This is a genomic window from Bradyrhizobium sp. HKCCYLS3077 (assembly GCF_051167555.1).
Classification (GTDB): domain Bacteria; phylum Pseudomonadota; class Alphaproteobacteria; order Rhizobiales; family Xanthobacteraceae; genus Bradyrhizobium.
Window position 1 is genome coordinate 615,974 of sequence record NZ_JBNPTH010000002.1, and the last position, 53,263, is coordinate 669,236.

The window sequence follows — 53,263 nt, forward strand, 5'->3', positions numbered from 1 at the left end:
ACGCGCGATGCGGCTTCGTTGATCGGGTCCGTGGTGCTGCACGTGGACTACCAGGCGGATGTGCCGCGCATCCGGAAGCAGTTGGAGAAGGTCGCGAAGGAGTCGAAGATCTGGGACGGCGCGGTGGTCAATCTTCAAGTCGTCGACACCAATGCGCGCACGATGGAGCTTCGGGCGCTCGTCAGCGCGCGCAATGCGCCGCAGGCCTGGGACTTGCGCTGCGAGGTGCGCGAGAAGCTGATCGCCTTTCTGCAGCGGGAGATGCGCGAAGCCCTGCCGCGCGACCGCGCCGATATCTCTCCGCCGCTGTCGCTGTTCAATCCGCAGTCGCCGCCGCATTTCGCCGGCGCTGCGAATTGAAGGGCCGCTATCTCCCGGTGATCGGCCAGCTGTCGATGATGCTGAACCGGCTGCTCGCGCTCGGCTGGCGGAACAGCGCGATACGGTCGATCGGCAGCGATGTCAGGCTGAGCGCCGCGAAACGGTCACGCAGCATCCCAAGGATCGGCCCGCGCCGATCGTCGGACAGGCGGCAAGTCAGCGTCATGTGGAAGCGAAAGTCTTCCATGACGTAAGGATAGCCCCAGCGATCGAGATGGTCTCGTTGGCGCGCTGAGAGCAGCTCCGGCTTGCGTCGGGCGCGATCCTCGGCGGTCATCGGGGCGCGGAACGGCTCGAACGCGCGCACGCAATCGGCGGCCAAATCCTGCAAGGTGGGTGACGCGTCTCCCGGGATCACCGCGATGAAGCCGCTGATCGCATCGACAACGGGCCGGATGATCGGAACGGCTCTCGGCACTGCCGCAAACGCCGCGCAGGCGTCGCGCAGCTCGGCCTCGGGACGTGTCTCGACCAGGTTGAACGGGGCCTTGAGGGTCGCGTGAAAGCCGTACTTCCGCGCGTCAGTGGTGAGGTCGCCCCAATCCGGCGCAGCATCCAGCACGCCCTCCGGAAAGCCGCGTTCCCGGGCGGTCCAGGCGTCGTAGCCCAGCAGGCTGGCACCGAACACGGTCAGCGCGGCGTCGGCCGCCGGCGTGTAGTAGATCGCATAACGCGGAAAACCGGTCATGTCCTGCTTACTCCGCCGCGACCGCTCGCGGCGTGGCGGCGGTGGAGAGGCGTTCGGCCTCTGTCAGGTGAACCACGCTGCCCGCCGCAACCACCGCGACGACACGGGGGCGCATCGGTTCGCGATCGTCGACGAGGAGGATGTCCGCGCGCTGGCCGCTCGCGAGCGAGCCTCGGTCCGGCAGGCCGGCTGCTCGCGCCGGGGCTGCCGAGATCAGGCTCCAGGCCTGCGCCAGCGGAAGGATGCCGTCGGCGACGAGCCGATAGGCGGCGAGCAGGGGGGCTGGATAATAATAGTCCGACGCCAGCACCGAGCACAGACCCTTCGCGATCATGTCGCTCGCCTTGGTCCAGCCGGTATGGCTGCCGCCGCGCACCACGTTGGGGGCGCCGAACACGATGGCGTCGCCGCCGTGAGCCGCCTCGCGCGCGGTGATTTCGTTGACGGGAAACTCGGCGATGGTGACGCCTTGGCTGCGGAAGGCCTTGCGCATCTCCGGGCTGTCGTCGTCATGTGACAGCATGCGCACGCCGGCCGCGCGCGCGGTCTCGGCCAGGCGGGCGATCGACGCCGGCACGGCATCGGCTCGCGAGGCGATGCGGGCCACCAGGATATCGAACTCATCGCCGGACAGGCCCGTGCGGTCGACCATGCGCTGGCGCTTATGCGGCTTGTCCAGGCTCGCGACGGTCGAATCCATGTGGTCGTTGAAGGCAAACAGATCGATGCGCCGGGCCGCGAGCAGCCCGCGGATCTCGTCCTCATCGTCGAGATTGTACGTCTCGTGGCGCAGATGAAAGCGCGTATCCGCCGCGAGCCGCGGCCGCAGCGCCTCGATTTGCTCCAGCAGACGGCGCGCGTTGCCGGCGCTGCGCAAGCCCGGCTCCCACGACCAGGTGGTGGCATGAAACACGGTCGTGATGCCGTTGCTGATGGCCTGGCGATCACTGTCGAGCAGCGCCACGTCGATCGGGAAATCCACACCCGCGCGCGGCATCATCTGCCGCTCGAAAGCGTCGCCGTGGATGTCGACGATTCCGGGCAGCACCGTCAGCCCGCTGGCGTCAAGCGCAAGTCCCGCTTCAGGTCGTCCCGCGTCGATCGCGGCGATCTTGCCGTCGGAGACGATCAGTGATGCATCGGCGAGACCGGATCCGATCAGGCACCGGCCGCGGAAAATCGAGAGATCAGTCATGGGCGGCACTCTGCCGCAGCGCGCGGGCGCCGTCGAGAGCGGCCTCGTATTTGTCCAGGAACGCGGTGATCTCCAGCTTGCGGAAATCCGGCAGCGCCCGGCGCAGCGCTTCGTGATCCCAATTCCACCAAGCGAGATTGATCAGGCGCTGCTCGATCTCAATCGGAAAACGGCGCCTGATCGGGCGCGCGGGATTGCCGGCGACGATCGTATACGCAGGCACGTCCTTGGTGACGATGGCGCCTGCTGCGACGACGGCGCCGGTGCCGATGCTGCGGCCGGGGAGAACGACGGCACCATGTCCGATCCATACATCGTGACCGACGGTGACGTGATGTTCCTTCCGCCAGGCGAAGAACTCGGCATCATCAGGCTCGCCGGGGAAATAGGCGCTGGCCCGATAGGTGAAATGCGATTGCGTCGCCCGGTGCATCGGGTGATTGCCCGGATTGATCCGGGTCATCGCCGCGATCGAGCAGAACTTTCCGATCGTTGTGTAGGTGATCTGCGCATCGTTGACCACGTAGGAATAGTCGCCCATCGCCACGTCAAGGAGGATGGTGCGCGCGCCGACCTCGCAATAGGCGCCGAGTGTCGCGCCCTGGAGTTTTGCGGAGGAATCAACGGTAGGGTCGATCGAAAGGGACTTGCCGGCCATCTCACGTCCTGTCTGTCTTCACGGCTCTGTCTAGGGTGCGCTGTATGACAGATGCATGACGTCTCCATGACGTTCGCAGCGGCGGACCTTGGATGTGGACGAGTGTCGCACCGCAGCGTCACTGTCACACAACTGTAGAATCCCGACGCTAGCGGTGGAGTCAAAGCGAGGCGTCTGGAGAAGTCCATGCTGGTGGTGGATGGTTTGACGTGCCGGTTCGGCGCGAAAGCCGCGGTCGATAATGCATCATTCTCGGTTGCGCCCGGCTCGTTCGTCGGTGTCATCGGGCGTTCCGGCGCTGGCAAGTCGACGCTACTGCGCTCCATCAACCGGCTGAGCCCGGTGAGTGACGGGCGCATCCTGTTCAAGGATCTCGATGTGACGGCGCTCCGCGGCCGCGACCTGCGGCTGTGGCGCGCGCGTTCGGCGATGATCTTTCAGCAGTTCAACCTGGTCGGCCGCCTCGACGTGCTGACCAACGTGCTGATGGGGCGGCTGGCCGAGATCCCATCCTGGCGCTCCCTGGCGCAGCTATGGCCGGCGCAGGACGTGGCGGTGGCCATGTCGGCCCTGGAGCAGTTCGACATGGCGTCCCTCGCGGCACAACGCGCCGATCAGCTCTCCGGTGGACAGCAGCAGCGCGTCGCGATCGCGCGTGCGCTCGTCCAGAACCCCGACATCATTCTCGCGGATGAGCCGATCGCCTCGCTCGATCCCCGCAATACCAAGATCGTGATGGATGCCCTGCTGCGCATCAACAAGCATTTCGGCATCACGGTGATCTGCAACCTGCATTCGCTCGATCTCGCCCGCAGCTATTGCGATCGCCTGATCGGCATGGCGACGGGACGGATCGTGTTCGACGACGTTCCCGCGGCGCTGACCGCGCAGATCGCGCGCGAGCTCTACGATCTCGAAGCGGATGAGGTGATGGACAAGGTCCATCCGGTCCCGGCCGCTGCCATTCCGGCGCTCAGCGAAGCCGCTGTCGCCTGACAAACCGATTTTGGTCACCTCGGATCTCGCATGGTGCGGGGGACGAGGCCTGTTTACTTCGTTCAAAAAGAGGGCATGTCATGATCAATCGTCGCATCGTTCTGGCCGGTGTCGCCGCGCTGGCTTTTGCCGGTTCCGCTTCGGCCGAGGATTGGAAGGCGAAGTATCCGGAACTGACCTTCGCGGTCATTCCTGCCGAGAACGCCTCAGGCGTCACCGAGCGCTGGACGCCCTTCGTCAACTATCTCTCCAAGGAGCTGGGCACCAAGGTGACGCTCCGCATCGCCAACGACTACGCGGCCGTGATCGAGGGGCAGCGCGCCGGCAACATCCACATCGCGAGCTATGGCTCAGCCTCGTTCGCGCGGGCGCGCCTGACCGGCGTCAAGATCGACGCCTTCGCCAACGACATCAACGCCGACGGCAGCACCGGCTATTACTCGGTGTTCTTCGTCAAGGCCAACAGCCCGTACAAGAAAGTCGAGGACCTCAAGGGCAAGAATTTGGGCCTGGTCGATCCGAACTCGACCTCGGGCAACAACGTGCCGCGCTTCGAGCTCAACAAGATGGGCGTGACCGACGCTGAAACCTATTTCAGCAAGGTCGTCTTCGCCGGCAGCCACGAGAACGCGATCCTCGCGCTCGCGCAGGGCACCGTCGACGTCGCCGCCAACCAGTGGACCAGCGACAACGATTCGACGCTGGCGCAGATGCTCACCAAGGGCATGCTGAAGAACGCCGACGGTTCGCCGATGAAGAAGGACGACTTCCGCATCATCCACAAGTCGGCGCCGATCATCAACGGCCCCTACGCCTACAATTCCGATCTGCCGGCCGAGCTGAAAACGGCGATCGCCAAGGCGTTCTTCGACGCCCCCACCAAGGACAAGGCGGCGTTCGATCGCCTGTCGGATGGCCAGAAGAAGGGTTTCCACCCGGCCACGACCAAGGACTGGGACGGCACGATCGATCTGATCAAGTTCGTCGACAGCCTGCGCAAGAAGGCGTCCTGATCGACATCCTTAACCACGCGGGAGCCGGGCCGGGCATGGCCCGGCTCCCTTTGTATGAGACGTGACCTCTTTTCGAACGAGAGCAGCCCTATAAGATGGCGACCGCCATTTCGATCCTGCCGAGCCAGCAGCTTGAGGCTCTGAACGACGCCTATCGTCGGGCGGTCGCGCGCCGGCGCCTGCGGCTCGCGCTGTCCGCTGCCGCTTTCCTGGCCGCGCTGCTGGTCGCCGCGGTCGGTGCCGAGGTCAATCTGCGGACGCTGTACACGTATTTCGGAAATTTCGTCAGCTACTTCGATCGCATCTTCACGCTCGATGACGGTCACCGCGTCTGGACCAATGTCCCGGAGTGGTTCTGGGGCTTCAAGAAGTGGCTCAAGCTGCTCGGCGAGACCTTGCTGATCAGCTATGTCGGCACGATGGCCGGAATCGTCGTGGCGTTCTGTCTCAACTTCCTGGCTGCGGAAAACACCTCGCCCGCGCCGTGGGTCCGTTTCACCGTGCGGCGGCTGCTCGAATTCGCCCGTACCGTGCCGGGCATCGTGTTCGCGCTGATCTTCGTCATCGCCTTCGGTCTTGGCCCGATCCCCGGCGTGCTCGCCATCGCCGTTCACTCCAGCGGCGCGCTCGGCAAGCTGTTCTCCGAAGTGGTCGAGAATGCCGACATGAAGCCGGTGGAAGGCGTCCGCGCGACGGGGGCGAGCTGGCTGTCCTGCATGCGCTTCGCCGTTCTGCCGCAGGTCGTCGCGGGCTTCTCCAGCTACAGCCTGCTGCGCTTCGAGATCAATGTCCGCGAGGCCTCGGTGATGGGCTTCGTCGGCGCCGGCGGCATCGGGCAGGAGCTCGTGGTCGCGATCCGCAAGTTCTACTACTCGGACGTCAGCGCGATCCTCGTCATGATCGTCGTGACGGTGTTCCTCATCGATATCGCCACCGGCTGGCTGCGCGGCCGGCTGTTCGGCGCGGAGGCGCGGACATGAGCACGATGGACGCGCAGGACCCGCAGCAGATGCGGGAGCGTTATCCGCATGTCTTCGATCGGCCGCTGTCGGCCCGGCTGGCGACACCGGCGATGCTGGTCCTGGCGCTGGCGATCTTCATCTTCGGCCTGGTCGATCTCCAATTCTCGCCGGCGCGGATGCTTGCCGGGCTGAGCCAGCTCGGCTGGATTTCGCTCCTGATGCTGCCGCCCGATCCGGGCTCCTCGTTGCCGGTCTATCTCAAGGCGCTCGGCGAGACATTGTCGATCGCCGTGCTCGGCACGACGCTCGCCGCGGTCTTTGCACTGCCCGTCAGCCTGCTGGCCGCCAGGAACATCATTCCTTCGGCGATTTTCCGTTTTCCGGTGCGGCGGCTGTTCGATACCATCCGCGGCGTCGACACGCTGATCTGGGCGCTGGTCTGGATCAACGTCGTTGGCCTCGGCCCGTTCGCCGGTGTCCTGGCGATCGCGGTGTCGGATTTCGGGGCGCTCGGCAAGCTGTTCTCGGAAGCCTTGGAGAGCGCCGACCGCAAGCAGGTCGAGGGCGTGCGCGCGGCCGGCGGCAGCGCGCTGCACGAGGTCCGGTTTGGCCTGCTGCCGCAGGTGTTGCCGGTGATCGCCGGTCAGGTGCTGTATTTCATCGAGTCCAACACGCGTTCGGCGACCATCATAGGCATCGTTGGCGCCGGCGGAATCGGCCTGCAGCTTGCGGAGCAGATCCGCGTGCTGGAATGGCAGAAGGTGTCGTTCCTGATCCTGATGATCCTGGTGGCCGTGGCTGCAATCGACTGGATCTCGAGCAAGCTGCGCTTCGCCATCATCGGACGTCGCGCCGTCGCGTGACGGGAGCGGCACCCGAAGGTTGCGGTCATTCGTAGGCGAACGATCAGGCTGCGCGGATGCCTGTGTGTCCCCTGCGCGGTGTCGCAAATCTTTCATGTGCCGGCCGTAATGGGGCTCCGGAACCGGCCGCCGGGTCGGATATACGGAGTTCTCATTCATGAAGGTCACCCGCCTCGTTCTTGCGCTCGTCGCGCTGATCGTTCTGGCGCCGTCGCAGCAGGCCAAGGCCGCCGACGTCATCTGCTACAATTGCCCGCCGGAGTGGGCCGACTGGGCCTCGATGCTCAAGGCGATCAAGACCGATCTCGGTTATGACATTCCGCACGACAACAAGAACTCCGGCCAGGCGCTGGCGCAGATTCTCGCCGAGAGGGCCAATCCGGTCGGCGACATCGGCTATTTCGGCGTGACTTTCGGCATGAAGGCGAAGGCGCAGGATGCGCTCGAGGCCTATAAGCCTGTCAATTGGGACCAGGTCCCGGCCGGTCTGAAGGACGCCGACGGCTACTGGACCACGATTCATTCCGGCACGCTCGGCCTGTTCGTCAACAAGGACGCGCTCGGCGGCAAGCCTGTGCCGGCGTGCTGGAAGGATCTGCTCAAGCCCGACTACAAGGGCATGGTCGGCTATCTCGATCCGAGCTCGGCGGCCGTCGGCTATGTCGGCGCCGTCGCCGTCAATCTCGCGCTCGGCGGCTCGCCCTCGAACTTCGATCCGGGGTTGAGCTTCTTCAAGGATCTGCGGAAGAACGATCCGATCGTGCCGAAGCAGACATCCTATGCTCGTGTGGTCTCGGGCGAAATCCCGATCCTGTTCGACTACGACTTCAATGCGTACCGCGCGAAGTACACCGAGAAGGGCAATTTCGAGTTCGTCATTCCCTGCGAAGGCTCGGTGGTGTTTCCCTACGTCGTTGGTCTCGTGAAGAACGCGCCCGACAAGGACAAGGCGAAGAAGGTCATCGACTACCTGCTCTCGGACAAGGGCCAGGCGATCTGGACCAACGCGTATTTGCGTCCGGCGCGTCCGATCGAGCTGCCTGAGGCCGTCAAGGCGAAGTTCCTGCCGGACAGCGACTACGCTCGCGCCAAGAGCGTGAACTGGGGCGACATGGAGACCGCGCAGAAGGGCTTCGTCGACCGCTATCTGTCCGAAGTCCGCTAAGGAGCCCTGTGCCCCGCCGGGCCGAAATCCGGCGGGGCATGCCCGATCTCATGTCGCACAAATCCTTCGTCTGGACCTGCCTGTTGCCGCTGGCCGCCGTGACCGCGGCCTTCTTTCTTCTGCCGATGGCCCGGCTGCTCGTCACCGCCGCGGAAGGACCGCGCGGCCTGGCCGAATATCTTTCGATCGTCGTCGAGCCGCGCTACCGCGCGACGCTTCTGAATACGGTGCTGCTGGCTGCGGCGACCACGGTCGCGACATTGATCGTTGCCACCATCGCCGGCCTGTTCCTGCAGCGCCATCGCTTTCCGGGACGCGCCGTCCTGGTTGCCGTCCTGACGTTCCCGCTCGCCTTTCCCGGCGTCGTGATCGGATTCATGATCATCCTGCTCGCCGGCCGCCAGGGTCTCATCGGCGACGTTTCCTCGCGCGTGCTCGGCGACAAGATCGTGTTCGCCTATTCGATCTATGGGCTTTTCCTCGGCTATCTCTACTTCTCTATTCCGAGGGTCATTCTCACCATCATGGCCGCGGCACAGAAGCTCGATCCCGGCCTGGAGGAGGCGGCGCGCTCGCTCGGCGCAAGCCCATGGGCGGTGCTGCGCGACGTAGTGCTACCGGCGCTTGCGCCGGCCCTGGTCGCCTCGGGCGCGATCGCGTTTGCCACCGCCATGGGCGCGTTCGGCACGGCGTTCACGCTTGCGACTAACATCGACGTGCTACCGATGCTGATCTACACGGAATTCACTTTGGCCGGAAATCTCGCGACGTCGGCAGCGCTATCGGTCGGGCTCGGGGTGATGACTTGGCTGATCCTGGCGCTGGCGCGCACCTTCACCGGCAACTCCGTGGCAGCGGCAGGGTAGGCGCGTGCGCAACCGCATTCTCTTCACACTCCAGTTCCTGTTCACGCTGCTTGTCGCGGCATTTCTGGCCGTGCCTGCCGCGCTCTCGATCGCGGCCGGCGTCACCGTCAACTACTTCCGCGGCCTCCAATCCGGCGTGACCCTGCAATGGGTCGTGCAGGTCTGGGAGCTCTATGCCGGCACGATCCTGGCGTCGATCATGATTGCGCTCGGCACGCTCGCCGTCACGCTCGTGGTCGGCGTTCCCGCCGCTTACGCGCTGTATGTCCGCGGTGGACGGCTCGCGCGGATGGTCGAGGAGATCATCACCTTGCCGCTCGCTATTCCCGGGCTTGCGATCGCGCTGGCGCTGCTGCTGACCTATGGCGGCTTCGGCAGCTTCCGCCGCTCGTGGCTGTTCATCCTCGCTGGCCACGTCGTCTTCACGATGCCATTCATGGTGCGCTCGGTGATGGCCGTGTTCGCCACCATCGACGTCAAATCGCTCGACGAAGGCGCAGCTTCGGTCGGCGCCTCGCCGTGGCGCCGCTTCGTCGACGTCATCGTTCCCAATGCGGCGCCTGGCATTCTGGCCGGCAGCCTCATGGTCGTCACGCTCTCGCTCGGAGAATTCAACCTGACCTGGATGTTGCACACGCCGCTGACCAAGACCTTGCCGGTCGGCCTCGCCGACGCCTATGCGTCGATGCGCCTCGAGGTGGCCTCCGCCTATACTCTGATTTTCTTCGTCCTGATCATTCCGCTCCTGGTCGCCATGCAGTGGATCGGCGAAAGGGGAGGTGCAAGGTGAGTACGATGACCCGTCACGGCGCGGCGCTGAAGATCGAGAATTGCGGCAAGACATTCGCAGACGGCACCAACGCGCTCGCGCGCGCCACGCTCGACATCGCGCAGAGCGAAACGCTGGTGCTGCTCGGCCCGTCAGGTTGCGGCAAGACCACGCTGCTGCGGATCGTCGCCGGCCTTGAGACGCCCGACGCCGGCGGCCGCGTGCTGTTCGACGGCAAGGATCAGACCAGGCAGCCGATCGAGAAGCGCAATGTCGGTATGGTGTTCCAGTCCTACGCGCTGTTTCCCAACATGACGGTGGCGGAGAACATCGGCTATGGGCTGAAGATTCGCGGCGTCTCGCGGGCGGAACGCGCCGCGCGCGTGGCTGAGCTGGTGGCGCTGACCAATCTGGCCGGGCTCGAGGACCGGCGCATCGATCAGCTGTCGGGCGGCCAGCGCCAGCGCGTCGCGCTCGCGCGGGCCGTGGCGATCAGGCCGAGCGTGCTGCTGCTCGACGAGCCGCTGACGGCGCTCGACGCAGCCTTGCGCGAGCGCCTGCGCGGCGAGCTCAACAGCCTGCTGCGGACGCTCGGCATCACCGCGATCTATGTGACCCACGACCAGGCCGAAGCGATGGAGCTCGGCGACCGTATCGTCGTGATGCGCAAGGGCGCGATCGCGCAGGTCGGGACGCCGCGTGAGATCTATTTCGAGCCGGCCAATCGTTTCGTCGCGGAGTTCGTGGGCGCGGCCAACATCATCGAGGCGCCAATCGCGGACGGCCATCTCTTGCTGCCGGGAGGCCGGCAGCCTGTTATCGAAGGCGGTTCGCAAGCCAAGGCTATCGCGATGGTCCGCCCTGAGACGATCGGCATTGCCGACGTGTCGGCCGCGTGCCTGACCGGCGTGGTTGATAGCGTTCGCTTCGCCGGCGACCGCCAGCGCATCGTCGTGCGTGATGCCGCATCCGTCGCATTGACGGTGGATGCGCCGAATACGATCAGGGTCGGAACAGGGGAGCGCGTCGGCCTGTCCATTGCGGCGAACGCCATTCGTCTGCTGCCAGAGGAAGGCTGAACGGCATGAGCAAGCGCCCCATCATCATCGCTCAGATCTCCGACCTGCACATCAAGGCGCCCGGCCGGCTCGCCTATCGCCGCGTCGATACCGCGCGGGCACTGGCGCATTGCATTGCGGAGCTCAACCGGCTCGCGCCGAAGCCTGATCTCGTCGTGATCTCCGGCGATCTCGCCGACACGCCGTCGGCGGTCGAGTACGAGCATCTCGCGGGATTGCTGGCGGAGCTTTCGATTCCCTACGTCGCGGTGCCCGGCAATCATGATTCACGCGAGCTGATGCGCGCGGCGTTTCCGGATCATTTTGATGCCGGCGCGTCCGGTCCGCTGAACCGGCATGTCGATCTGCCGGAGCTCGATCTGCTGCTGCTCGATTCCAGCGTGCCCGGTCATCCGCATGGCGAGCTCGACGCGGCCACTCTCGCTTGGTTCGACGACAGGCTGTCCGCGCGTGCCGACAAGCCGGCGCTGATGTTCCTGCACCACCCGCCGTTCGCCACCGGCATCTGGCATATGGACCGGCAGAACCTCGGCAATGCCGATGCTCTCGCCGCGATCGTCGCGCGGCACCCGCGGCTGCAGTTGATCGGCTGCGGGCACGTGCATCGCGCCACGTTGACGAGGTTTGCCGGCATTCCCTGCACGATCTGTCCCGCGCCGAACCACGCCGTCGCGCTCGATCTCGCTGAGCTGCAGCCGCCGTCGTTTCGGGTCGAGCCGCCGGCCTTCCATCTGCACGCCTGGTTTCCTGGTGCAGGCTTCGGCTCCGTCGTGACGCATCAGGTGCCGATCGGCGATTTCGACGGGCCGCATCCCTTCTTCAATGCCGACGGCTCTCTGATCGACTGAGCCCGAGAGGCCCGGTCGCCTCTAGCTCTCCACCTCGAAGGTCACGCGCTCCGCGGCGAAGCGCGAGCGCTTGACGACGAGCGGCGTTCCGTCGGCGTCGATGTCGGTGCTGTCGACCACGAGCACGGGGCGGCCCAGCGCGAGATCCAGGCGTGCCGCATCGCTCGCATCGGCGATGTCAGCGGTGATGCGGGTCGATCCGCGGCGATAGTCGCGAATGCCGAAATGCGCGAGCAGCGCCGTCATCGAACGGGCCGAGGCGAAGATCGAGCCGGCATCGGGAAACCGCTCAGTCAACAGCCATGACGTGCTCACGCAGATCGGTGTCTTGTCGGCAAAGCGCAGCGCGTCGATGCGCGTCAGCGCTGCGCCGGCCTTCACGCCGAGCACGCGCGCAAGATCGCGCGTCGCCGGCTCTTCGCCGGCGGCCAACATTTGTCCACGCGGTTCGCGGCCGCCGGCGCCGACGATCTCGGAAAAGCGCGTGCGCGATCGCAGCGGATAGGACAGCCGCGGGGCCTCGACATAGGTGCCGCTGCCGCGCTCGGCCCGCACCAGGCCGCGTTCCGCGAGCGTCGCGAGCGCACGCCGCACCGTGTGGCGGTTGACGCGGTATGTCTCGGCGATTTCGGTCTCGCCCGGCAGGCGCGTCCCGGGGGCGAAGCGGCCGCCGGCGATGTCGCGCTCGATCCCGTCGGCCACGCGCCGCCACAACGCGACGCCCGAAGGAGCGTCCTGCATGCTCATCCCCGGTTCTCCGCCCTTCGGGTCGCGAAAATCACGTCCATGTCATCAAACAGTCATGGCGTCCCGTTACGAAGTTGTCTAGTATCATAGACAACTTCACGACGGCAAGAGCGGATGGAGATGGACGCCAAAACGATGCAGGAGCGGCGCAGGACGGCGATGCAGGTCCTCTCACACGCCTCGCATGCGGATATCGCAGCCAGGCTGGAAGGCCTTGGGCTGCCGGATCATCAGGATCTGCGCGCGGCGGAGAACGGTCTCGTCATGCTGCGCGGCCGGGTCGGTGGCGATGGCGCTCCGTTCAATCTCGGCGAGGCGACGGTGTCGCGTGCGGCGGTGCGGCTGGGGAGCGGCGAGGTCGGCTTCGGCTATGTGCTCGGACGCGACGGCGGCAAGGCGCGGCTGATCGCGCTCTGCGATGCGATGATTCAGTCGCAGGCGCATGCTCAAGGCGTCCTCACGCAGGTGGTCGCGCCGCTGCAGTCGCAGCTCCAGGAAAGTCGTCAGCGCCAAGCAGAAGAGGCTGCGGCGACGCGCGTCGACTTCTACACGATGGTCCGAGGAGAAGGCTGATGGCCATTGTGACGTCCGAGCTTCAGCCCGGGTTTTCCGACAAGGTTCTGGCAGCGCAGTCGACGTTCCGCACGGTGATGGAAGCCATGGCGCGGCCCGGCAGCGTGCGACACATCGAGGCTCCTGTGGGGCGGCCTGCATGCTTGATGCACGGTACCGCCGCGATCGCGTTGACGCTGTTCGATCACGACACCCCGATCTGGCTCGATGCGCCGTTGGCCGCAGCCGCGGAGGTCGGTGCCTGGCTCAAATTTCACACGGGGGCGCCGATCACTGGCAAGCCCTCGCAGGCGAGCTTCGCGCTGGTGGCCGCGCCCGACACGCTGCCTGATTTCAGCTCATTCGCGCTAGGTTCCGCCGAATATCCCGACCGTTCGACGACGTTGATCCTGCAGGTGGCGAGCCTGTCCGCTGGCCGGACCTTTCAGTTGCGCGGCCCGGGCATCGACGGAACGGCGACATTCGCCGCGTCGATCGCGCCGGCCGATCTGTTCGAGCGGCTGTCGATCAATGAGAGACTGTTTCCGCGCGGAATCGATGTGGTGCTGGTCGACGGTTCGTCGATCGTTGCCATCCCGCGCACGGCGCGGCTCGTCGCCGCAGGAGGTTGAGGCATGTATGTCGCCGTCAAGGGTGGCGAGCGCGCCATCGAGAATGCGCATCGGCTGCTGGCGCATGAGCGTCGCGGCGATCGCAATGTGCCGGATCTGTCGCTGGCGCAGATTTCCGAGCAACTCGGCCTCGCTGTCGATCGCGTGATGAGCGAGGGCTCGCTGTATGATCGCGAGCTCGCCGCGCTGGCCATCAAGCAGGCCCGCGGCGATCTGATCGAGGCGATCTTCCTGGTGCGCGCCTTCAGGGCGACATTGCCGCGCTTCGGTGCGAGTGAGCCGGTCGATACCGGTGCGATGCGGGTGCAGCGGCGGGTATCGTCGACGTTCAAGGACATCCCGGGCGGGCAGGTGCTCGGCCCGACCTTCGACTACACGCACCGCCTGCTCGATCCGCAGCTTGCGAAAGGGGCCGATCCCGAGTCCCCTGCGATGGCCGAGGCCTCGACTGCGCCGACGCCGCGAGTGACCGACATTCTTGGCCAGGATGGTCTCATCGAGCCGTCGCCGCAGGCGGAAGCCGGCGCTCCCGTTGGGGACCTGACGCGTGATCCCCTCGGCTTTCCGGCGGGGCGCGATCTGCGGTTGCAGAATCTCGCGCGTGGTGACGAAGGCTTTCTGCTTGCGCTTGGCTATTCGACGCAGCGCGGCTACGGCCGCAACCATCCGTTTGCCGGCGAGATTCGCTTCGGCGAGGTCGAGGTCGAGTTCTTCGCCGAGGAGGTCGGCTTTGCCGTGCCGCTCGGCTCCATCGAGCTGACCGAGTGTCAGATGGTCAATCAGTTCAAGGGCTCGGCCACCGAGCCGCCATGCTTCACCCGCGGCTACGGCCTCGCTTTCGGCCAGAGCGAACGCAAGACGATGTCGATGGCGCTGGTCGACCGCGCCCTGCGCGCGCGTGAGCTGGGCGAAGACGTGATTGCGCCGGCGCAGGACGAGGAATTCGTGCTGTCGCATTCCGACAACGTGCAGGCGACCGGCTTCGTCGAGCATCTGAAGCTGCCGCACTATGTCGATTTCCAGTCCGAGCTTGGCCTGTTGCGCAAGCTGCGTCAGGAGTTCGCGGACGCCCATGCGGCTCCCGTCATGAAGGAGGCCGCGGAATGAACGCGCCAACCTACAATTTCGCCTATTTGGACGAGCAGACCAAACGCATGATCCGCCGTGCGATCCTGAAGGCGATCGCGATCCCCGGCTATCAGGTGCCCTTCGCAAGCCGCGAGATGCCGATGCCCTATGGCTGGGGGACCGGCGGCGTGCAGGTCACAGCCGCCATTCTCGGACCCGCCGATGTGCTCAAGGTCATCGACCAGGGTTCGGACGATACGACGAATGCGATCTCGATCCGCAAGTTCTTCGCCAAGACGGCGGGGGTCGAGACCACGACCTCGACGGAAGCCGCGACCGTGATCCAGACCCGGCATCGCATTCCCGAGGCGCCGCTGCGCGACGGGCAGGTGCTGGTCTATCAGGTGCCGATTCCGGAGCCGCTGCGCTTCCTCGAGCCGCGCGAGACCGAGACGCGGCGCATGCATGCGCTGGCGGAATATGGCTTGATGCACGTCAAGCTGTATGAGGACATCGCGCGCTTCGGCCATATCGCGACCTCCTATGCGTATCCGGTCAAGGTCAATGCGCGCTATGTGATGGACCCGTCGCCGACGCCCAAGTTCGACAATCCCAAGATGGACAATTGTCCGGCGCTGCAATTGTTCGGCGCTGGGCGCGAGAAGCGGATCTATGCCATTCCGCCTTACACGTCGGTCGTCTCGCTCGATTTCGAGGACCACCCGTTCACCCGCTACAAATTCGATGCGCCCTGCGCGCTGTGCGGCGCGGAGGATTCCTATCTCGACGAGATCGTGACGGACGACAAAGGCAGCCGCATGTTCGTCTGCTCCGATACCGACTATTGCGAGGGCCGACAGGCCGCGGGGCATCGCGGCGTCCAGAGCGCCGCTCCGCATAAGGAGACCGCTCATGGCTGAGATGATCGGCGCATCCGACCAGCCGCTGCTGGTCGCCGAGGGGCTTGCCAAGAGCTATGGCCGTCTCGCCGCCTGCCGCGACGTGTCCTTCGTGCTCTATCCGGGCGAGGTGCTCGCCATCGTCGGCGAATCCGGTTCGGGCAAATCGACGCTGCTGCAGATGCTGTCGGCGCAGCTTGCGCCGAGCGCGGGGCGCGTGTCCTACCGGATGCGTGACGGTGTGCTGCGTGATCTCGCCGAGCTTGGCGAGGCCGAGCGCCGCTTCCTGTTCCGGACAGATTGGGGCTACGTGCATCAGGACCCGGCGCAGGGCCTGCGCATGGCGGTCTCTGCCGGCGCCAATGTCGGCGAGCGGCTGATGGCGGTGGGCTGGAACAACTACGGACGTATCCGGCAGACTGCCTCGTCCTGGCTCGAGCGCGTCGAGATCGACGTTGCGCGAATCGATGACGCGCCGCGCACCTATTCCGGCGGCATGCGGCAGCGGCTGCAGATCGCCCGCAATCTGGTGACGGAGCCGCGGCTCGTGTTCATGGACGAGCCGACCGGCGGGCTCGATGTCTCTGTGCAGGCGCGCCTGCTCGATCTGATGCGCAGCCTCGTCAACGAACTCGGCCTTGCGGCGATTGTCGTGACGCACGATCTTGCGGTCGCGCGGCTGTTGTCTCATCGTGTGATGGTCATGAAGGAGGGGCGGGTGATCGAGACCGGCCTCACCGACCAGGTGCTCGACGATCCGCGCGAGCCTTACACGCAGCTTCTCGTCTCCTCGATCCTTCCGCCATGAGCCAGACCGCAATGACCGTGATGATCGATATCGAAAAGGCCGAGAAGACCTTCACCATGCATCTGCAGGGCGGCATTTCGCTGCCCGTGGTGCGCGGCGTCTCGTTCCAGGTGATGTCAGGCGAATGCGTGGTCCTGTCGGGTCCGTCGGGCGCGGGCAAGTCGTCGATCCTGAAGATGATCTTCGGCAACTATCGCTGCGACGCCGGCCGTATCGCGGTCCGGCATCAGGGCGAGATGGCCGATCTCGCCAGTGCCGAGCCGCGTCAGGTCCTCAACGCCAGACGCCTGACCATCGGCTATGTCAGCCAGTTCCTGCGCGCGGTGCCGCGCGTGGCGGCGCTCGACGTGGTTGCCGAACCGCTGCTGACGGCTGGGCTGTCACGCGACGAGGCGCGGGCACGGGCGGGTGAGCTGCTCGGCCGACTGAACATTCCCGAGCGGCTGTGGTCGCTGCCGCCGTCGACCTTCTCCGGCGGCGAGCAGCAGCGCGTCAACATCGCGCGCGGCTTCATCTCCGATCTGCCCGTGCTGCTTCTGGATGAGCCGACTGCCTCGCTCGATGCGGCGAACCGTGCCGTCGTGGTCGATCTGATCGCGGGAAAGAAACAACAAGGCGTGGCGATGCTGGCGATCGTCCATGATGACGAGATCCGCGCGCAGATTGCGGATCGCACGGTCGACGTCACGACATTCGCAGCGGCCGCCTGAGAGGTGATGGATTGCAGATGAGTGCGAACATGTCCGACATCGTGATTGGCAACGCGAAGCTGGTTCTCGCCGACCAGGTCATCGAGCAGGGGTGGGTCACGATCGCCGACGGCCGCATCGTCGAACTCGGCGAGGGCGCCGCTCCGGCCGGAAGCCTGGACGCCGGCGGCGACCTGCTGATGCCCGGCCTGGTCGAGTTGCACACCGATCATCTCGAGGCTCATTTCGTGCCGCGTCCCAAGGTCTATTGGGATCCCGTGGCGGCCGTGATCTCCTACGACGGGCAGCTTGCGACGGCGGGGATCACCACGGTGCTGGACTCGCTGCGTGTGTGGAGCGAGGAGGGCGCCGAGGGCGTGGATGGTCAGGCCAACGTGCTTGCCGATGCCATCGCGACCGCGCGCGATGGCGGGCTGCTGCGCACGAGTCACTTCCTGCATTTGCGCTGCGAGGTGCCGATGCCGACGGTGGTCGAGGAAGCCCGTCAGCTGGCCGGGCGTTCCGACGTGCGGCTGATGTCGCTGATGGACCATACGCCGGGGCAGCGTCAGTTTCGCGACGAGGGCAAGCTCCGCGACTACTACCGCGGCAAGAGCGGCGGCAAGACCGATGCCGAGCTCGACGTCATGTTTGCGCGACGTTTCGCCTATCAGCAGGCCTATGCGGCGCCGAACATGCGGGACATCGTCGCGCTGGCCAAGGCGCACGGCGTGCCGCTGGCGAGCCATGACGACACCACCGAGGAGAACGTCGCCGACGCGATCAAGGACGGCATCGCGGTCGCCGAATTTCCGACCACGATCGAGGCGGCGCGCGGCCTGCACGACGCGGGCATCAGCATCCTGATGGGGGCGCCGAATGTGGTTCGCGGCGGCTCGCACTCGGGCAACATCGCCGCGGTTGATCTCGCCCGCGAGGGATTGCTGGACATCCTGTCCTCGGACTACGTGCCATCGAGCCTCCTGATGGGCGCGCTGCAATTGCCTGAGCGCGTCCCGTCGATCGATCTGGCCGCAGCCGTGCGGACCGTGACGAAGGCGCCGGCCGATGCGGTCGGGCTGAACGATCGTGGCGAGATCGCCGCGGGCAAGCGCGCGGACCTGATCCGCGTTCACATTGCCGGCCAGGTGCCCGTCGTGCGCAGCGTCTGGCGGGAAGGAATTCGGGTGGCATGAGCGAGGTGCGGGCTGCATCGCTGGATCTGCGAGAGAGGCTCGGTCCGGGGCGCCTGGTCCTCGTGGTTGGGCCGAGCGGCGCGGGAAAGGATACGTTGCTCAATGTCGCGCGCCGCGAATGCGCCGCCGATGACCGCGTCGTCTTTCCGCGGCGGGTCGTCACGCGCGAAGCCTCCGCCTTCGAAGACAATCTGGAAATGAGCAAAGCCGGCTTTCGCGAAGCGCTCGCCGCCGGCGATTTTGCGCTGCATTGGGATGCCCACGGCCACGGCTACGGCGTGCCGCGCTCGGTCAACGACGACATCCTGGCCGGCCGAACCGTCGTCGTGAATGTCTCGCGCACGGTGATTCAAGCTGCGCGTCGCGACTATGCTCATGTCACTGTCGTCGCCATCACCGCGCCGGCCGACGTTCTCGCCGAGCGTCTGGGCAAGCGGCATCGTGCGAGTGACGGCGACATTGGCGAGCGTCTCCACCGCGCCGTGAGCGACGACGACGTGGCAGCTGATGTCACGATCGTCAACGTCGGTAATCCCGAGCCGCACGGCCGTCGCTTGGCCGAGATCATCAAGGGGCGGAGTGACGGAGCGCCGATCATAGCTAACGAGGGAAGCAGCCATGTCGATCATCACCACGATTGAACAGCTCGAGGCGATCTATGGCGAAACCGGGCTGGCCTCGACGGCGAAGGTCGCTGATCGCGTCACGCCGCACTATCGGGTGATGATCGAGAAATCGCCGTTCGTTGCGCTCGCGACCTGCGGTCCCGAGGGGCTCGACTGCTCGCCGCGCGGCGATCTGCCCGGCTTCATCCGCATTCACGACGACAAGACGCTGATGATGCCGGATCGACGTGGTAACAATCGGGTCGATTCACTGCGCAACATCGTTCGTGATCCGCGGATCGGCCTTCTGTTCCTGATTCCGGGATCCGGCAATACGCTGCGCGTGAACGGTCGTGGTCATCTCTCGACGGCGCCCGACCTGCTGGAATCCTTCCGCATGGAAGGCAAGCTGCCGCGGTCCGTGCTCGTCATGACCATCGAGGAAATCTACTTCCAGTGCGCGCGGGCCATCGTTCGTGCCGATCTTTGGAACCCGGACAAGCGGGTAGATGCACGAGAGTTGCCCACGCCCGGTCAGATCCTGGCGGCAATGACGGCCGATATCGACGGGGCCGCATATGACCGCGAGTGGCCCGAGCGTGCGCGCCAATCCATGTGGTGAATCCGGCGCGGCGCGCGCCGGAGCAATTCGGCTGGAATGATCAGGCTGCGACGTCGAGCAGGCGCGATGACCCCCTGACGAGAGTCTTGCGCCCGTCAACGGTGAGCGTCGCGGCGCCGTTGCTGATGTGCGCAAGGCCGAGGACAGTCAGCTGTTCGACGATCATGCCGTTCAGCCGCCGGCGGTCACGCGCGGGAATGCGAAGCGCCTTCAGCGTCTCCCATTGATCCGGCGTGAGCTCGTGTTCGACATCTGCGTTCATGGGGCCTCGAATGTTGCCGTCCAGCCTTCGTCTTAGAAAGTCAGCGTGACGAAGATGCGACCTTCATGCATCCGTAGTGCTACGGCGGTTTCATTACGCCGGAAGCGGCGGCGAATTAATTCAAATTTGAATGATCTCGAATGTGCGGTGCCGCATGGACGCCGACGTGTTGTTAGCGGTGAACAATGGTCGCGGGTTAACCGAACATTAAGGCAAGGGTTCGTGGAGGAGCGGTAACGCCACTGTCACATGCGTGTGTCAAACGGCGCCATCGTCCTGCTCGAATCGGCCGGTGCGCATCCGTGACTCGAAAACGCGTCGAATGGCTGACTTGAACGACGCCCTGCTGCCGCAGGCGAACCGCAGAACCTGGTTGCGCGGCCTGGGCGGCCTGACGCTCAGCCTCTCGATCGCGTGCCTGGCGGTGTACGTGCTGACGCGCGCCGTCAAGAAGCTGGACATCTCGCATGTGCTGTCGATCGCCCAGGCGACGGACAAGCATCTGATCGCGATCGCGCTGGCGCTGGTCGCGCTCTCCTATGCGAGCTTGACCCTGTATGATCTGTTCGCGCTGCGGACCATCGGCCGTCACGACATTCCCTATCGCGCTGCGGCGATCGGCAGCTTCACGAGCTATCCGATCGCGCATGGAATAGGCGCGGTCGCGCTGATCTCGCCGCTGGTTCGCTACAGGATCTACGCGCCTTACCGGCTCCGCGCGATCGACATCGCCAATATCAGCTTCCTGACCGGCCTGACCTTCTGGCTCGGCAATCTCACCGCGCTCGGCCTGAGCCTGATGATCGATCCGGATGCGTTCGGATGGGTGGAGTATTGGCCGCCCGCGCTCAACCGTGCCGTGGCAGCCGCGCTGCTTTGCGCCGTGTTCGTCTTCGTGATCTGGAGCTGGCCCGGCCGGCGCAGCCGGCGTTGGCCGGTCCGCCTCCCATCCGGTCCGGCAGTCCTGCTGCAGATCCTGGTCGGCGTGTTCGAGTTGAGCAGCGCGGCGCTCGCGATGTACGTGCTGATCCCGGCCGAACTGGACATCGGCGTCGTCAGGCTCATGGCGGTGTTCATCGCGGCGACCTTGCTCGGCTTCGCCAGTCACGCGCCCGCCGGGATCGGGTTGTTCGACGCGACGATCCTGCTAGGGCTCGCCGGCGCGGATCAGGAGCGGCTGCTCGCGGCGCTGTTGATCTTTCGTGTTCTCTATCACCTGCTGCCGTTCCTGCTTGCGCTCTTCCTGTTCGGCGGTGTGGAGTTGTTTCGCTCGCATCGGAAGCCAGTGGCGGAATCAGACCGGCGAGTTCAGCTTCAGTCCAACCATGCCGGTGATGATCAGCGTCAGGCAGAACAGCCGCATCGGATCGGCCGGCTCGCTGTAGAGGGCCATGCCGACAAGGATGCTGCCGGCCGCGCCGATCCCGGTCCATACCGCGTAGGCGGTGCCAAACGGCAGTGAGCGCAGCGCCAGCGACATCATCCCGAAGCTGAGCAGGATCGCGATCACGGTGGCGACGGTGGGCCAGAACCGCGTCAGACCATCGGAATGCTTGAGGCCGAGCGCCCAGAGAATCTCGAGCAGACCGGCTGCGAGCAGGAACAGCCAGCCGCTCATGGGAACGGCTCACCGGGTCGTGCGGACGCGCGCGGCCTCGGACCTGCGTCCCGGACGAGAAGAGCTTTTGCGCGAAACAGTCCGGTCATTCCGTCACCCCCCGCGCGGGTCGTCGCTGCCCTCCATGTGCATCGTTCGCACGACGCGCATATGACAGATGATGGCGTCGCGGCAAGGGCTGGCGGACTATCGCTCCTCCATCATCGTGAAGACGAAGCCGGTCAGCGTGGCGCCGACCGTGAAGGACAGCGTCAGCACACCGACGAAGATCATGAAGGTGATGTGCGGGTCGAGGCTGTGCTCGATCAGCGTCGAGATGCCGAAGGCATCCAGCTGGGTCAGCGCGAAGGCGAAGCCGAGCCCCAGCGTGGCGCCCATGAAGGTGTGGCAGGCAAGCTCGATCAGGATGGCCGGCTTGGCCACGGCGCTGCGTCTTTTCGGCGGCATCAGCCTGTCCTCCGCATTCGCCGGAGAACGCTGGAACGGCGAGCGTGGTTCCTCGGCTGCCGCGCAGGGCGCAGCAAAGCCGATTGCCAAACCGAACCGACTGCGGCTACGGATTCAAACTTCGGCGGTGCAGCCGAGGGCGCGAGAGCGCGCAGTTGCACAAGCGCAATTCGACAAGGGAGGATGGACAGCAGATGACCCACGCCATTCGTTTCCACAAGACCGGCGGCCCAGAGGTCCTGACCTGGGAGCAGGTCGAGGTCGGCAAGCCCGGTGTCGGCGAAGCGCGAATCCGTCAAACCGCGGTCGGCCTGAACTTCATCGACATCTACAATCGGTCCGGGCTCTATCCGGTCCAGCTGCCAAGCGGCCTCGGCAGCGAAGGCGCCGGCGTGATCGAGGAACTGGGCGAGGGGGTCACTGATCTCAAGGTGGGTGACCGGGTCGCCTATGGCTCGTCGCCGCTCGGCGCCTATTCGGAGGCGCGGCTGATCCCGGCTGCGCAACTGCTCAAGCTGCCCGACGAGATCGACGACAAGACCGCGGCGGCGATGATGCTGAAGGGGCTGACCGCCCAGTACCTGATCCGGCAGACCTACCGCGTCAAGGCGGGCGACACCATTCTGCTGCATGCCGCCGCGGGCGGCGTCGGCCTGATCCTCAGCCAGTGGGCCAAGCATCTCGGCGTGACCGTCATCGGCACCGTGTCGAGCGACGAGAAGGCGGAGCAGGCGAGGGCGCATGGTTGCGACCACACCATCGTCTATACGCGGGAGGACTTCGTCGCGCGCGTGAACGAGATCACGGGCGGCAAAAAGGTGCCGGTGGTGTATGATTCCGTCGGCAAGGATACGTTCCTGAAGTCGCTCGATTGTCTTGCGCCGCTCGGATATGCGGTGCTGTTCGGTCAGTCCTCCGGCACGGTCGATCCGCTCAATCTCGGGCTCCTCGCCCAGAAGGGCTCGCTGTTCGTGACGCGGCCGACGCTGTTCACCTATGCGGCCAGACGCGAGAGTCTGGTGGCGATGGCCAATGAGCTGTTCGATGTCGTCAAGTCGGGCGCGGTGAAAATCGAGGTCAACCAGACCTATCCTCTCAAGGAAGCCGCCAGCGCCCACGCCGATCTCGCCGGGCGGAAGACGACGGGATCCACTGTCCTGCTCGTCTGAGCTCACAGCGGGGCGTCCGCAAGGCGTCGCCTGATGAAGCCGCCCCCGCCCGTTCGCGCGGAGGGACGTCTTTCGATCAGACCTGCTCGTGCTTGCGCAGATCGCGCAGGTGGTCGAACCGGGCCGCCTGCAGATCGGCGTCTTGCCCGTCGATCTCCGGCACTGCGGCTTCGGACATGACGTCGCGCGTGATGTCCGCGACCGAGTGGCCGACGATCTCGTGAATGAAGCTGATGTTCGAATACTCTCCCGACGCGACCCGCGCGACGACGTCGCGCCGGGTCAGTTCAGGATCGACGACGGCCTCGCGCCCGCGGCGGCCATAGTCGATCATCACGACGAAATACTGCATGAAGCGCCAGTTCGCCTCCGGACCAAATCGGCCGCTGCATTATTTCTGAAAATAAGAAAATGTCAAGGCAAATCGTCTTGCCGTCTCAGGCACCGCGCGCGAGGAGGCCCGAGGTCCTCCTCGCGCATTCTTTTTCAACGTTCCTTGTTCGCCGCGCGGGCGCGTGACTTGGCGGCCGCCTTGGCGCGGATCCGCGAGATCTGGCCGCGCGGCAGGGTCACGAAGATCTCGCCGATCCAGTCCAGCTTGACGCCGACGATCGGCTTGGCGTTGAAGCTCTTCAGATTGACCACGGACGGCGATTTGCCGCGCTCGATCGTCTTCAGATAGCGCTCGCCGGACTTGAGGCGCACCACGGCTTCCTCGCCGTAGAAGCTCGACAGCGGATGGCGCTGTTCGCGATAGACGACGATGACGTCGCCATTCTCATATTTCGGCAGCATCGAATCGCCCATGACCTCGAAGGCGATGGTCTCCTCGGAGATCGGGAACGGCAGGGCGACCTCGCCCATGCCTTCGAGCGGCACCTGCTCGAAATCGGGCTCGATCACCGAGCCGGCGCCGACCCGGCCCATGATCGGAACGGAGTTCAGCTCCAGATATTCGGTGATCAGCGGGATTTCGGCGGCCTTGATCAGGCGCTGGCCTCCGAGGATCTCGGAGACGGCGCCGGGCCGCACGCCCATGGCGCGGGCCAGCCCTCCCTTCGTTTTTCCCGGCTTCTCGAGTGCACGCTCGATCATGGCGACGTCCAACATGGCATTGACCCCTTTTGCGAATCTCGGAAAGGATTATACGTTTCGATTTATCAGAACTCAAGCTTGACTTTTCCTTCGGAATAACGGAAATTAAGCCGGCATGCAAGAGCCGGCGGTCGAAATCCAGAAGAAAGAGGCAAGAATGCAGTCCACCGATTGGCCCGATTCACATTCCAGCGCGCTCCGCGAGCTCCATGCCAGGGGGCTCTCCTACGCCGAGATCGCCCGGGCGCTCAATGCGCAGTTCGGTACGGCCTATACCCGCAATGCGACGCTCGGCCGCGGCAAGCGGCTCGGTCTCGTCGCGCCGGCAGCCCCCAGAATCGCTCGCTCCGAAGCCCGGCCGATGTCGGCGGCGTCGGGAACCCGCCATCGACGCGCCGAGGCCCCGGACCGGCCGGTGTCGGCGCCGCAGCGCAAGACCCGGGTCAAGCTGCGCTCGGTCGGCATCAGCCCGCGGCTGTTGTCGCTCGACCAGCTCGAGCCCGGCGATTGCCGCTACCCCTATGGCGGCGACCGCGATGATGATCCCATCACCTTCTGCGGTCATCCTCGCCAGCCCGGCTCCTGCTATTGCACGCCGCATTTTCATCTCACGCGTGAGCCCGCCGAGCCGGCGACCGACCGGCCGACGGGCCCTCTGACCCTGCGGCTCGTCGCCGCCGCGTGAGACGCGGTCTGAGACGCAGTCCCTGCCACAGACCTGATTTCCTTCACAGTTCCGGAGACGAGACATGGCGCGCCCTCGACGCAGCAAATCCATTCGTATGGCCAAGACGCACGACCGCCGGGCAGCCCAGCTGCCGCGGAACGCGGATGTCGTTCCGGTCGAAATCGACGATCCCCTCGCGCTCGAACCGGGTGAAAAAATCGTCGCGCTGCGCTCCGTGCGCGGCGATCCGCTGGGACGGTTGCACGCGCACAAGCAGCTCGACGACGCCCAGTACCAGGCCGGACGTGCGTTTCAGAACGACTGGGAGCGGGCCGAGCGCGGGCCGCAGGCGATCGACCCGTCGCGCGACCATGTCGATGGCGCGCGCGGACGCGAGCCGGTCACTGAAGCGCAGCGGCAGGCGGTCCTGCGTCTCAATCGCGCCGAGCGCGAGCTTGGCGCTGATGGGGCCGCCATCACCCATGACGTTCTGGTGCAAGGTCTGACCATGGAGCAGGTCGGGCACAAGCGTGGGCTGGCCAGCCAACGCTGGAACGACTATTTCGCCCGCCGCTTCAAGGAGTGCCTGGACCGGCTGGCGGTGGTGTACGGTCTTGCGACGGAGCGCACGGCGCTCCGGCCTGGGCAAACGCCGCGATCGAGCCCGCGGCGCGAAACCTAGCGGTTTGTCCCGCCAGTGCTCGCCGGTGCAGCGAGTGCTGGTGGCCTCTGTTCAGGAGTGCGGCGTTCAGGGATGCGGCGCGACGGTGTACGTCGTGCTGTAGGGCTCGACCCGCAGCGACGCATGGGCGAGCAGGGCGATCTTGGCCGACGGAGCCATCTGCAGCTCGCCATTTGGTCCACGATGGACATTGTACTGCCAGGCCGTGAGATCGCCCTTCTGGGACAGCGCGTGCGCGATCGCACCGGCATCATTGCCGCCGATCGTCTTCATCTCGTCGGCCGTCAACCCGATGACGATCTCGTCCTTGACCGTCACCACCTTGAACAAGGACGTCTTGGCCTCCTCGGCCAGCGCGGCGGAAGCAGTCAACGCCAGCGTGGCGAGAGCGCCGAACATGGGGCGGGTCAATGCAGTCATGAGGTCTCCTGCTCGTCATCATATCGTCGTCGCTGAGCGCGCAGGCTTTGGTGGTCTGCAGGTGGCTTTCGGTTCGCGGAAAGCGCTTGAAATAATTGCGGCGAAGATTTGAACCAGGTGGCGCGAGCCGAGTCTAAGCACTCTCATGTGCAAACGAAAAGCTGTTCGTCCCGGGTTGAATCCCTTGTTGACGCAGGTCAAGCTGCCTGCTTCGGCTTGTCGTATCAGAGACGCGCGAAGTGACGGGGGATGCCATGTTCACAGGTAACTATCTGTTCCGTTCATCCGGCGGCAAGGCCGCGCTTGCAGCTGTCGCGGCGATCGCCTTCACAGCGGCCGACCCGGTGCCGGCCGGCGCGCGGATGGCTGGCCCGGCCAGCAAGGCAGCGGTCGCCAAGGTGGCGTCGAGCGACGTCACGGATCTGAGTGCGCGTCGACGCCATCGTCGCGTCTACCGGAGCAATCCCGCGGCCGGCCTTGCCATCATGGGCGCGATGATCGGAACGATCGGCGCGATTGCCGCGCATCAGCACGACGACGACTACTACTACGGGCCGGGGTACTATGCGGGACCCGGCTACTACGGGCCGCCGAGGGTGTACTATGCACCGCAGCCCTATTACGGCCATCCGTACTACGGCCACCCATATTATGGGCCGCGCGTTCACTACTACCATCCGTACTGAACGGATGCTGCGGCGATGAGGCCCGTCCGGGCGCCGGCGTTTCGCCTAGAAGCCGCCGGCGCTGAAGCGGAATGGCTGCACCACGTCGTAAGCCGCCTTGCTGATCGGAACCGCATAGTCGACCGTGAGCGGCCCGAACGGCGAGGCCCAGGTCATGCCCACTCCGACCGATGACCGCAGCACGTTCCGGTTCGCGACCTGCGCGTTCTGCATTGGTCCGCGATAGCCGAACACGGTGCCGGTATCGACGAAGGCGGATGCCCGCAGGCCGTACTCCTGCGGCAGGCCGGGAATGTTGCCCTGCAGCTCCGCGGTGGTCGCCCAATACATGCTGCCGCCGACATTGTCGCGCGTCGATCCCGGCGTGAGATCGCGCGGACCGAAGCCGCCGGGCGCGAAGCCGCGCACCATGGTGGGACCGCCGAAGAAGCTATTGAGAAGCGGCGCCTGCTGGCCACCCCATCCGGTGATGTAGCCGCCCTGGGCGCGCACCATCGCGGTCAAGTCCCGATTGACGGCGCGGTAGTAGCGGACGTCTCCGGTCGTCCGCAGAAAGCGCACGTCGCCGCCGAGGCCGGCGAGATCCTGCGTCAGTTGTGACCGGATACCGCTGGTGGGAAACTTGTTGTTGTCGAGCGTGCTGGTGGTGATCGTATTGCCGAGCGAGGACACGGTCTGCCGTCCCGCATTGACCGCCTGTCGCACCGGCAACGAAGCCGCCGCCGGCGAGATCCCAGGCGCGAGCACCACCTTTTGGTCGTAGAGCGAGTAGCGCCACAGCATGGCGGTCTGCTCGCTGACCGGCATGCCCAGAGTGAGAGCGCCGCCATAGGTATTGCTGCCGAACGCCTGGAAGTTGCTCACCATGTTCTGGCGTGCGAACAATTCCAGGCCGGGTGTTGTCCGGCCCAGCGCATAGGGCGACGTGAAGGACAGGGTGGCGCCGCGCGCGAACTGGCCGTAGGTGAATTTCGCCTGCGCCGTGTTGCCAGTGCCAAGCACGTTGCGGTCGCCAATCTTGACCTCGGCGAGCAGTCCGTCCGTCGAGGAATAGCCGCCGGACACGTTGAAGTCGCCGGTGGCCTGGTCAACGGCTTCGACGTCCAGCACGATACGATCCCGCGTCGATCCCGGCCGCGGGGTGATTTTGACGGTCTTGAAATAGTTCAGGCTGCGCAGGCGCCGCTCGGCGCGATCGACCAGCGTCCTGTTGTAGGCGTCGCCTTCACCGATATCGAATTCGCGGCGGATGACGTCGTCCCGGGTGTTCGTATTGCCGTGAATCTCGATGCGCTCGACGTAGCTGCGCCGCCCCTGCTCGACCTGGATGGTGATGTCGGCCAGGCCTGCCGGAGCATTTCGGGTGATCTTGGGCTCGATTTGCGCGAATGGAAAGCCGAGCCTGCCGAGTTCGGCCGTCAGCACCTCCGAGGTCTTGTCGAGCTTGCTCTCGTCGAACACGTCGCCTTGCTGCGCCGGCACCAGCGCCCGCAGGCCGTCGCAGGACAGACCCTGCACGTTGCATGCGACGTCGATTGCTCCAAACTTGTAGAGCCCGCCTTCCTCGATCGAGAACACGAGATTGTAACCGCTGTTCGCCGCATCGTAGTCGACGCTCACATTCGTCACCTCGGCGTCGGCATAACCGTGGCTTCGATAGTATTGCCGCAGCAGCTCGCGATCTTCATTGACCCGATCGGCGTCATAGACGTTGCCGCCGGTCACGAAGCTCAGCACGTGGGTCGCCGAGGTCTTGATCACGGCATGCAGTTGACGCGCGCCATAGGCATGATTGCCGACGAAGCTGATGGCGCGGACCGGCGTCTTCTTGCCTTCGGTGATGGTGAAGACCAGATCGACGCGATCGTTGCCGCGATCGATGATTTCCGGCACGACCCGGACGTCGTCACGTCCGACGCGATGGTAGGCCTGGATGATGCGGACGACGTCGCCCTGTACGGTCGCGCGTCGCAGACCCGCGCGCGGCTTCGATAGAACGGCCGCTGTCAGGTCGGCGTCTTTCACCTTCTTGTTACCTTCGAAGACGACGCGATCGAGCACTTTTGCTTCCCGGAGGCGGACGACGATCCGGCCGCCGGTACGGGCGAGCTTCACGTCGTCCACAAGTCCCGTGGCAATCAGCGACTTCAATCCCGCGTCGAGCGCGGCGTCGTCGTAGCGTCCCTTGGCGTCGGCATGGAAATAGGAGCGCACCGTGTCGGCATCGACGTGCCGATTGCCTTCTACGACAAGGGTTTCCGCTGATGCCGTCCCGCACTGAAACACTGATGCCGCCAGTGCCGCCAACAGCATTCTGCTGCTGCGCGATCTGCCGGAGGCAGGGAGACGATCGTCCCGGGCGGTCATGTCTCTACGTCCTGCCTGCTCGTCATCGGCAGGATGCAAGAGCGGGCGGACGGCCAAATCATGTCAGGGCCATGGAGACTTGCGGGCCATGAATCACGCCTGCGAAAGCGCCAGGGGATCGGAACCGATGGAGGCCGCAGAATCGACGCAGAGTCGATTCAAACGCCAGTCAACATCGTTCGACATCTGCTGGCGCCGGCAAGGCGCTGGCGTCGCAAACCAGGTGGGAACAGACCATGCGTGCGATCGCTCTGGCCCTCATTGTTTGTAACTTCGTGCAATCGGCCCTGGCTGCGGCGATCGTTCCGGAGATCGACCCGCGCGCCTCGCTCGGCGTCGTGCAGCAGTGGATCTACAATTATCGGACAAAGCCGGACTATGCTCATGTGCCGGCTGCCGTGCGCGTGCTGTTCCACTCGCAGACCTTCAAGGAGCCGGAAAACGCGGGAATCTATCTCGGCTTCATCGCTGGGGCGATCGGCTCCAATCCGGCCAAGGCCGAGCAACTGATCAACAGCTTCTTTCCTGTGCCTCCGGAGGAGGAGTGGGTGATCGTCCGGGCCATCGCCTATTCAGGCGTGCCGGAATGGCGCAACCTCCTGCGCAAAGTGGCGCCGCGGATGCCTGGGCGCCGCGTGATGATCGACGGCTATCTCAGCGGCACGCAGCCGACGCTGATGGAGATTCCGCTGGAGGAGGCGAAGCCGGGAATGATGGACAAGCTGCGCGGCGCGTTCACGCAGAATCCCTTCAAGAAGGAGGAGCGCAAGCTCGACACAAGGCTGAGCTACGCGACGCACCAGGATCTGCTCGACATCCTCTGGGGCTATTACTTCGCAACCGGCTCGCGCGTCCCGATCCAGCGCATCGTGCAGATGCTGCCCTGGGCGAAGAGCCGCGACACCGTCGACAAGCTCACCGTCGGCAGCATGGCGCGCTACACGCTCGCCAGCTACTCGGTGCGTGACGCCGGTCTGCGCGACTATCTGCGCGAGGAACTGGCGCGTCAGTCAGGACCCGTCAAGGAGCCGTTGAGGGAAGTCGTGGAGGCTGCCGACACGGTGCAGTTGGGTGCGGTGCGCAAGGATGCCGTCGCCGCCGTCGAAGAGCTCAAGACCAAGGGCTCCGATGCCCGGCGCAACATGGATTTCTGGGGACAACTTGGGGTCGGGGCCCTGGCGCTCGGATGCGTCTCGGCCGCTGCGCTGGGGCAGGTCGCGGTCGGCATTCCCTGCGTGATCGGCGGCTCAGCCTCGCAGGGACTGCTGTCGTTCTGGGAAAAGCAGCAATAGATGCTCGCGATCGGCTGCTCGATCTCTTCGGTGCCACGTGTAGCGCGATGACCAGCAGTGGCGGTCATTGCGGATTCGAGGCCGCCGAGATGCTCTGATAAGTTGCGACCGTGGCGCCAAATTCTACGAAAGGTTGTGACTTCTGCCGGATGCTCTTGCGCGCCGACGGGCCCGGAAAAATCAGGACAGGCTCGCCTTCACCGCTGCTGGATAGACCGGCTCGCGGTGAATTTCCGCGCCGGACTCGTCGACCACGACGATCGAAAGCCTGCGGTCTGTAATACGGGGATCGTGCCGCAGCCGCCGGGCCAAATCCCGGCTGTGCTCGATGGCCCCCGCACTTGTCGCGAATTCCAGGCCGGTCCGGTCCCGGGTTGGAATGCCATCCTTCATATCGAAATAGTAAGTGCGCATGGTCTTCCCGCAGCCGCTGTCGTGCGGGAGCGGGAGCGGACCCGACCCAGGACCCGCCCCCATGCTCCCCCAGGGCCAAACTATAGAAGACCTCTAATGTGGAGGACAAGCTTACCGCTGCCGGAATTCCCCTGTTGCGTTCGGTAAATGACCGTTTCCCCTGGCGTCGTTAGCCGGAAACTGCCACAAAGCTCAAATTGCGCCGCCGAATTCAACCTATCGGTCAGTTCGGCTTGCTGCAGGAGTTGTTCACTGGCATACTTTCTACCTCTTCGGGTTCCGCGCGGTCGATTTCCAGCCGGGCCATCCTGAGGATCAGCGTCGCAGTCGTCAGACCGAGACTCTCCGCCTCGATTGCTGCAGTATCTACCTTGCGTGCAAGGCCTTCACGTTTGCTAAGGACTGGCATTACTGTTTCCTGCCAAAGGTGCGAGATGAAGAATCCCACATTCATCGCGGAGCTGCACACCAAGCTCGGAGCCCCATCGAGCGAAGCCGTGGAGAGCCTTCGTCTATTGAAGGCTTTCCTGAAGCTGGCTCCGGGCCAGCGCATCGAAGTGATCGAAATGGTCGAGCGGTTGAATTCCGCCCCTCGTCCGGAAACGGACTGTCCTCTCTCCTGAAGCTATGTCTCCTGACTGCAAGCAAGAGATGCGGGTGGCCGCGTAGCAATCGCGTAGATTGCATCGTCAAGCGCTTCCGATTCGTGCAGCGTCCCAGCCGGCAAGAGGATCTTGTCACCGGCGGTGCAGACGCGCTCGCCGCCCTCCCAGCGAAACGTCAGCCGTCCCTTGATCACGACGAGGATTTCGTCGACCGGGTGGGTGTGGAAGGCATGAACCTTTCCGGCCGCATCGTGCTGCAACTCGATGCAGCCCTGGCTCGGCAGAAGCGCGAGGATGTCGGGATCGATCGCGAAATCGGTTTTCGTTGCAGCGATGATCTGGGTCATGCGGCTTGCTCCTTATCTCCGATGGACGATGGCTTGCCCTGGGCCAGCTTGTGGAAGGGACAGGCCGGCGGCGGCTGGTTGTCGTCGTAGAGGAAGTATTGCTTGAACTCCCGGCCCTCCGGATTGCCGTAGCGGCCGAGCAGGGGAGAAGGCCTCGTCGTGTCGAACGGGATCAGCCGCTTGCGCACCTCATCGAAGGCCTTGGCCGCGGCTTCGTCCGTGCCGAGCATGCGCTCGAACACCCAGCGGGGCTGGAAGGTGAGCATGAAAGCGCTCGAGCGTCGGCTCTGCCGCATCACGTGCGCCGGCGTGCTGCAGACGACGAAGATCGGTTCGCCCGCAAACGAGAATTCCCACATCGGATGGTCGACCGTCTCCGGAATCTCTGCAGGCCAGGCCTGTTTGTCGATCTGAGCGAGCTGATCGAGGATCTGCCAGAACTTCTTGTAGTAGGCGTCCATCGTCTGCACGGGACGCGGCCGGGTGAAGAGGATCAGCGACGTGTTGGGCCCGTGAGATCTGCTCTCGGATACGAATAGAGCGAGTTGCTGGCCGAGAACGTCGATGTCGATCGGGTCGAGAAACAGATAGCGCAACTGATCGTGGCGATAGCCCGCGACGCCGAACACGCAAGGAAAGGGTCTTGCTTCGCTGCTCATCTGAGCTTCGAATTCAGAAAACAGGACGCTTTGCCAGCTCCCGGCTGCGTGGCCGGATCGGACTTCGTCCTTTCTCAAGTACAAACGCGACATACTGACCCTCTCTGTTTTCTTATGATTTAAGTACGAAGTATCAACTTGTGCCTCATCATCAGCGGCCCGAGCAGTCCAGGAAGCGACATCAAAAGAAGGATCTCGATCAGCGCGGCGTAGCTGCCGTCGCTGGCCACCGTGCGCAGGCTACCGCCGGCGTCCGCGCCGAGGCCGCTCGCCGCCACCATCGCAAGCGCGATCACCGGCTGCGCCAGACCGGCGAACACGCCGGCGGTGGTCGTGTTGATCGACGCGCCTACGCCGATGCGCTCCGCCGTATAGAGCGACTTGGTGCATTTCAGGATCAGCGGCACGGTGCCGCCGGCCACCAGGCCCAGCACCGCGAACACCGCGCCGACATAGAAGAAGCCGAGCGCATGCGCGAAGGCCGGCAGGAGGAGTGCGACGAGCAGCATGCGCAACAGGGTGATGGCGATCAGCGCTCCGTGCAGCGACCGCGTCCGGTCTGCCGCGTGACCGAGAAAGATCGATCCGACCGCATTGCCGACCATGAAGGCGAGCAGCGGGCCCCCGGCCGCCGAGGACGAGAGGCCGAAGTAATGGGCGACCATCGGGATGCCCCACACGCCGGCCAGCGTCGTGACGACCGCGAAATGCGCCGCGAAGCTCATGGCGCAGCCCCAGTTCGCCGCCGATCCGAGCGCGTGCCAACTCGCGATCAGCACGCTCTTGAGCGTCCTGGCGGCATTGTTCGCCGGCGCAGCCTTGAGCACCGTGGATGCGCAGGCAAGATTGGCGACACCGACGCAGGCGATGAACAGGAAGCAGGCGCGCCAGCCGAAGCCGCTGATCGCAGCCGCGAGCGGCGTGGTCGCGATGACGCCGCCGGCATAGCCTGACACCTGGGAGATGCCGGACATCAGGCCGAAGCGCTGATCGGAGAAGCTTTGAGCCACGAGCTTCAACAGCGCCGTGAACACCAGCGCGTCGCCGCAGGCGACGACGACGCGCGCGATGAAGACATCGAACAGCGTCGGCGACAGCGCGAAGGCGGCGCTGCCGAGCGCGGACGCGGCCATGCTGCAAAGGACGACACGCTTGACGCCGTAGCGATCGACCAGCACGCCCGCAGGAATCTGCATCAGGGTGTAGCCCCAGAAGTAGCTCGAGGCGAGCATCGCGACGCCGGATGCGTCGGTGCCGAAATCACGGACGAAGCCGAGGCCCACGGTCTGCGGCGACATCCGCTGCAGGAAGGCGATGGCGTAGGCGAACGCCACCGTCCCCCACGCGATATAGGCGCGATCGGCAAATCTCGGTTGTGACGCTGCGACCGCCTGATGTCCGAGAACCGCCATCACAGCCTCGCATAGCCGACGGAGAACAGCGCGTCGGCCGAGTTCGGGATGATCTGGGACATCGCCGTCTCCACCAGGGAGGCTCTGCCGTGATAGTCCTGCTTGATATGCTGGATGTGCCCGTAGGCGCCGCGCATGATCATGCCGGGCACCTCGAGCGGCTTGCCCGGATAGATCGTGGCGCACATCTCGACGCAGGCTGCCTGCAACGCGGCATCGGCCGGTTCGCCGAGCAGCGACGGGGCGACCTTCTCGCAGATCTTGGCGTTGGCGGCCCACACGATCGGATTGCGTGTGCGCCAACCGTACAGAATGCCTTCATCGCTCACAGCACCGGGATGCTTGAGGATCTGCGACGTAAAGAATCCATACAGGCCACGCCCCTGATGCGCCGGCAGCACTTCGGTCCCGCTGCGATAGATCGCCAGCCGTCCCGCGACGGTCATCACGCGATAGACGGAGAAGGCGACCAAGCCGATATGATCGTAGACGAGAACGAGGCTGTATTTGCTGTCGAATGGCGAAGAGGCGGCGGTCCAGTGCGGTTCGATTGCTTTCCAGTTAATAGCAATGATCGAATTCATCGCATCCATGATCGGCTGCCGATCCGGCGCCTGGATCTGCGACGCGTCGTGAAAGCTGTAGACGGTGTAGTCGTCCCAGGGCGAGGCGATGGTCGGATAGCGGCCATCCAGGTTTCGCGACATCGCGTGAACTCCAGCACTGCACGTCGAGCTATACAGGCCGCTATTCGATGGCTTAAAGGACAATATGCCCTCGAAATCTGCCAACTCAGCTCGGCGTTTTGCGGTGCGCCGCGACGGCGCGGAGCGGCGGCTCGCCATCTTCGCGTTTCCCGGCGTGACTCTGCTCGATGTCTCCGGTCCCGCGCAGGTCTTCGCCGAACTCAGCGAGATCGAGCTGCCGGCGCCCGGCTACGCGCTGACCTACGTGTCCAGGGATGGCGGGCTGGTGCCGACCGATGTCGGCTTGATGATCGACACTGCGCCGATCTCGTCGCTGAAGCCGACCGAGGTGGATACGTTGCTCATTCCGGGCGGCCCTGGCATCTGGAAGCTGCGGCAGGATACAGCCGCTATGCATTGGATCGGCGAAGTGCTCCCGGGTGCGCGGCGGATCGCCTCAGTCTGCCTCGGCGCCTTTGCCCTCGCGTGGGTGGGGGCGCTCGAAGGCAAGCGGGCTGCGACACATTGGCGCTACTGTCCGCGGCTGCAGGACAGCTTCCCCAACGTCAAGGTCGAGCCGGACGCCATCTTCGTCCAGGACGGCCGAATCTGGTCGTCAGCCGGCGTCAGTGCCGGCATTGACCTCGCGCTCGCGATGATCGAGGAGGATTTCGGTCACACCATCGCGCTCGACGTGGCGCGCCGCCTCGTCGTGTTTCTCAAGCGTCCCGGCGGTCAGAGCCAGTTCTCGACCGTGCTCGCCGCGCAGGCGTCCGACGTCGAGGGGCGGTTCAGTGCGCTGCATGCCTGGATCATCGAGAACATCGCCAGCGACCTCCGCGTCGAGACGCTGGCGGCGAAGGCCGGCATGACGCCCCGGACCTTTGCCCGCACCTATGTCGGGCGAACCGGCATGACGCCCGCCCAGGGCGTCGAGGCGCTCAGGGTCGAGACGGCGCGCCTTCTGCTGGAAAGCCGCCAGGTCGATAGCGTGGTCGAGGTGGCCAAGCGGGCCGGTTTCGGCGACGACGAGCGCATGCGGCGGGCGTTCCTGCGGCATCTCGGTGTGTCGCCGTCGGAGTATCGGCGGCGGTTCTCGAGCTGAGGGCGTCGTCCCCGATTCCGGGATATCTCAGCCGTTTCGCCGCGGTTCGCGGCTTTCGGCTTGCATTGCGGTTAATCGAGGCGCCCACGGTCGGACCGGAACGGCCGTGCCGTCTGCAATCGCTCTAAGGCTTCCGTAAAATGCTGCGCGTATGAAAGTGGAAAATTAGATGCAAATCCTTGCGTGAAGCGGGGAGAGGCCAATGACGAACATCGTTCCCTTCCGCAAGAAGATCGTGCCGTCGCCACACGTCGCGGTACCTCGTCGGGAGCTTGCGGTCGCGGTTGCCAGCACCGTTCGGCTCGAGGTCGTTCACTCTGGCACATCGGAGTGTCGAGAAGATATCAGGAAGACGGTGATCCTGCTCGACCTTGCTCTGCAACATGCGCGAGAACTGTCCGACATGGTCACGGACGAGCGCATGCGCCGGATCTATGACCGTCATCTCGCCTCGATCGAGTATTCGCTGCAGATTGCGCGTGAGCGGCTGTCGGCCCTCTGAGGTCCTTTGCCGTGTGCCCGACCTGTGCATTTGCACGGGGACGCCGAAAGCCGAATGTGGTAGTTGGGTCGCTCGTGGAGGACGCAACGATGACCCAAACCAAACTGGAAGTGCCCGCGGAGCTGCGAGACCTTGCGGAGAAGACGATTGCCCAGGCCGAGAGGGCCTTCGAGATGTTCTTCGATGCCGCCGGCAAGTCGATCGGTACGGTTCCGGGACCCGCCGCCGACATGTCCAAGCAGGCGCTTACCCTGACCGAGCAGAACATCAAGACGGCATTCGAGCACGCCCGGAAGCTGGTGCACGCCACTGAGCTCGAAGAGGCGATGCGGATCCAGTCCGAGTTTCTGCGCAGTCAGTTCACCAACGCCGGCGAGCACATGAAGACGATCACGTCGAGCATCATGTCGGCCGCGACCAAGGCGACCGAGCCGAAGAGCTGAGTCTCAAGCGCCCGTCTCGCAACCGGGACCCGCAGCGATGGAGATCGGCGGCGAGCCAGCCGCCGGCACGACGACAGGTATGAGGCGCGCTATTTTCGCAGCGTGCCGATGTAGGCGGCGATGTCGGCCGCCTCCAGCCGATTGAGCGGGAAGCTCGGCATTTTCGGATGCGGATCGAGCAGGAAGAAGGCAACCTTCTCCGGGGTGAAGTCGGCCTTCTGCGCGATCTGGGCGAAGGACGGAACGTCGGCGCTGGCCTGCTTCTGCGTTCCCTCGATCAGGTGGCACGAGGCGCACCAGCGACGGGCGAGATCGGCCCCGTGATCTGCATCAGCGGCTCTTGCCGATGTCGTCACTGCGGTTGCGACCGCGATCGCCATAACTCTCGTCACCAGGGCGCGCATCAAGACACTCCGATCATTGGTCTGTTGGATGATGGACATCGTGTCGGCTGCGCACGCGGGCATCTCATGGGGGCGGACGTTCGCCCCGCCGAGGAGCGTATCGACGTCAGTTGCAGCACGACTTAGGAAAGTGCGACAGGTCGATCTTGCTGACGATCGCTTTCAGGAGCATGCGGAGCCGGCGAAGCCAGGACGAGTCCGGCACGGGGACGACCGTCAGTTCTTCGGCAATGTAGGACATGTCCGGCCCTCCCTGTCGCTCAGCGTCTTTCCGCTCAGCCTGTTGACGAGGTGCATGCGGCCGCACGCGGGGCACGCGACCGCTTCATAGGCGTCGAACTCGTCGGCCATGGCCGGGACGGCCAATCCGATCTGCACGTTCGATCCCGTCTGGGAGCAGCGAAAAACGAGAGTTTCCATCGCCTGAACATGACAAACCCGGGCGTTCACGCCTTGATCTGTCTCAACAGACGAATGGGGCCGGCGCGGGTGCGCTGGCCCTAAGGAGGCGGAGAGGGATGTGTCAGGTCAGCCCGTGCGACGCCTTGGCGAGATCCAAACGTTCCGCCACATTGACCGGCGTAACGGAACCGGTCTGGGCCGCGCGGAGGGCGGCATCGATCTTCGATTTCACGCGGCGCGCGGCGAGCGCGGCGAGCCTGGTTTGGGTGCGTCCGGTTTTGATCTGGTCACCGAACTCGTACCGCCATTCCCAAATGTCCGGTTCAGCAGTCGCCACGACCGTATATTGGACACCTCGGTGGATCACGGAACCCCCCTGTTCATACTTCCACTCCAAGTCAACGTCTTCCGAACCTACAATCAATCCGGGCAACTACGGGACTGGAACAATTGCCAGAGCCGCAAAGGCAAATTGGTTAACACCGCCGTCCCCGTAATGTTCCGCCGTTGCGCGGATGACGTGCGTCATTCCTGGATTCGCGATTCTGTGCACCGGTGGAATACCAGGTCGGATTGTGCTGGAGGATTGCAGGATGCGCCGCGCCGGCGGGCGCGCGCTGCGCAGCGGGCCAGACGGTTGAACGATGTACGCTGCCGATGCAGTGTGCAGGGTGGCCGTCGCTCACGAGGGGTCTAGAATGAGCTTCGCAAAGACGGTTCGCTCGACGGGAAGAGGCCGCTGTTGAGTGTCGCGCATCGAGAGCCGTCGACCGCGGATCGCGTCTCTGAAACCGGCAAGGTGCATCGCGACCTCAGGCTCGACGCGTGTCGCGGGCTCGCGCTGTGGTTCATTTTCATCGACCACGTGCCCGATAATTCGCTGGCCTGGCTGACGCTGCGCAACTACGGCTTCAGCGACACGTCCGAAGTGTTCGTCTTCATCTCCGGCTATACCTGCATGCTGGCCTATGGGGGGGCGCTGCCGACGCAGGGCTGGGCGACGACGGTGGTGCGCGCGCTGCGGCGCGCCTGGGAGATCTACGCGGCGTTCCTGGTGCTGCTGCTCGCCTATGCCGCGCTGGTCTGGGCGGTCGGCGGCGGCACGCGCTTCGTCGACGAGACCAACACGGGCTTCTTCTTTCGCGAGCCCGGGCCGACCCTGCTGCACGTCGCGATGCTGCAGTTCGCACCGGTGAACACGGATATTCTCCTGACGTTCGCCATCCTGCACATCTGCTTTCCCATCGTGCTGTTCGCGATGATGAGCAGCGCGACGCTGACGCTCGCCCTCTCGTTCGTCGTGTACATGATGGTGCAATTGTTCAGCTGGCAGGTCCCGGCGTGGCCGAGCGGCGAGCTCTATTTCAATCCATTCGCGTGGCAGTTCCTGTTCGTGATCGGCGCCTGGTACGGCTTTGTCGGGACCAGGAGCCTGCGTCCGATCCTCGATTCGCGGACACTGCTGGTTGCCGCGCTCGCCTATCTCGCCTTCAGCCTCTTCATGGCCCTGAGTTGGGAGTTCAAGGTGCTGGAGAGCCTGATTCCGTCGGCCGTAAGCGGTCTGATCTATCCAATCTACAAGAGCCACCTCGCGCCGGTCCGGCTGCTGCACTTTCTGGCGCTGGCCTTGGTGGTGTCGCGTCTGGCGCCGCCGGAATGGCGAGGTCCGATCCGGCCGCTGATGACCGCGATGATCAGATGCGGCGAGAACTCGCTTTCGATCTATTGTCTGGGAGTCCTGCTGGCTTTTCTCGGGCAAGTCATCTTGACCGACGTGGCGAGCGGCTTTGCCATGCAATGCGCGATCAGCGTGGTCGGAATTGCGATGATGATCGCCGTAGCCACGCTGCTGACCTGGGAATCCCAGCTCGACCGGCGCGGGCCGCGGCTGTTCTGAGGCCGTCAGCGCCGGCGCGCGACGGCGACACCGAACAGGAAGGCGACGAACAGGCTCGCAAGCGGCGCTTCGCGCGTCACCGCGCTGACGGTCGACAGCACGGTCCCGGGTCGTCGCGCGTCGCGGGCCGCTTGGCTCAGCCGGTCCACCGCCGCACTCAAGGTGCCGACCACCTCGCCGAGGGTGCGTGACATGTCCGTCGCGGTATCGAGCGCGCGTTCGGCGACGCCCGGCTGCGGAGGAGTTTCGAACGTTTCGCTGCTCACTTTGGTAGCCTTCTCGACGCTGATCGGCCGGATTGATTCACCAGTCTCGCTCCGGCCAATGGGAGACGTGACGCTCCGGAAAATGCTGGCTCGGGCGATTGGTTCCCTCGGCCGGAGGTGCATGGTGCGGAATCCGGTGGATCGGTGTTGTCGCGCACCGCATTCGCGCGCCGAAACCGCTAGAGTCGGCCCGATCAAAAAGGATCGCTCATGGATCGCTCAAACCCGGCCCCGCCGCAACGCATCGCCATCCTCGGCGCTCCGATCGATCTCGGTGCGTCCGTGCGCGGCACGCTGATGGGGCCGGCGGCCTTGCGCACGGCGGGCCTCGTCACCGTGCTGGAGAGCCTGGACCTCGACGTCATCGACCATGGCGATGTCGGTATTGCCGAGATCGGCGAACTCAACGACGAGCCTCCGGGAAACGCCAAGCATTATCGGCAAATCCAGCGCTGGTCACGGATCCTGGCGCGCCGCAGCTATGAGCTGGCGCAGACCGGCGCCATTCCGGTGTTCTTAGGGGGAGACCATTCGCTGTCGATGGGATCGGTGAACGGCGTCGCGCGTCATTGTCGCGACAGTGGCCGGGAGCTGTTCGTGCTCTGGCTCGATGCGCATGCCGACTACAATACGCCGGCAACCACGATCACCGCCAACATGCACGGAATGTCCGCCGCATTTCTGTGCGGCGAGGCCGGACTTGACGGTTTGCTCGGCGACGAAGCGCGCGCGAGCATCAGCCCCGACCAGTTGGAGCTGTTCGGAATCCGCTCGGTCGACAAGGCCGAGAAGGAGCTGCTGCGGCTGCGGCGCGTCAGCATCGCCGACATGCGCGCCATCGATGAGTTCGGCGTCGGCGTGCTGATGCGGCGGTTGATCGAGAAGGTCCGGGCCCGCAACGGCGTCCTGCATCTGAGCTTCGATGTCGACTTTCTCGATCCGGAGGTGGCTCCGGGAGTCGGCACCACCGTGCCGGGCGGCGCCACCTATCGCGAGGCGCATCTCATCATGGAGCTGCTGCACGATTCCGGCTTGGTACGTTCTGTCGATATCGTCGAGCTCAACCCGTTCCTCGACGAACGCGGCAAGACCGCGCGGGTCGCGGTCGAACTGATCGCCAGCCTGTTCGGTCAGCAGATCACGGATCGGCCGACGCCGACCAACGCGATCGTTCCGGAGCCATAGAGCGGATGCCTCGCGTCACGCGAGGCATCCGGACCATCATGATCAGTAGCGCGTGTGATCAGTAGCGCGCGTCGTACATCTTGGCTTCGACGAAGCCGAGCAGGTCGTTCGGGGCCGGTCCGGCGGCGAGTCCGTTCTGATAGGCCACGCCGGCAACGGCTGCGCCGATCTGCGCCGACACCTCGCGGATGCGCGGCAGGGCAGGGTACAGACTGCCCTGCTCGAGATCGGCGCCGGTGACGCAGTTCGCCAGCGTGTGCGCGGCGGCCATGAACATCTCATCGGTCACCAGCCGCGCGCCGGTTGCGATGGCGCCGAGGCCAACGCCGGGGAAGATGTAGGAGTTGTTGCCCTGGCGCGGCACGAAGGTCTTGCCGTCGAGTTTGACCGGATCGTAGGGGCTGCCGCAGGCGAACAGCGCGCGCCCCTGCGTATAGCGATAGGCTGCCTCGGCAGAGCACTCGGCCTTCGAGGTCGGGTTGGAGAGCGCGAAGATGATCGGGCGCTCGTTGAGCTCTGCCATCGTCTGCAACACTTCAGGGGTGAAGGCGCCGCCGACCGCAGCCACGCCGATGATCGCCGTCGGCTTGAGCGTCTTGATCGCGGTCAGGAAGTCGCCGATCGGCGCCTGCTCATGCGCATAGCGCAGCTTATGGCCGTGCAAATTGTCGCGTCCCTTGATGACGAGGCCGCGCGAGTCCGTGAGCCAGTTGCGCCGCAGGGCTTCGGCTTCCGGCAGGCCTTCGGCCATCATGGCGGAGACCACGAGATCGGCGATGCCGGTCGCCGCCTCACCGGCGCCGAGGAACAGCACGGTCTGGTCGCGCAGCTTGCCGCCGGTGATGCGGAGCGCCGAGAACAGGCCGGCGAGCGCAACGGCCGCAGTGCCCTGGATGTCGTCGTTGAAGACGCAGGCCTCGTCGCGATATTTGTGCAGCAGCTTGAAGGCCGCGTGATTGGCGAAGTCCTCGAACTGGATCAGCACGCCGGGGAACGCCGCGCGCGCAGCCGTCATGAACTCGTCGACGAACGAGTCGTAGGCGTCGCCGGTGAGCCGCTTCTGGCGCAGACCGATGTAATAGGGATCTGCCAGCAGCTCTTCATTGTTGGTGCCGACGTCGAGCATGACGGGCAGGCATTCTTCGGGGTGGATGCCGGCACAGGCCGAGTACAGCGACAGCTTGCCGACGGGGATGCCCATGCCGTTGGCGCCGAGATCGCCGAGGCCGAGGATGCGCTCGCCATCGGTGACGACGATCAGCTTGGCGCGATACGGCCAGTTGGCGAGGATCTCCGCGATCCGTCCGCGGTCATTGGCCGAAATGAACAGGCCGCGCGGTCGCTGGAAGATCAGGCCGTATTTCTGGCACGCCAGGCCGACAGTCGGCGTGTAGATCAGCGGCTGGATCTCGTCGATGTTGTCGCAGACCACGCGGAAGAACAGCGCCTCGTTGCGATCGTGCAGCGAGTTCAGCGCGACATACTTCTCGAGATCGTTGGACAGGCTGCGCAGGTTGACCAGGATCCGCTCGGCCTGGGCCTGCATCGACAGCACGCCGGCAGGCAGGAAGCCGCGCAGTCCCAGCGCATCACGCTCCTGCTCGGTGAAGCCGGTCCCCTTGTTGAGCAGCGGATCGCGCAGCAGCGCGAGCCCGCGCGGGGAGTAGGTGGACAGCGTCGGTGCGCTCATGCGTTGCGGTTGGGTCAAGGCGGTCTCCAAGGTCCTTCATTCGAGCCTCGCCATACCGGAGCGCATCGGCGTTGATCGGGATCAACCGCGGCGGATTGGCGGGAACGGACTGTTAACACAGTTTACGTTCCGCATTGCACCAATGACGTTGTGCAACTGCGTTGCGGACCTTGCGGGACAGCGGGGGGCGCTAGCCGCGCCCTGTGACGAATGACCACAGCAATGCCAGCACGGCGATCGCCATGATCGCTGTGCCGATCCACCCCAAGGCGATCAGCCATGAGCGGCCGCGGAAGCGCCCCATCAGTCCGCGATTGGAGACGATGACCATCATCATCGCCATGATAGGGACTGCGGCGATGCCGTTCAGCACGGCGCTCCAGACCAGCATGTGGATCGAGTCGATCCCGGTGAAGCCGAGCCCGAAGCCGATGATCGTGGCCGCGGCGATGATGCTGTAGAACCCGACCGCTTCGTCCGGCTTGGCCTCCAGCGTCGCGTGCCAGCCGAAGATCTCCGCGACGCCATAGGCCGCCGATCCCGCCAGCACCGGGATGGCCAGCATGCCGGTGCCGATGATGCCGAGCGCAAACAGCAGGAAGGTGAAGTCGCCGGCCAGCGGGCGCAGGGCCTCGGCCGCCTGGGTGGCGGAGTCGATTCTGGTGACACCATTCGCGTGCAGGACGGTGGCTGTCGTGACGATGATGAAGAAGGCGATCGCATTCGAGAAGATCATGCCGATGGTGGTGTCGATCCTGATCCGCCGGAGGTCTGGATGGTCCTGCTTCGAGAGCTCGCGCAGCGGGCGATCCACCTTCCCCTGGTTCATCTCCTCGACTTCCTGGGACGCCTGCCAGAAGAACAGATAGGGACTGATGGTCGTGCCCAGGACGGCGACCACCGTCAACAGGTAGTCCGCATCGGTGGAGGGGCTCGGCCAGACCGCTGCGAGGAGCGCCGTGCCCCAGGGCACCTTGACCAGCAGCGCCGTCGCCACATAGGCGAACAGGCTCAGCGTGAGCACCTTGATCACGGGCGAGTAGCGGCGGTAGGGCAGAAAGACCTGGAGCAGCGTCGACAGCGCTGCGAAGATCAGCGCGTGCTCATGGTTGAGGCCGCCGATCACCAGTGACAGCGACTCGGCCATGGCCGCGATGTCGGCCGCGATGTTGAACGTGTTCGCGCCGACCAGCAGCGCAACAAGCCCGAAGACGATCCATCGCGGCGCCAGCTTCGAGATGTTTGCGGCAAGGCCCTGGCCGGTGACGCGGCCGATGCGCGCGCTGACCAATTGGATCGCGATCATGAAGGGCGCGGTGAGGAAGACCGTCCACAACAGCCCGTAGCCGAACTGTGCGCCGGCCTGGGAGTAGGTGGCTATTCCCGAGGGATCATCGTCCGCCGCACCGGTCACAAGGCCCGGCCCGAGGAGTCGAAGGATGCTCCTTGCCGATTTCTTCGGCTTGTTCGGCTCAGATTCGACGGCGGTGGTCATGGCGAGCAGTCCTAGGCGGACGTATCTCATTCGAAGTCGAAACGGGCCGTTTTTGTTCCGGTCTCTGGAACCGTAGAAGAGTACCGGCGTTGACGATCACGTCGTGTTTTGACCAGGGGGAGCGCGTGCCGGACGAGGTGCCAGCAGGGCACGATCAGGGAGAGGCGGTTGCCGAGCGTGAACGGCTCTTTGCCGGAGGCAGCGAGCTCGCCGGCTTGATGCTGCGGTTGAACTGGGACGCAACGCCCATTGGGCCGCCGGAGCGCTGGCCGCAAAGCCTGAAGACCGCGGTCAGGATCATGCTCACGTCCCAGCAGCCGATCTGGATCGGCTGGGGGAAGGAGCTGACCTATCTCTACAACGATCCCTACAAGGCGATCATCGGCGGCAAGCATCCGCAAGCACTGGGCCGCCCGACCTCGGTGGTCTGGCACGAGATCTGGGAGGACATCGGACCGCTGCTGGCCAAGGCCAGCCGCGGCGATCAGGGCACCTATGTCGAGGCGCAGCTCCTCATCATGGAGCGCAACGGGTTTCCCGAGGAGACCTACTACACGTTCTCCTACAGCCCCATTCCCGATGACGACGGATCGCCCGGCGGCATCTTCTGTGCGAACACGGACGATACGCTGCGGGTGATCAGCGAGCGCCAGCTGTCGCTGCTGCGTGCGCTTGCGAATGCCGGCGCGGAGGCGCGCAGCATCGAGCAGGCCTGCGCGAGCTGCGCCTCCGCCTTGGCGCAGCACTCGCTCGATCTCCCCTTCGTCATGATCTACATGATCGAACCTGGCGGCGAGACGGCACATCTCGAGTCCGTGACCGGCATCGGGCGCGAGCATCCGGCCGTGCAGGGGACGCTGCACATCGGGCCGCAAGGAGCGTGGCCGCTTGCTGAGGCGTTGCGGCGGCAGGGCGCGGTACTTGTTCGCGATCTGGCGAATCTATTCGGGGTGCCCTTTCCGACCGGGGGCTGGCGGCAACCACCGACGCAAGCGGTGGTGTTGCCGATACCCTCGTCCGGTGAAGCAGGACAGGGCGGTTTCGTCATCGCAGGGCTCAATCCGTTTCGGCTGTATGACGAGAGCTATGCCCGCTTCCTCGACCTCGTCGCCGGGCAGATCGCTGCGGCGGTCAGCAATGGCGGTGCCTATCAAGCGGAGCGGCGTCGGGCCGAGGCGCTGGCGGAGATCGATCGCGCCAAGACGGCGTTCTTCTCCAACATCAGCCACGAGTTTCGCACCCCGTTGACGTTGATGCTGAGCCCGCTCGAAGACCTGCTCGGTCGCGACGCCACCCAATTGCCCGGCGACACGCGATCGGTTCTCGACCTCGTGCATCGCAACGGCATTCGTCTGCTGAAGCTCGTGAACACGCTGCTGGACTTCTCTCGGATCGAGGCCGGACGGATGACCGCGCGATTTGCGCCGGTCGATCTGGCCTCGTTCACGACGGAGCTGGTCTCCAACTTTCGTTCGGCGACGAACCGCGCCGGTCTCGGGCTCGTCATCCGCGCGAGCGATCTGCCCGAGCCGGTCTACGTCGATCCCGACCTCTGGGAGAAGATCGTTCTCAATCTCGTCTCCAATGCCTTCAAGTTCACGTTCGAGGGCGAGATCACGGTCTCCATGGGCTTGTCAGCCGATCGGCGCCACGCCGAGCTCACCGTCCGCGACACGGGCACGGGAATTCCCGCCGATGAGCTGCCGCATCTGTTCGAGCGCTTTCGCCGCATCGAAGGCGCGCGTGGCCGCTCGTTCGAAGGCAGCGGCATCGGCCTCGCATTGGTGCAGGAGCTCGTGAAGCTGCATCGTGGTGAGATCACGGCCGAGAGCGAGCTCGGACGCGGCTCGGCGTTCACCGTGCGGCTGCCCCTCGGATCGGCTCACCTGCCTGCCGATCAGCTTGGGAGGCCGCGGGGGCAGGCTGTCGCGACCACGCGAGCGCAGGCCTATGTCGACGAGGCGCTGGGCTGGTTGAGCGGCGACGATCTCGAGGATCTGCCCCACCCATCATCCTCCGATGATCTCGATGTGCCGATCGTGGCCGTGCCCGGTCGCGATCGCATCGTGCTCGCCGACGACAATCCCGACATGCGCGACTACGTCCAGCGCTTGCTCGGGGACACTTATGACGTCGAGGCGGTCGCCGACGGTCGCGCCGCGCTGCAAGCGATCCGGCGGAGCCGGCCGGATCTGGTTCTCACCGACGTGATGATGCCGCAGCTCGACGGCTTTGGTTTGCTGCTGGCGCTGCGGGCCGATCCGAAGCTGCACGACATTCCGGTCGTGATGCTGTCGGCGCGCGCCGGCGAGGAGGCGAAGGTCGAAGGACTCGACGCCGGGGCCAGTGACTATCTCAGCAAACCGTTCAGCGCGCGGGAGCTGCTGGCGCGGGTGCGTGCCAACATCGACATGTCGCGGGTGCGGCGCGAGGCCGAGATGGCGCTGCGTGGATTGAATGAACGGCTGGAAGAGCAGGTCACGGCGCGGACGGCGGAGCTGCGGGCCAAGGAGGCGCGGCTGCGCACCATCTTCGAGGCGAGCTACACGTTCCAGGCGCTGCTGTCGGCGGACGGCACGCTGCTCGACGCCAATGCCACCTCGCTCGAGGCGATCGCGGCGCCGTTGCACGAGGTCGCGGGGATGGCGTTCTGGGAGACGCCGTGGTTCGCCAGCACCCCCGAGATGCCCGACACGATCAGATCTCTGGTGGAGGCCGTGGCCCGCGGCGACGAGGCGCGGCAGGAACTTCAGCTCGAGCTTCCGGTCGGCGGCCTGCGCCTGTTCGACTTCCAGATGCGCCCCGTGCGCGACGAGTACGGGCAGGTGGTCGCGATCGTCCCGGAGGCGGTCGAACTGACCGAGCGGCGCAAGGCCGAGGAGGCCTTTCGGCAGGCACAGAAGATGGAGGCGATCGGCCAGCTCACCGGCGGCGTCGCGCACGACTTCAACAATCTGCTGACCGTGATCCGATCATCGGCCGACCTGTTGCGTCGCCGGCAATTGCCGCCCGAGCGGATGCGACGCTACGTGGACGCGATCTCCGACACGGCGGATCGTGCCGCCAAGCTGACCGGCCAATTGCTCGCCTTCGCGCGCCGCACGCCGATGGAGCGCCGCGTCTTCGACGCGGCAGCGCATATCGAGCAGATTGCGGAGATGCTGCAGACGGTGCTCGGAGCGCCGGCCATGATCGACCTCGACCTCCGCTCGCGGCCGCTTCCCGTCGACGTCGACATCAACCAGTTCGAGACCGCGCTCGTGAATCTCGTCGCCAATGCGCGGGATGCGATGGAAGGCCAGGGCGTGCTGACCATCCGGGGCGAGCTCCTACCCGATGACGGGTCTCAGCAATTCGTTTCGATCTCCGTCAGCGACACCGGATGCGGCATCGCGCCCGAACAGATCGACCGGATTTTCGAGCCGTTCTTTACGACCAAAGGGGTCGGGCGCGGCACGGGCCTTGGTCTGTCCCAGGTTTACGGCTTCGTTCATCAGTCCGGTGGTCGCGTGCTGGCGGAGAGCGAGCTCGGCCGGGGGACGACCCTGACCTTGCTCCTGCCACTGACCCACAAGCCGCTCGGTCCCGGGGAAAGAAGCGAGCGCAGGGCGGAAGCGCCCGACGCGCGCTGGAACGTGCTCGTCGTCGAGGACAACCCCGAGGTCGGTGAATTCTCCACCCAGTTGCTCGAGGACCTCGGCTACCGCACGGTGCTGGCGCGCAGCGGAACGGACGCGCTGCGCATGATCGAGGAGAAGCCCGACAGCTTCGATCTCGTGCTGAGCGACGTCGTCATGCCGGGCATGGATGGGGTGACGCTCGGCCAGGAGATCCGCCGCCGCCTGCCGATGATCCCGATCGTGCTCAACAGCGGCTACAGCCACGTGCTCGCTGAGGGCGACCGTCATGGCTTCAGTCTGATCCAGAAGCCGTATTCGGTCGACGAGCTGTCACGCGTGCTGCGCCAGGTCATGGCCGCACGCGGCGCAGCCACGCGGCCGGCGTCGCCATGATGCTCATCGCAGCTGTCCCCTGACGATGCCGCTCCCGTCCTGATCCGCCCTTGAAGGGGCAGGCCCGTCCGGCGTAGTTTCGGGCGCGGGGGGCGCGTGATGACGGACGAGGAATGGTTGCCGGGCTGCCGGCGCGGGCTGCGAAGCCTGTTCGTTCTGGTGGTCGGGGCGGCACTGGTCGCGGCGGGCAGCGCGCTTGCCAAGGACGAGGATGATGACCAGCCCGAGCCGGGCCTCGCCAACGTCTACATCGATTTCCGCACGAACTACGCCTATGTGCCCGGTGGAGCGCTATCGACCGGCCTTGGCGACACGTCGCTGTTCGGGACATTGTCGCAGATCGCGACGTTGCGGCGGCTGCTGGAGCGTCCCGTCCTGCCGGGACGGCCGCAGCTTTCGGTGCCCACCAACCAGGGCGTCGGCGTCGATATTCCGCTGACGGTGGATCTTGGCGAAGCCCTGTCGCTCTATGCCGGCTTCACCGGCAGCGCCTCCTACAACGGCCTTTCCGGATGGTCCGACGTGGCCGTCACGAGCTGGTTTCTCGGCTTCCAGGCCGACGTCTACCAGCAGAACGGCGGGCTGTTTCCGACGCTGACCTTGCAGTCGACGATGACGCGATCGGTGCCGGCCTCGCCGCTGGCCACCACCTCCTTCAACACGGTCGTGGAGGCCAAATACGCCCTCGATCCTGAGGAGACGCGAGGCTGGCTCGCGGGCGTCCAGTACACCCATGTCGAGGTCGACTCCACGCTGGCGCGGGTCGGGGGCACGACGGCGGGCTATGTCGGCGGCTTCTATCAGTGGGACAACAATTGGAAGCTCTCCGCGCGCGTCGGGCTCCAGTCGTTCGCCGGCGCGCAGCTGCTCGTCGCCACGCCGATCCCGTCCTACACGCAGCCCCTGGTCCGGCTCGATCTCGATCGCATGGACGACGACGACAACCGGCTGTTCGGCATCACCGCGCAGATCGCGTGGGCTCCGAAGCCGGTCTATCAGTTGACCGTGAGAACGCCACTCTACGCGATCAGGAACTGATCGAGCGCGCGCCATATACGGTCAGCGGATGCTGACGAACTTGCCCCATAGTCCTGCCAGCACGGCCCCCGCCATCACGTAATGCGGCTTGTCGCAGAACAGGCTGCCGACCTGACAGACATCGCTGCTGACAGCACCGAGCTCATGCTGCCCGGCGGCATAGAACAATGCGGACAAGACAGCCAGAACGGCCGCGACGACGTACATCGGAGGAACCTCCTTCTCAGCTGATCCGATGAGCTCTCGATCGGTGACAATCGCCATTCGCCGCGACGCTTGACACGTCGGGCAAATCAGCCTCATTCTGCCACCATCGAAGAAATCATAGAGCCCGCGCCGCGAAATCGGCAGCGGGCTTTTTGTTGGTCCCCGGCGGGACTTGTTCGCGCGGTTAGCGAAGTCGAAGGTTGCGACTGCCACCTTTTGATCAAATTTGACAAGTCGGGCAAATCACCGGCATATTGCCAGCATCGAAATTTCCGAAATCGCAGCATCGGCAGTCCGCGGCGCTTCGCACGCGGGTGTTTGACGGCTGTTGTTAAAGCTGCACTCTTGCCTGACGCCGTCGATCGCCAGCCTGCGGGACCGCGCGCGTCGTTGCCGTCTTCCGGATATTGGCCGTCCCGCGCGAACGGGACGGTCCGCGCGCGCGGCGACCGTCGCCGCGCTTGCTGCGGTCCCTCGTGGAGGGGATAGGGTTCGCGCCCGAAACGATCGCGTTGGCCGCGATCTGCCGCGCCTTTTCCTTCATCTGATCTGGAGCCAGGATGACCGCCTATCTGATCTCGCTCGCCTTGCTGGGTCTCATCGTGATCGCGTCTGCCGACGCGCTGTCGTGATCTCGCATTCTTCCGGAGACGGCCATGTCGAAGACCATCACTGAAATCCGCTCGATCGCCCGCGGACATACCCAGACGGCGATCAACACGCTGGTCGGCGTGATGCGCTCGCCGAAGGCGACCCACGCGGCGCGCGTGTCGGCTGCCAACGCCATCCTCGATCGCGGCTGGGGCAAGGCGCCGCAAGCGCTGCAGAATGGCGAGGACGGCGCTTTGGAGCTGATCCACCGCATCGAGCGCGTCATCGTGCATCCGGATGAAGAGCATGACGAGCAGGAGAGCTGACGAGGCAGGAATGGCGGCGCTCATGGCTCGCTCGATATTGACGGTCAAGATTGTTTGTTCTATCTTTGTTCCAGAAGAGGCGCCCCGCGCGTGGGTTGATTGACAGCTATCGAGATGCTGCTGCTGCTGGGGCACGCGCCGCGGTCAACGCGGCCTAAGAAGCACAAGGCCGGTTGGGCCCTCACGCGAAGGCTCGCGGTCGGCTTCATCCTGCTCGCCTTGTTCTGCCGCCCGGCGATCGGCGGAGATTTCGCCCTGAACTATGCCGTCGAAGCTGAGGGCAAGACAGGTAGCGGCCGACTTGAGAGCTGTGGCCCCGAACGCGTGTGCCGCTTCAGGGCTGCCGACTTGGATGTCGAAGTCCTCGTCCATCCGGACACCGATGGCTTTGCCGCCATAGACATGGTGGTCCGAGGCGCGCCGGGCTGCTGCCACACGATCGATAGCCGAGAACGATTTGAATTGCTCGTAAAACCAGGTTTGCTGCGCGTTGCGATCTACCGGCGCATGTCGTCAGGCCCTGATGACTTCGTCAGAACCCCGTTCTCCTGGAGTCGGCGGGTCGGGACCGTTTATCTCGAATTTCAGAAGAGCGCCCGGTGAACCATTGGACGGGATTATGCCGGGAATGGATCAAACATGACCGACACCCGATGTCTCATCGAGCAAACTCCACTGCCTGCGCCTGGGGCGCCAAGCATCGCGCTAGCGACCGGACGCGTGTTTTCAATTTCATAGGACGACAGCTCGACGACATGATCAACGGAGACGGGTCCTACTACCCCGAAGGGCACAAGAAGGATCCGGACGCCTTGCTGGAAGATCTGACCGTTGGCCGACTTGAATTCGTCCTGATTGACGAGAGTTGTTCGCGCCGAAACCTATGAGCTGAGCCATGACATCGTGAGAGGGCCGTCATTGTCCACCCTCAGGATCCCCACCGCGAAAGTGTTCGAGCCGCTGCTTGCCCCCGCACGCTACAAGGGCGCGTTCGGTGGCCGCGGCTCGGGCAAGTCGCACTTTTTCGGCGAGCTCCTGGTCGAGACCTGCCAGTCCGAGCGTGGCACGCTCGCGGTCTGCATTCGCGAGGCGCAACGCACGCTGGCTCAATCGTCCAAGCGGCTGATCGAGGCCAAGATTGCAGGCCTCGGCCTCGGTCAGGGGTTTCGCTCCTTCAGCGATCGCATCGCCACCCCCGGTGACGGGCTGATCATCTTTCGCGGCATGCAGGACCATACGGCGGAATCGATCAAGTCGCTCGAGGGGTTTCGGATTGCCTGGGTCGACGAAGCGCAGACCTTGAGCGCGCGGTCGTTGTCGCTGCTGCGGCCGACGATCCGTGCGCCGCGCTCGGAGCTGTGGGCGAGCTGGAATCCGCGCCGCAAGTCGGATGCCGTCGACGATTTTCTGCGCGGCCGCAAGCCGGACGGTGCCGTCGTGATCAAGGCGAGCTGGCGGGACAATCCGTGGTTTCCGGCGGTGCTCGACGAAGAGCGGCGACTCGACCTTTCGCTCTATCCGGACCGCTACGAGCACATCTGGGAGGGCGACTACGTGCGCGCGTTCGAAGGAGCCTATTACGCTGATCTGCTGGCGCAGGCGAAACGTGACGGGCGCATTGGCAAAGTGGCCACCGATCCGTTGCTACCGCTGCGCGCTTTCATCGACATCGGCGGCGCCGGCGCGACCGCCGATGCCTTCACGATCTGGATCGTGCAGTGGGTCGGCAACGAGATCCGCGTGCTGGACTACTACGAGGCTGTCGGCCAGGTGCTGGCCTTCCATGTCAACTGGCTGCGCGAGCGGGGCTATCAGAGCGCCATCATCCATCTTCCGCATGACGGGCTGGCGACCAACTCCGTGACGGGCAAGCGCTACGCCGATCATCTGCGCGATGCCGGCTTCGCGGTCGAGCCGCCGCTCAAGAACCAGGGCAGGGGAGCCGCCATGATGCGGATCGAGGCGCTGCGCCGCCTCGGGCCACAACTGTGGTTCAACGCCGCAACGACCGAGGCCGGACGCGAAGCGCTCGGCTTCTATCACGAGCGAAAGGACGAGACGCGCAACGTCGGGCTCGGCCCCGAGCACGACTGGTCGTCACACGCCGCCGACGCGCTCGGAATGATGGCGGTCTGCTATGAGGCGCCGGGGCGCATCATGAGCTTCAACCGACCGATCCGCTACCAGGACGCAGGGTGGCGGTGACCTGCGGCGGCGATGGCTAAACTCCGCGGGCCCTGCAACCGGAAAGCAATGTTGCAACCAGAACAAATCGTGTACATTGTTGTCAACCCACATGACCGCACATGGCGCCGTTGCATCACCCGGCGATGCAGTTTGTAGATAGCCGCGGACTTTGCTGTTGCCTCAACCCGCTCTGGAATGGCTCGCACGATGCGTGATCTGCTGAACCGCCTGAAATACATCTCCGTGATCGTCCTACTCGCCGTTTGGTTTCCTGTTCAATATCTATTCGTGGTGGGCGTCGCGCAATTCGTGCTGGCCGTCGTGACGACCGGATTTCTGCTTGCGGTGTTTCTTCTGCTGTTGACGGCTGTAGGGGCGAGGCTTGGAGTCGAACTGACATCGAGTCTGAGCCGATGGTTCTGGGTGCTCGTGCCGGCGCTGATTGCTGCGCCTGTCAATTTTTATATGGTGGTCAGGGGACTTCAGCACAATACGTATTATCAGTGCCGGACCTGCGGGTGGGATCTGCTGGTCGTTCCAATGTTGAACTACATTCCAAATTACGGCTGGGAGAGGATGTGGGTCGGAACTGGTTTCGTCGCCGCAGTGTATTACGCCATCCTGATTGTTTCGAGTCTTTCCATCAAGTTCATGAATGGACGTTCGTAGAGGAGTTCCATGCCGACATATTTGCGACGTGCTGAGGACCGCAGGCAGGCCATCCTGAAAGATCTTCCGGACACCAAATTCGAGTTCGAAAGTCAGAAGTTTTCGGACATTCCGAAGGAGGGGCGACCGCCGGTCAACAATCGTTATCAGCCGCACGGTGTCGCAGCTCGGGAGATCCAGAAATACAATGCGCTGATCGAGGACGCTGCCAAGCGCAATGCTCTCGATCCCGATCTGGTGAGAGCCGTCATCTACACCGAAATCTCGCGGGGTGCATACGGCTACGCCGCTGAAGCGGTGGATCGGGTGATCCGATGGTCGCTGCCGCTCCCTAAGGATTTGCTGTCCAAGACCATTCTTCCGGGCAACCTCGATCCGAGCTGGGAAAAGCTCATTCCCGGTTCCGACGTTCACAAGCCGCGAGACAACATCGAGCTCACGGCCAGGCTCATCGCGGCCATCGCCAAGCGGCTGGATGATCCAAGCGTGGAGAACATCTACGCGCTCTACAATGGCCTGTCGCACGATCGAACCTATGTGAACAAGGAGACCAAGTCGACGCCGTATTATGCCAAGCGCGCGTTCGAGGCGAAGGCATGGGAAAAGGATGATTGGTCGGCGCCTGAGGTCACCGACGATCCGGCCGAGGGCGGACAGTCGGTGCCGGGCAAGCGAGGGGATCGGGCTGGACAGCGAGACACGACCATCGCTGAT

At 64.8% G+C, this 53,263-nt stretch carries 61 protein-coding genes (2 of these 61 cut by a window edge); 37 read left to right on the top strand and 24 right to left on the bottom strand.

Annotation, left to right across the window (positions count from 1 at the left end; translation table 11 throughout):
• A protein-coding gene (locus ACQR0Z_RS08960) for a mechanosensitive ion channel family protein (RefSeq protein WP_434859302.1) crosses the window boundary here: on the top strand, positions 1-360 show its 3' portion. The gene continues 753 nt to the left of window position 1, outside the view; the window shows 360 of its 1,113 coding nt (coding positions 754-1,113); its start codon lies off the left edge, out of view; it ends in the stop codon at positions 358-360.
• Between the two features lie 7 nt (positions 361-367).
• Here ACQR0Z_RS08960 and ACQR0Z_RS08965 read toward each other — a convergent pair whose 3' ends face one another.
• From ACQR0Z_RS08965 to ACQR0Z_RS08975, 3 genes are read right to left on the bottom strand one after another with little or no spacing between them, the layout of a single operon-like run.
• Entirely contained in the window at positions 368-1,069 is a 702-nt protein-coding gene (locus ACQR0Z_RS08965; protein ID WP_434918367.1) for a DUF1045 domain-containing protein, read from the bottom strand.
• Between the two features lie 7 nt (positions 1,070-1,076).
• A complete protein-coding gene (locus ACQR0Z_RS08970) occupies positions 1,077-2,264 on the bottom strand; it encodes an alpha-D-ribose 1-methylphosphonate 5-triphosphate diphosphatase (protein WP_434918368.1) in 1,188 nt (395 codons plus the stop codon).
• Positions 2,257-2,922 carry a chloramphenicol acetyltransferase gene (locus ACQR0Z_RS08975; RefSeq protein WP_434876449.1) on the bottom strand — a complete coding sequence of 222 codons (666 nt, stop codon included), beginning with the start codon at positions 2,920-2,922 and terminating at the stop codon, positions 2,257-2,259. The genes ACQR0Z_RS08970 and ACQR0Z_RS08975 overlap by 8 nt, the downstream gene beginning before the upstream one ends.
• Before the next feature lie 186 nt (positions 2,923-3,108).
• Here ACQR0Z_RS08975 and phnC point away from each other — a divergent pair, with 186 nt between their 5' ends.
• From phnC to ACQR0Z_RS09020, 9 genes are all read left to right on the top strand, one after another.
• On the top strand, positions 3,109-3,918 hold the full coding sequence (phnC, locus tag ACQR0Z_RS08980) for a phosphonate ABC transporter ATP-binding protein (protein WP_434876448.1): 810 nt from the start codon (positions 3,109-3,111) through the stop codon (positions 3,916-3,918).
• An 80-nt stretch (positions 3,919-3,998) separates the two neighbouring features.
• Entirely contained in the window at positions 3,999-4,931 is a 933-nt protein-coding gene (phnD, locus tag ACQR0Z_RS08985; RefSeq protein WP_434876447.1) for a phosphonate ABC transporter substrate-binding protein, read from the top strand.
• A 95-nt stretch (positions 4,932-5,026) separates the two neighbouring features.
• On the top strand, positions 5,027-5,911 hold the full coding sequence (gene phnE, locus ACQR0Z_RS08990; protein ID WP_434876446.1) for a phosphonate ABC transporter, permease protein PhnE: 885 nt from the start codon (positions 5,027-5,029) through the stop codon (positions 5,909-5,911).
• Positions 5,908-6,756, top strand: coding sequence for a phosphonate ABC transporter, permease protein PhnE (gene phnE / locus ACQR0Z_RS08995; protein ID WP_434918369.1), 849 nt, complete (start codon positions 5,908-5,910; stop codon positions 6,754-6,756). Before phnE (ACQR0Z_RS08990) ends, phnE (ACQR0Z_RS08995) begins: the two co-directional genes overlap by 4 nt.
• Before the next feature lie 157 nt (positions 6,757-6,913).
• Entirely contained in the window at positions 6,914-7,921 is a 1,008-nt protein-coding gene (locus ACQR0Z_RS09000) for an ABC transporter substrate-binding protein (protein WP_434918370.1), read from the top strand.
• 50 nt (positions 7,922-7,971) lie between these two features.
• The gene (locus ACQR0Z_RS09005; protein ID WP_434918720.1) at positions 7,972-8,787 is read left to right on the top strand and encodes an ABC transporter permease; all 816 of its coding nucleotides are present in this window, start codon (positions 7,972-7,974) and stop codon (positions 8,785-8,787) included.
• Between the two features lie 4 nt (positions 8,788-8,791).
• Positions 8,792-9,577, top strand: coding sequence for an ABC transporter permease (locus tag ACQR0Z_RS09010; protein ID WP_434918371.1), 786 nt, complete (start codon positions 8,792-8,794; stop codon positions 9,575-9,577).
• Positions 9,578-9,582: 5 nt separating this feature from the next.
• Positions 9,583-10,635 (top strand): ABC transporter ATP-binding protein, encoded by a 1,053-nt coding sequence (locus tag ACQR0Z_RS09015; protein ID WP_434918721.1) that lies wholly within the window; start codon positions 9,583-9,585, stop codon positions 10,633-10,635.
• 5 nt (positions 10,636-10,640) lie between these two features.
• Entirely contained in the window at positions 10,641-11,483 is an 843-nt protein-coding gene (locus ACQR0Z_RS09020) for a phosphodiesterase (RefSeq protein WP_434918372.1), read from the top strand.
• Positions 11,484-11,504: 21 nt separating this feature from the next.
• On the opposite strand, the gene phnF is transcribed toward ACQR0Z_RS09020, so the two are convergent.
• Positions 11,505-12,230 (bottom strand): phosphonate metabolism transcriptional regulator PhnF, encoded by a 726-nt coding sequence (gene phnF, locus ACQR0Z_RS09025; protein WP_434918373.1) that lies wholly within the window; start codon positions 12,228-12,230, stop codon positions 11,505-11,507.
• A gap of 120 nt (positions 12,231-12,350) precedes the next feature.
• Between phnF and phnG the strand changes: the two genes are divergently transcribed.
• From phnG to ACQR0Z_RS09070, 9 genes are read left to right on the top strand one after another with little or no spacing between them, the layout of a single operon-like run.
• Positions 12,351-12,803 carry a phosphonate C-P lyase system protein PhnG gene (gene phnG / locus ACQR0Z_RS09030; RefSeq protein WP_434918374.1) on the top strand — a complete coding sequence of 151 codons (453 nt, stop codon included), beginning with the start codon at positions 12,351-12,353 and terminating at the stop codon, positions 12,801-12,803.
• Positions 12,803-13,414: a phosphonate C-P lyase system protein PhnH gene (phnH, locus tag ACQR0Z_RS09035; protein ID WP_434859315.1), complete on the top strand. Its 612-nt coding sequence runs from the start codon at positions 12,803-12,805 to the stop codon at positions 13,412-13,414. The genes phnG and phnH overlap by 1 nt, the downstream gene beginning before the upstream one ends.
• A gap of 3 nt (positions 13,415-13,417) precedes the next feature.
• A complete protein-coding gene (locus tag ACQR0Z_RS09040; protein WP_434918375.1) occupies positions 13,418-14,521 on the top strand; it encodes a carbon-phosphorus lyase complex subunit PhnI in 1,104 nt (367 codons plus the stop codon).
• Entirely contained in the window at positions 14,518-15,402 is an 885-nt protein-coding gene (locus ACQR0Z_RS09045) for an alpha-D-ribose 1-methylphosphonate 5-phosphate C-P-lyase PhnJ (RefSeq protein ID WP_434918376.1), read from the top strand. The genes ACQR0Z_RS09040 and ACQR0Z_RS09045 overlap by 4 nt, the downstream gene beginning before the upstream one ends.
• On the top strand, positions 15,395-16,189 hold the full coding sequence (gene phnK, locus ACQR0Z_RS09050) for a phosphonate C-P lyase system protein PhnK (protein WP_434876437.1): 795 nt from the start codon (positions 15,395-15,397) through the stop codon (positions 16,187-16,189). The genes ACQR0Z_RS09045 and phnK overlap by 8 nt, the downstream gene beginning before the upstream one ends.
• Positions 16,190-16,200: 11 nt before the next feature.
• On the top strand, positions 16,201-16,899 hold the full coding sequence (gene phnL / locus ACQR0Z_RS09055; RefSeq protein ID WP_434859592.1) for a phosphonate C-P lyase system protein PhnL: 699 nt from the start codon (positions 16,201-16,203) through the stop codon (positions 16,897-16,899).
• Positions 16,900-16,916: 17 nt separating this feature from the next.
• Positions 16,917-18,074 (top strand): alpha-D-ribose 1-methylphosphonate 5-triphosphate diphosphatase, encoded by a 1,158-nt coding sequence (locus ACQR0Z_RS09060; RefSeq protein ID WP_434918377.1) that lies wholly within the window; start codon positions 16,917-16,919, stop codon positions 18,072-18,074.
• Positions 18,071-18,715 carry a phosphonate metabolism protein/1,5-bisphosphokinase (PRPP-forming) PhnN gene (gene phnN, locus ACQR0Z_RS09065; RefSeq protein WP_434918378.1) on the top strand — a complete coding sequence of 215 codons (645 nt, stop codon included), beginning with the start codon at positions 18,071-18,073 and terminating at the stop codon, positions 18,713-18,715. Before ACQR0Z_RS09060 ends, phnN begins: the two co-directional genes overlap by 4 nt.
• Entirely contained in the window at positions 18,693-19,301 is a 609-nt protein-coding gene (locus ACQR0Z_RS09070) for a pyridoxamine 5'-phosphate oxidase family protein (protein ID WP_434918379.1), read from the top strand. Before phnN ends, ACQR0Z_RS09070 begins: the two co-directional genes overlap by 23 nt.
• 40 nt (positions 19,302-19,341) lie before the next feature.
• On the opposite strand, the gene ACQR0Z_RS09075 is transcribed toward ACQR0Z_RS09070, so the two are convergent.
• The 3 genes from ACQR0Z_RS09075 to ACQR0Z_RS09085 form a co-directional block, all read right to left on the bottom strand.
• Positions 19,342-19,563, bottom strand: coding sequence for a hypothetical protein (locus ACQR0Z_RS09075; RefSeq protein ID WP_434859322.1), 222 nt, complete (start codon positions 19,561-19,563; stop codon positions 19,342-19,344).
• Positions 19,564-20,857: 1,294 nt separating this feature from the next.
• On the bottom strand, positions 20,858-21,181 hold the full coding sequence (locus ACQR0Z_RS09080) for a DMT family transporter (protein WP_434859323.1): 324 nt from the start codon (positions 21,179-21,181) through the stop codon (positions 20,858-20,860).
• 186 nt (positions 21,182-21,367) lie between these two features.
• Positions 21,368-21,628 (bottom strand): hypothetical protein, encoded by a 261-nt coding sequence (locus tag ACQR0Z_RS09085; protein WP_434918380.1) that lies wholly within the window; start codon positions 21,626-21,628, stop codon positions 21,368-21,370.
• A 194-nt stretch (positions 21,629-21,822) separates the two neighbouring features.
• Between ACQR0Z_RS09085 and ACQR0Z_RS09090 the strand changes: the two genes are divergently transcribed.
• The gene (locus ACQR0Z_RS09090) at positions 21,823-22,797 is read left to right on the top strand and encodes a quinone oxidoreductase family protein (RefSeq protein WP_434918381.1); all 975 of its coding nucleotides are present in this window, start codon (positions 21,823-21,825) and stop codon (positions 22,795-22,797) included.
• A 76-nt stretch (positions 22,798-22,873) separates the two neighbouring features.
• On the opposite strand, the gene ACQR0Z_RS09095 is transcribed toward ACQR0Z_RS09090, so the two are convergent.
• Entirely contained in the window at positions 22,874-23,149 is a 276-nt protein-coding gene (locus tag ACQR0Z_RS09095; RefSeq protein ID WP_434876431.1) for a hypothetical protein, read from the bottom strand.
• Between the two features lie 134 nt (positions 23,150-23,283).
• Complete coding sequence (locus tag ACQR0Z_RS09100) at positions 23,284-23,907, bottom strand: LexA family transcriptional regulator (RefSeq protein ID WP_434859326.1); 624 nt, start codon at positions 23,905-23,907, stop codon at positions 23,284-23,286.
• A gap of 142 nt (positions 23,908-24,049) precedes the next feature.
• Between ACQR0Z_RS09100 and ACQR0Z_RS09105 the strand changes: the two genes are divergently transcribed.
• Together ACQR0Z_RS09105 and ACQR0Z_RS09110 are read left to right on the top strand one after the other, a co-directional pair.
• Positions 24,050-24,577, top strand: coding sequence for a GcrA family cell cycle regulator (locus ACQR0Z_RS09105; RefSeq protein WP_434859327.1), 528 nt, complete (start codon positions 24,050-24,052; stop codon positions 24,575-24,577).
• Positions 24,578-24,641: 64 nt separating this feature from the next.
• Positions 24,642-25,241 (top strand): DUF6456 domain-containing protein, encoded by a 600-nt coding sequence (locus ACQR0Z_RS09110; protein ID WP_434876430.1) that lies wholly within the window; start codon positions 24,642-24,644, stop codon positions 25,239-25,241.
• A 66-nt stretch (positions 25,242-25,307) separates the two neighbouring features.
• Here ACQR0Z_RS09110 and ACQR0Z_RS09115 read toward each other — a convergent pair whose 3' ends face one another.
• Positions 25,308-25,661: a hypothetical protein gene (locus tag ACQR0Z_RS09115; protein ID WP_434918382.1), complete on the bottom strand. Its 354-nt coding sequence runs from the start codon at positions 25,659-25,661 to the stop codon at positions 25,308-25,310.
• Positions 25,662-25,915: 254 nt separating this feature from the next.
• On the opposite strand from ACQR0Z_RS09115, the gene ACQR0Z_RS09120 reads away from it, so the two are divergent.
• Positions 25,916-26,347 (top strand): hypothetical protein, encoded by a 432-nt coding sequence (locus ACQR0Z_RS09120; protein WP_434918383.1) that lies wholly within the window; start codon positions 25,916-25,918, stop codon positions 26,345-26,347.
• A gap of 45 nt (positions 26,348-26,392) precedes the next feature.
• On the opposite strand, the gene bamA is transcribed toward ACQR0Z_RS09120, so the two are convergent.
• Entirely contained in the window at positions 26,393-28,561 is a 2,169-nt protein-coding gene (gene bamA, locus ACQR0Z_RS09125) for an outer membrane protein assembly factor BamA (RefSeq protein ID WP_434918384.1), read from the bottom strand.
• Positions 28,562-28,950: 389 nt separating this feature from the next.
• On the opposite strand from bamA, the gene ACQR0Z_RS09130 reads away from it, so the two are divergent.
• Positions 28,951-30,006 carry a hypothetical protein gene (locus tag ACQR0Z_RS09130; protein ID WP_434918385.1) on the top strand — a complete coding sequence of 352 codons (1,056 nt, stop codon included), beginning with the start codon at positions 28,951-28,953 and terminating at the stop codon, positions 30,004-30,006.
• Between the two features lie 180 nt (positions 30,007-30,186).
• Here ACQR0Z_RS09130 and ACQR0Z_RS09135 read toward each other — a convergent pair whose 3' ends face one another.
• Together ACQR0Z_RS09135 and ACQR0Z_RS09140 are read right to left on the bottom strand one after the other, a co-directional pair.
• A complete protein-coding gene (locus ACQR0Z_RS09135; protein WP_012028945.1) occupies positions 30,187-30,420 on the bottom strand; it encodes a DUF6894 family protein in 234 nt (77 codons plus the stop codon).
• A gap of 223 nt (positions 30,421-30,643) precedes the next feature.
• Entirely contained in the window at positions 30,644-30,829 is a 186-nt protein-coding gene (locus tag ACQR0Z_RS09140) for a hypothetical protein (RefSeq protein WP_434859332.1), read from the bottom strand.
• 25 nt (positions 30,830-30,854) lie between these two features.
• Between ACQR0Z_RS09140 and ACQR0Z_RS09145 the strand changes: the two genes are divergently transcribed.
• Entirely contained in the window at positions 30,855-31,043 is a 189-nt protein-coding gene (locus ACQR0Z_RS09145) for a hypothetical protein (protein WP_434859333.1), read from the top strand.
• 2 nt (positions 31,044-31,045) lie between these two features.
• On the opposite strand, the gene ACQR0Z_RS09150 is transcribed toward ACQR0Z_RS09145, so the two are convergent.
• The 4 genes from ACQR0Z_RS09150 to ACQR0Z_RS09165 form a co-directional block, all read right to left on the bottom strand.
• On the bottom strand, positions 31,046-31,372 hold the full coding sequence (locus ACQR0Z_RS09150; protein ID WP_434859334.1) for a cupin domain-containing protein: 327 nt from the start codon (positions 31,370-31,372) through the stop codon (positions 31,046-31,048).
• On the bottom strand, positions 31,369-32,031 hold the full coding sequence (locus ACQR0Z_RS09155; RefSeq protein WP_434859335.1) for a YqcI/YcgG family protein: 663 nt from the start codon (positions 32,029-32,031) through the stop codon (positions 31,369-31,371). The genes ACQR0Z_RS09150 and ACQR0Z_RS09155 overlap by 4 nt, the downstream gene beginning before the upstream one ends.
• A 119-nt stretch (positions 32,032-32,150) precedes the next feature.
• Positions 32,151-33,443: an MFS transporter gene (locus ACQR0Z_RS09160; RefSeq protein WP_434859336.1), complete on the bottom strand. Its 1,293-nt coding sequence runs from the start codon at positions 33,441-33,443 to the stop codon at positions 32,151-32,153.
• The gene (locus tag ACQR0Z_RS09165; protein ID WP_434876426.1) at positions 33,443-34,150 is read right to left on the bottom strand and encodes a hypothetical protein; all 708 of its coding nucleotides are present in this window, start codon (positions 34,148-34,150) and stop codon (positions 33,443-33,445) included. The genes ACQR0Z_RS09160 and ACQR0Z_RS09165 overlap by 1 nt, the downstream gene beginning before the upstream one ends.
• A 64-nt stretch (positions 34,151-34,214) precedes the next feature.
• On the opposite strand from ACQR0Z_RS09165, the gene ACQR0Z_RS09170 reads away from it, so the two are divergent.
• The 3 genes from ACQR0Z_RS09170 (at position 34,215) to ACQR0Z_RS09180 (ending at position 36,179) form a co-directional block, all read left to right on the top strand.
• Positions 34,215-35,234 (top strand): GlxA family transcriptional regulator, encoded by a 1,020-nt coding sequence (locus ACQR0Z_RS09170; protein WP_434859338.1) that lies wholly within the window; start codon positions 34,215-34,217, stop codon positions 35,232-35,234.
• A gap of 202 nt (positions 35,235-35,436) precedes the next feature.
• Complete coding sequence (locus tag ACQR0Z_RS09175; protein WP_434859339.1) at positions 35,437-35,736, top strand: hypothetical protein; 300 nt, start codon at positions 35,437-35,439, stop codon at positions 35,734-35,736.
• Positions 35,737-35,825: 89 nt separating this feature from the next.
• Entirely contained in the window at positions 35,826-36,179 is a 354-nt protein-coding gene (locus tag ACQR0Z_RS09180) for a phasin (protein WP_434876425.1), read from the top strand.
• 89 nt (positions 36,180-36,268) lie between these two features.
• On the opposite strand, the gene ACQR0Z_RS09185 is transcribed toward ACQR0Z_RS09180, so the two are convergent.
• From ACQR0Z_RS09185 to ACQR0Z_RS09195, 3 genes are all read right to left on the bottom strand, one after another.
• Positions 36,269-36,583: a c-type cytochrome gene (locus ACQR0Z_RS09185; protein ID WP_434859341.1), complete on the bottom strand. Its 315-nt coding sequence runs from the start codon at positions 36,581-36,583 to the stop codon at positions 36,269-36,271.
• A gap of 106 nt (positions 36,584-36,689) precedes the next feature.
• On the bottom strand, positions 36,690-36,824 hold the full coding sequence (locus ACQR0Z_RS09190) for a hypothetical protein (RefSeq protein ID WP_434876424.1): 135 nt from the start codon (positions 36,822-36,824) through the stop codon (positions 36,690-36,692).
• A 282-nt stretch (positions 36,825-37,106) separates the two neighbouring features.
• Positions 37,107-37,352: a hypothetical protein gene (locus tag ACQR0Z_RS09195; RefSeq protein WP_434859595.1), complete on the bottom strand. Its 246-nt coding sequence runs from the start codon at positions 37,350-37,352 to the stop codon at positions 37,107-37,109.
• A 375-nt stretch (positions 37,353-37,727) separates the two neighbouring features.
• Here ACQR0Z_RS09195 and ACQR0Z_RS09200 point away from each other — a divergent pair, with 375 nt between their 5' ends.
• Positions 37,728-38,882, top strand: a complete 1,155-nt coding sequence (locus ACQR0Z_RS09200; RefSeq protein ID WP_434918386.1) for an OpgC domain-containing protein — start codon at positions 37,728-37,730, stop codon at positions 38,880-38,882.
• Between the two features lie 5 nt (positions 38,883-38,887).
• On the opposite strand, the gene ACQR0Z_RS09205 is transcribed toward ACQR0Z_RS09200, so the two are convergent.
• The gene (locus ACQR0Z_RS09205; protein WP_434918387.1) at positions 38,888-39,148 is read right to left on the bottom strand and encodes a hypothetical protein; all 261 of its coding nucleotides are present in this window, start codon (positions 39,146-39,148) and stop codon (positions 38,888-38,890) included.
• 210 nt (positions 39,149-39,358) lie between these two features.
• On the opposite strand from ACQR0Z_RS09205, the gene rocF reads away from it, so the two are divergent.
• Positions 39,359-40,333, top strand: a complete 975-nt coding sequence (gene rocF, locus ACQR0Z_RS09210; protein ID WP_434918388.1) for an arginase — start codon at positions 39,359-39,361, stop codon at positions 40,331-40,333.
• 58 nt (positions 40,334-40,391) lie between these two features.
• Here rocF and ACQR0Z_RS09215 read toward each other — a convergent pair whose 3' ends face one another.
• Complete coding sequence (locus ACQR0Z_RS09215; RefSeq protein WP_434918722.1) at positions 40,392-42,023, bottom strand: NAD-dependent malic enzyme; 1,632 nt, start codon at positions 42,021-42,023, stop codon at positions 40,392-40,394.
• Positions 42,024-42,213: 190 nt separating this feature from the next.
• Positions 42,214-43,518 carry an NRAMP family divalent metal transporter gene (locus ACQR0Z_RS09220; RefSeq protein WP_434918389.1) on the bottom strand — a complete coding sequence of 435 codons (1,305 nt, stop codon included), beginning with the start codon at positions 43,516-43,518 and terminating at the stop codon, positions 42,214-42,216.
• A 125-nt stretch (positions 43,519-43,643) separates the two neighbouring features.
• Between ACQR0Z_RS09220 and ACQR0Z_RS09225 the strand changes: the two genes are divergently transcribed.
• Together ACQR0Z_RS09225 and ACQR0Z_RS09230 are read left to right on the top strand one after the other, a co-directional pair.
• Positions 43,644-47,531, top strand: coding sequence for an ATP-binding protein (locus ACQR0Z_RS09225; RefSeq protein ID WP_434918723.1), 3,888 nt, complete (start codon positions 43,644-43,646; stop codon positions 47,529-47,531).
• A gap of 99 nt (positions 47,532-47,630) precedes the next feature.
• Positions 47,631-48,569, top strand: a complete 939-nt coding sequence (locus ACQR0Z_RS09230) for a hypothetical protein (RefSeq protein WP_434876418.1) — start codon at positions 47,631-47,633, stop codon at positions 48,567-48,569.
• Between the two features lie 21 nt (positions 48,570-48,590).
• Here ACQR0Z_RS09230 and ACQR0Z_RS09235 read toward each other — a convergent pair whose 3' ends face one another.
• A complete protein-coding gene (locus tag ACQR0Z_RS09235) occupies positions 48,591-48,776 on the bottom strand; it encodes a hypothetical protein (RefSeq protein ID WP_434859349.1) in 186 nt (61 codons plus the stop codon).
• 656 nt (positions 48,777-49,432) lie between these two features.
• On the opposite strand from ACQR0Z_RS09235, the gene ACQR0Z_RS09240 reads away from it, so the two are divergent.
• From ACQR0Z_RS09240 to ACQR0Z_RS09260, 5 genes are all read left to right on the top strand, one after another.
• Entirely contained in the window at positions 49,433-49,693 is a 261-nt protein-coding gene (locus ACQR0Z_RS09240) for a hypothetical protein (protein ID WP_434918390.1), read from the top strand.
• A gap of 114 nt (positions 49,694-49,807) precedes the next feature.
• The gene (locus ACQR0Z_RS09245; protein WP_434918391.1) at positions 49,808-50,296 is read left to right on the top strand and encodes a hypothetical protein; all 489 of its coding nucleotides are present in this window, start codon (positions 49,808-49,810) and stop codon (positions 50,294-50,296) included.
• A gap of 315 nt (positions 50,297-50,611) precedes the next feature.
• A complete protein-coding gene (locus ACQR0Z_RS09250) occupies positions 50,612-51,898 on the top strand; it encodes a PBSX family phage terminase large subunit (protein ID WP_434918392.1) in 1,287 nt (428 codons plus the stop codon).
• A 189-nt stretch (positions 51,899-52,087) separates the two neighbouring features.
• Positions 52,088-52,549, top strand: coding sequence for a hypothetical protein (locus ACQR0Z_RS09255; protein WP_434859354.1), 462 nt, complete (start codon positions 52,088-52,090; stop codon positions 52,547-52,549).
• A 9-nt stretch (positions 52,550-52,558) separates the two neighbouring features.
• Positions 52,559-53,263 carry the 5' portion of a hypothetical protein gene (locus ACQR0Z_RS09260; RefSeq protein ID WP_434918393.1) on the top strand. 594 nt of this gene lie beyond the right edge of the window, so only the first 705 of its 1,299 coding nucleotides appear in the window; its start codon is at positions 52,559-52,561; the stop codon falls past the right edge of the window.

Bases quoted from the DNA above. Each gene is read 5' to 3' on its own strand.
- ACQR0Z_RS09105 (WP_434859327.1), top strand. From the start codon at position 24,050: ATGCAGTCCACCGATTGGCCCGATTCACATTCCAGCGCGCTCCGCGAG.
- phnF (WP_434918373.1), bottom strand. From the start codon at position 12,230: ATGAGCATGCAGGACGCTCCTTCGGGCGTCGCGTTGTGGCGGCGCGTG.
- ACQR0Z_RS09130 (WP_434918385.1), top strand. From the start codon at position 28,951: ATGCGTGCGATCGCTCTGGCCCTCATTGTTTGTAACTTCGTGCAATCG.
- ACQR0Z_RS09060 (WP_434918377.1), top strand. From the start codon at position 16,917: ATGAGTGCGAACATGTCCGACATCGTGATTGGCAACGCGAAGCTGGTT.
- ACQR0Z_RS08975 (WP_434876449.1), bottom strand. From the start codon at position 2,922: ATGGCCGGCAAGTCCCTTTCGATCGACCCTACCGTTGATTCCTCCGCA.
- ACQR0Z_RS09180 (WP_434876425.1), top strand. From the start codon at position 35,826: ATGACCCAAACCAAACTGGAAGTGCCCGCGGAGCTGCGAGACCTTGCG.
- ACQR0Z_RS09155 (WP_434859335.1), bottom strand. From the start codon at position 32,031: ATGAGCAGCGAAGCAAGACCCTTTCCTTGCGTGTTCGGCGTCGCGGGC.
- phnH (WP_434859315.1), top strand. From the start codon at position 12,803: ATGGCCATTGTGACGTCCGAGCTTCAGCCCGGGTTTTCCGACAAGGTT.
- ACQR0Z_RS09120 (WP_434918383.1), top strand. From the start codon at position 25,916: ATGTTCACAGGTAACTATCTGTTCCGTTCATCCGGCGGCAAGGCCGCG.
- ACQR0Z_RS09165 (WP_434876426.1), bottom strand. From the start codon at position 34,150: ATGTCGCGAAACCTGGATGGCCGCTATCCGACCATCGCCTCGCCCTGG.
- ACQR0Z_RS09135 (WP_012028945.1), bottom strand. From the start codon at position 30,420: ATGCGCACTTACTATTTCGATATGAAGGATGGCATTCCAACCCGGGAC.
- ACQR0Z_RS09140 (WP_434859332.1), bottom strand. From the start codon at position 30,829: ATGCCAGTCCTTAGCAAACGTGAAGGCCTTGCACGCAAGGTAGATACT.
- ACQR0Z_RS09095 (WP_434876431.1), bottom strand. From the start codon at position 23,149: ATGCAGTATTTCGTCGTGATGATCGACTATGGCCGCCGCGGGCGCGAG.
- ACQR0Z_RS09090 (WP_434918381.1), top strand. From the start codon at position 21,823: ATGACCCACGCCATTCGTTTCCACAAGACCGGCGGCCCAGAGGTCCTG.
- ACQR0Z_RS09040 (WP_434918375.1), top strand. From the start codon at position 13,418: ATGTATGTCGCCGTCAAGGGTGGCGAGCGCGCCATCGAGAATGCGCAT.
- ACQR0Z_RS09020 (WP_434918372.1), top strand. From the start codon at position 10,641: ATGAGCAAGCGCCCCATCATCATCGCTCAGATCTCCGACCTGCACATC.
- phnD (WP_434876447.1), top strand. From the start codon at position 3,999: ATGATCAATCGTCGCATCGTTCTGGCCGGTGTCGCCGCGCTGGCTTTT.
- ACQR0Z_RS09220 (WP_434918389.1), bottom strand. From the start codon at position 43,518: ATGACCACCGCCGTCGAATCTGAGCCGAACAAGCCGAAGAAATCGGCA.
- ACQR0Z_RS09115 (WP_434918382.1), bottom strand. From the start codon at position 25,661: ATGACTGCATTGACCCGCCCCATGTTCGGCGCTCTCGCCACGCTGGCG.
- phnE (WP_434876446.1), top strand. From the start codon at position 5,027: ATGGCGACCGCCATTTCGATCCTGCCGAGCCAGCAGCTTGAGGCTCTG.
- ACQR0Z_RS09240 (WP_434918390.1), top strand. From the start codon at position 49,433: ATGTCGAAGACCATCACTGAAATCCGCTCGATCGCCCGCGGACATACC.
- ACQR0Z_RS09000 (WP_434918370.1), top strand. From the start codon at position 6,914: ATGAAGGTCACCCGCCTCGTTCTTGCGCTCGTCGCGCTGATCGTTCTG.
- ACQR0Z_RS09015 (WP_434918721.1), top strand. From the start codon at position 9,583: ATGACCCGTCACGGCGCGGCGCTGAAGATCGAGAATTGCGGCAAGACA.
- ACQR0Z_RS09215 (WP_434918722.1), bottom strand. From the start codon at position 42,023: ATGAGCGCACCGACGCTGTCCACCTACTCCCCGCGCGGGCTCGCGCTG.
- ACQR0Z_RS09150 (WP_434859334.1), bottom strand. From the start codon at position 31,372: ATGACCCAGATCATCGCTGCAACGAAAACCGATTTCGCGATCGATCCC.
- ACQR0Z_RS09005 (WP_434918720.1), top strand. From the start codon at position 7,972: ATGTCGCACAAATCCTTCGTCTGGACCTGCCTGTTGCCGCTGGCCGCC.
- ACQR0Z_RS09080 (WP_434859323.1), bottom strand. From the start codon at position 21,181: ATGAGCGGCTGGCTGTTCCTGCTCGCAGCCGGTCTGCTCGAGATTCTC.
- ACQR0Z_RS09110 (WP_434876430.1), top strand. From the start codon at position 24,642: ATGGCGCGCCCTCGACGCAGCAAATCCATTCGTATGGCCAAGACGCAC.
- ACQR0Z_RS09160 (WP_434859336.1), bottom strand. From the start codon at position 33,443: ATGGCGGTTCTCGGACATCAGGCGGTCGCAGCGTCACAACCGAGATTT.
- ACQR0Z_RS09085 (WP_434918380.1), bottom strand. From the start codon at position 21,628: ATGCCGCCGAAAAGACGCAGCGCCGTGGCCAAGCCGGCCATCCTGATC.
- ACQR0Z_RS09245 (WP_434918391.1), top strand. From the start codon at position 49,808: ATGCTGCTGCTGCTGGGGCACGCGCCGCGGTCAACGCGGCCTAAGAAG.
- ACQR0Z_RS09175 (WP_434859339.1), top strand. From the start codon at position 35,437: ATGACGAACATCGTTCCCTTCCGCAAGAAGATCGTGCCGTCGCCACAC.
- ACQR0Z_RS09045 (WP_434918376.1), top strand. From the start codon at position 14,518: ATGAACGCGCCAACCTACAATTTCGCCTATTTGGACGAGCAGACCAAA.
- ACQR0Z_RS09100 (WP_434859326.1), bottom strand. From the start codon at position 23,907: ATGTTGGACGTCGCCATGATCGAGCGTGCACTCGAGAAGCCGGGAAAA.
- ACQR0Z_RS09070 (WP_434918379.1), top strand. From the start codon at position 18,693: ATGTCGATCATCACCACGATTGAACAGCTCGAGGCGATCTATGGCGAA.
- ACQR0Z_RS09235 (WP_434859349.1), bottom strand. From the start codon at position 48,776: ATGTACGTCGTCGCGGCCGTTCTGGCTGTCTTGTCCGCATTGTTCTAT.
- phnG (WP_434918374.1), top strand. From the start codon at position 12,351: ATGGACGCCAAAACGATGCAGGAGCGGCGCAGGACGGCGATGCAGGTC.
- ACQR0Z_RS08970 (WP_434918368.1), bottom strand. From the start codon at position 2,264: ATGACTGATCTCTCGATTTTCCGCGGCCGGTGCCTGATCGGATCCGGT.
- ACQR0Z_RS09255 (WP_434859354.1), top strand. From the start codon at position 52,088: ATGCGTGATCTGCTGAACCGCCTGAAATACATCTCCGTGATCGTCCTA.
- phnE (WP_434918369.1), top strand. From the start codon at position 5,908: ATGAGCACGATGGACGCGCAGGACCCGCAGCAGATGCGGGAGCGTTAT.
- ACQR0Z_RS09145 (WP_434859333.1), top strand. From the start codon at position 30,855: ATGAAGAATCCCACATTCATCGCGGAGCTGCACACCAAGCTCGGAGCC.
- phnN (WP_434918378.1), top strand. From the start codon at position 18,071: ATGAGCGAGGTGCGGGCTGCATCGCTGGATCTGCGAGAGAGGCTCGGT.
- ACQR0Z_RS09230 (WP_434876418.1), top strand. From the start codon at position 47,631: ATGACGGACGAGGAATGGTTGCCGGGCTGCCGGCGCGGGCTGCGAAGC.
- phnL (WP_434859592.1), top strand. From the start codon at position 16,201: ATGACCGTGATGATCGATATCGAAAAGGCCGAGAAGACCTTCACCATG.
- ACQR0Z_RS08965 (WP_434918367.1), bottom strand. From the start codon at position 1,069: ATGACCGGTTTTCCGCGTTATGCGATCTACTACACGCCGGCGGCCGAC.
- phnK (WP_434876437.1), top strand. From the start codon at position 15,395: ATGGCTGAGATGATCGGCGCATCCGACCAGCCGCTGCTGGTCGCCGAG.
- rocF (WP_434918388.1), top strand. From the start codon at position 39,359: ATGGATCGCTCAAACCCGGCCCCGCCGCAACGCATCGCCATCCTCGGC.
- ACQR0Z_RS09190 (WP_434876424.1), bottom strand. From the start codon at position 36,824: ATGTCCTACATTGCCGAAGAACTGACGGTCGTCCCCGTGCCGGACTCG.
- ACQR0Z_RS09185 (WP_434859341.1), bottom strand. From the start codon at position 36,583: ATGCGCGCCCTGGTGACGAGAGTTATGGCGATCGCGGTCGCAACCGCA.
- phnC (WP_434876448.1), top strand. From the start codon at position 3,109: ATGCTGGTGGTGGATGGTTTGACGTGCCGGTTCGGCGCGAAAGCCGCG.
- ACQR0Z_RS09075 (WP_434859322.1), bottom strand. From the start codon at position 19,563: ATGAACGCAGATGTCGAACACGAGCTCACGCCGGATCAATGGGAGACG.
- ACQR0Z_RS09170 (WP_434859338.1), top strand. From the start codon at position 34,215: ATGCCCTCGAAATCTGCCAACTCAGCTCGGCGTTTTGCGGTGCGCCGC.